Origin of the sequence: Caballeronia zhejiangensis, assembly GCF_022879815.1 — a bacterium.
Classification (GTDB): Bacteria; Pseudomonadota; Gammaproteobacteria; order Burkholderiales; family Burkholderiaceae; genus Caballeronia; species Caballeronia zhejiangensis.
The window spans coordinates 1351704-1409114 of the sequence record NZ_CP084283.1 but is presented as its reverse complement, the minus strand read 5'-3'; the positions used below and the strand labels follow the sequence as shown (position 1 = coordinate 1409114).

Genomic DNA, 57411 nt, shown 5'->3' with positions numbered 1-57411 from the left:
CGACATAGCCGGCTTCGGTCAGCGTCGTTGCATCGGCGATCACGAACGGCACATTCAGCATGCGCGCCAATGTCTGCGCGAGCAGCGTCTTGCCCGAGCCGGTCGGCCCGATCAAGAGAATGTTGCTCTTCGACAGCTCGATGTCGTCCTTCTTGTCGAGATGCTTGAGCCGCTTGTAATGGTTGTACACGGCCACCGCGAGAATTTTCTTCGCGCGTTCCTGGCCGATCACGTACTGATTGAGGATATCGCTGATTTCCTGCGGGCTCGGCAGGTCGGACTTGGTCAGCCCGGCCTCCTCCGCCGCACCGGCTGCCTCGTCGCGAATGATCTCGTTGCACAGGTCGATGCATTCATCGCAGATGAACACCGACGGCCCAGCGATGAGCTTCTTCACCTCATGCTGGCTCTTGCCGCAGAACGAGCAATACAGCAGCTTTTCGCTACTGGAACCTTTTTTGTCCGCCATAAATGTGTAAGCCTCCGGACACTCTTGTTACATGATACGCGCTTCGATTCCGCGACGCAGATTCGCACCCGCGAGGACCGCCGGAGCGCGTTTTGGCGTGGCGCCCAATGCGCGACTTCGCACGCTTCGCCGGCTTCGTCTCCGAGCGCCGGCGCGGCGCCGCTCCGGACGCCTCAGGGACGCTTGTGAAGCACCTGGTCGACGAGGCCGTAAGCCTGCGCGTCGTCGCCCGACATGAAGTTGTCGCGATCCGTGTCGCGCGCGATGCGCTCGACCGGCTGACCCGTGTGATGCGACAGCAACTGATTCAAACGTTCCTTCAGATACAGGATTTCCCGTGCCTGGATCTCGATGTCCGACGCCTGGCCGCGTGCGCCGCCGAGCGGCTGGTGGATCATCACGCGCGCGTTCGGCAGCGCGACGCGCTTGCCCTTCGCGCCGGCCGCCAGCAGGAATGCGCCCATGCTTGCGGCGAGGCCCATGCACAGCGTCGAAACGTCCGGCTTCACGAACTGCATGGTGTCGTAAATCGCCATGCCGGCCGAGACCGAGCCGCCAGGACTGTTGATGTACAGGCTGATGTCCTTGTCCGGGTTCTCGCTTTCGAGGAACAACAACTGTGCGACGACGAGATTCGCCGACTGGTCGTTCACTTCACCGACGAGAAACACCACGCGCTCCTTGAGGAGACGCGAGTAAATGTCATAGGCACGCTCGCCGCGGCCGCTCGTTTCCACGACCATCGGAACGAGGCCGAGCGCCTGGGCTTCGAAATCCCGCGGTGCGTGGGACGCCAACGTGTCGAGCAATTCAGCGCGAAAGGTCATGCAATTTCCTTGTTCGGAATAAGGGTACTGAACGACAAAGGAACATCCACTAGAACGGCATGCAAACGCCCAACTTTAATGCAAAAAAGGCGTGCGAGCCGTCAGTCCGACGACTCCGCACGCCCCTTGCCTAACGCGTCAGGCTTGCGCCGTTGCGCTGGCCAGTTCCTCGAAGCTGACTTCCTTGTCGGTCACCTTGGCCTTGCCCAGGACGAAATCGACGACGTTGCTTTCGACGACGTACGCTTCCATCTCGGCGAGGCGCTGCTGGTTCGAATAATACCAGCGGACGACTTCCTTCGGGTCTTCGTAGCTCTTGGCGAATTCGTCCACTTCAGCGCGGATCTGCTCGGGCTTCGCCTGCAGTTCGTTGGCCTTCACGAGTTCGGCCAGCACGAGGCCCAGCTTCACGCGACGCTCGGCCTGCTCGGCGAACATTTCGGCCGGGATCGGCGCGTCGGCTGCATTCGGCACGCCGCGTTGTTGCAGGTCCTGGCGAGCCATTTCGACGAGGCGCTGTTGATCCTGTTCGATCAGCGCCTTCGGCACGTCGAGTTCGGAGATCTTCAGGAGCGCGTCCATGACCTGATTCTTCACGATCTGCTGCGTGCGGCGCTTCGCTTCACGCTCCAGATTGTCCTTGATCTCGGCGCGCATCTTCGTGAGGTCGCCGTCTTCGATGCCGAGCGACTTCGCGAAATCGGCGTTGATTTCCGGCAGATGCGGCCATTCGATCTTCTTCACGGTGATCGTGAATTGCGCCGTCTTGCCCGCCACGTCCTTGCCGTGGTAGTCATCCGGGAACTTGAGGTCGAACGTGCGCTCTTCGCCGACCTTCAGGCCCGTCGCGGCTTGCTCGAACTCGGGCAGCATGCGGCCTTCGCCCAGCACGAATGCGAAGTCCTGTGCGCTACCGCCTTCGAACGCGACATCGTCGATCTTGCCGACGAAATCGAGCGTTACGCGGTCGCCTTCCTTGGCTGCCGTGTCCGCGCCGCCGTCGCCGTGCTCGCCGGCTTCGCCGCGGGCGTGGAAATGCACGCGCTGCTTGCGCAGGATGTCCAGCGTGCGATCGACTTCGGCTTCGGAGATGGTCGTGACCGTGCGTTCGATTTCAGCGGTCGCCACGTCGCCGAGGCGCACTTCGGGATAGACCTCGAAGGTCGCGTCGAAGGCGTAGGCGTCCGTTGCGGCTTCCGACTTCGGCGCGAAGCTCGGCTGGCCCGCGACACGCAGGTTCTCGGCGCGCGTGACATCGAAGAATTCCTTGCCGACCTTGTCGCTCAGCACTTCGGCTTCGACCTGGCCGCCATACTGTTGCGTCACCATCTTGAGCGGCACCTTGCCCGGGCGGAAACCCGGCATGCGCACATTCTTGGCCAACTGGCGGATGCGCGAATCCACTTCCTTCTGCACCGTGTCCTTCGGCAGGGAAATCGTCACGCGGCGTTCGAGCTTGCCGAGGTTCTCAACTACGTTAGCCATGGCTGAAATCGTCCTAGAGTAAATCGTAAATTCGGTGTTCGGTTCTTCCGCGGTTCTAAAGGCGCGGGTCCGGATGCGGCCTCTGCCTGAGCCGGCCGAAATCGACGCCTGGCGCCGGAAGACGCCCAGAATAAGCGTCTCGCGGGAGTGCCGGAACGTCGCCCGACACGGTGTCAGTCAACAGAGCCAAGCATTTTAGCAAACTATTCCGCGCGGTCCGCCCGACGATCCTGCAAACACTGCGTTTCGGTCCGATTTGACTCGAAAAGTGCCAGTTTTCGACGCTCATTTCGGCGTAAATCCGCGTTTTGCCGACCGGCTCTCCCGCGCAGAATTCCCGCTATCGGCACGCCGCTATTTTGCGTCGCGCGCCGCGCTGATAAGCTTGCCGGCGCATGATTCGAGCGGCGAAGCGCTCCGGCGCGCAATCCATTGCCGCAAGGCATGAAGCGCATGCGACATACGCATAGATGGAGCCTCGCCGCGGCTTTTCAATCCTTGCTTCCACATCAGAACATTCGAGACACCATGCCTAACGCCACGTCCGCTGCTCCCGTAGTTGTCATCGCTCCCGATTCGTTCAAGGGCTCGCTCTCCGCGGAAGGCGTCGCGAACGCCATCGCGGAAGGCATCAGGCGCGCGCGGCCGGACGCCGATATCCGTATCCGTCCGATGGCCGACGGCGGCGAAGGCACGCTCGACGCGATGCTCTCGGCAGGCGGCGAGCGGCGCATGCTCAACGTGCGGGGCGCGGCCGCCGCACGCCGCGACGCCGCCACGGGCCTGCTCGACGACGGCAGCGCAATTATCGAGACGGCGGAAGTCGTGGGCATCACGGATGCGGACGGCATGGCCGTGCCCGTCACCGAGCGCAGCACGCTCGGCATGGGCGAGGCGATCCGCGCGCTGCTGGATTCCGGCGCGCGCAGATTCTATGTGGCGCTCGGCGGCAGCAGCACCAACGACGGCGGCGCGGGCCTGCTCGTCGGCCTCGGGCTGAAACTCTTCGACGCAGACGGCAAGGAGCTCCATCCGGTGCCATCGGCGCTCGGGCGAGTCGCGCGCATCGACGCTTCCGGGCTCGATCCGCGCGTGAAGGACGCGGAGTTCGTCGGCATGTCCGATGTCGACAATCCGCTCACCGGCGATCACGGCGCGACGGCGGTCTTCGGGCCGCAGAAAGGCGTGACGCCGGAGCAAGTGCCCACCATCGACGCCGCCCTCGCCCATTTCGCCGATCTGCTCGAACCCGCGATGGGCGTCGCGAAACGCAGCGAACCCGGCGCGGGCGCGGCGGGCGGGCTCGGGTTCGCGCTGCACATGCTCGGCGCGCGTTTCGAGACCGGCGCGGAGGTGGTGGCGCGCGAAATCGGGCTCGACGCCGCGCTCGAAGGCGCGAACTGGCTCATCACGGGCGAAGGCCGTTCAGACGTGCAGACGCTGCATGGCAAGGCGCCGTTCATCGCCTGCAAGCACGCGCGCGATCACGGCGTGCCGGCGTCGTTGCTGTCGGGCGCCGTCGATTCGGCCGCGCTGCCGCGGCTCTCCGAATTTTTCAGCGGCTGCTTCTCGCCGGCGCCCGGCCCGATCACGCTCGAAACGGCGATCCGCGATGCGGCGCGGCTGCTCGCCAACGAAGCCGAGCAGCTCACGCGCCTCAGATTCGGTTCCAAATAAGTCCGAACGAGGCGCGCGGGTTCGTCAGGCAGCCGCGCGCTTGGCCCCGAACGCAAGCCGGTCGAAGCACCAGACGGCGAGCATGGTCGCGCCCATCAAAGGGAAAATCACGCCGAGCAACGTCAGGCTGCCGCGCCAGGCGCGCATCGGCGGGCGCTTCGTGGGCCGCGCCGGCGCGCCGAGTTCGCGCGCGGGCCGGCGTTTCATCCACATGATGAAGCCCGTCACGGACAACGCCGCGAGCCCGAGCGATATCGCCGAGCAGACGATCTGGTTCAGAAGCCCGAAGTAGCGCCCCATATGCAGCGACGTGCCGTACGAGATCACTTTCGCCACGCCGCCGTAGCTTGCGTAATCGATGTCGGACAGCACGCGGCCGCTGTATTGATCGATGTGCAGCGTGCGTTCGGCGCGCGGATCGGCGGGGAAATACGAGACCGTGTAGACGCCCGTCGGCTTGGACGGAAGCGCGATGCCGTAGTCATCCGCGACACCGTTTTTCGCGGCGAGCGCGACCACGTCGTCGATCGACACGCGCGCAGCCGAAGCCGACGCATTCGCGCCTTCCGGCACCGTTGTCGCGCCGACGGCCCACGGCGTCTGATGCAGCGGCAGATCGTCCATCTTCATCTGCATGCCGTGCATCGCGTGTTTGTTGTTCGAGGTCGCTGGGGCCGTCGAATGCACATGCGCCTCGCCCCACGCGCCCTTCGGATATCCGAGCGATGCGGTCGTCGCAAGCGCCTTGAATTGCTTGCCCCACGATCCCGACCACGGCAATCCCGAGAGAACGAAAAAGAGCGCGCCGACCGCGAGCCACACGCCGCCGACCGCATGCAGATCGCGCCACCACGCGCGCCCTTGCAGCGATAGCCGGGGCAGCCACACGCCGCCCTGTCTCGCGTTCGACCGGCTGGGCCACCACAGAGCGATACCCGTGCCGATCATCACGAGCGTCCAGCATCCGGCGAGTTCCATCAGCAGCTCGCCGGTCTTGCCGAGCATCAGGCCGCGATGCAGGTTGCGCACCTGTTTCATCAATCGATGTTCGACGGAAAGCGTGCCGAGCACGGTGCCGTCGTACGGGTTCACGTAGACGCTTTCGCTCTCGCCCGATGGCAGGCGAAAGACGAATTCGGCGCTGCGCGTGCGATCGGTTTCGATTTGCGCGAGCGTCGGTACGGTGCCGCGCGGTTCGCTCGCGGCAGCCTTGGCGAGCAGGATATCGCGGGACAGTTGCGGGGCGTGCGTGTCCGCGACGATCATCCGGTCGCGATACAGCAGCGGCTCGATCTGCGGCTGAAAACAGTAGATCGTGCCGGTGATCGCGAGCACGATGAGGAGCGGCATCACGAAGAGTGCCGCATAGAAATGCCAGCGCCACAGCGTGCGGCGATGCGCGATGACTTCCGCGCTCGGCGTCGCTGGCGCCGCGTTCAGGTCGGGTGCAAGCATGGCGAATCTCGTTGAGTATTTTTGCGATGAGCGCGCATCTGAAGTACCGTCAGTGCCGTGACGATATTCCCGACGAGCGGTCGTACGTTCATCGCGCTCATGTGCGCGACGAACATCGATGCGGTCAGACGAAGGAAGGCTTCAGGAGAGGACGGGCGGCGCGCGCGGGCTCGCGGCGTTGAAGGATTTCGAGGTGACGTCTTCGACGTTCGCGAAGGCAGGCACGCGCGTGACGCGTTCGATCAGCGCGACGTCATGCACGACGCCCGTGACGATCGGCAGATTCTGCGCGAGCAGTCCGCAGTAGGAGCAGGCGTCGACATGACTCCCGGCGTCGTGCTGGCCGGCGTGCGAGTCCGTTGCAGTCGCATCGACCGTGCAAAGCACCGCTTGCGGATTGGCGGCCTGGCGCGCGGCCAGCGTCTGACTGATGACCGGCGCGACGATGGCAAGCCACATGGCGGCGATGCCGAGCCATGCGACGAAGCGATTGCGCGCGTTGCGGTTCATGAGCGGGAATGTCGATGCCGAAGCGGAAGTGTGACGAGATTGTAGGCAGCCGATCTGCGAGCCGCAATCTTCGGGCGCGTATGGCCGGAATCGACGGCCATGCCGACGATTCTCGCGCCTCGCTTAAGCTCAGGACCGTCGACGCATTTTCGCAGACATCGCCAGATGAATGCGTTAGAATCTCGGGCTTGGCACAGTGGACCGGTGCCGGACACGGCGGCATCGCCGGGCGCGGGTCATCATCCCCAAGAGCCCAGAGCGCCTGCCGTGCTGCGAGGATGGCGAAATTGGTAGACGCACCAGGTTTAGGTCCTGACGCCCGCAAGGGTGTGCGGGTTCGAGTCCCGCTCCTCGCACCACACGAAAACCCCTTTCATCGGCAAAGGGGTTTTTTGTTTTTGCGGCCGGCTGATGCTGCCGCCGCTGCGCAGCGAAGCCGCGCCTCGCCGGATAAAATGAACGCCGCGCGGCCAACCGCACGACCAGAACCGACCCCGCCTCCCCTCGAACTCCCACAAGCTCCGTTCGTGAATTTCGACGATTACTGCCAGCAAAAAGCCGCGCCTGAAGGTTCGGGCACGTACTACGCGCTGCGCCGCGCGCCGGCTGCGAGCCAGCCGCTTCTGACCGCGCTCTATGCGCTTTATCGCGAGCTCGAAGAGACCGTGAAGGAGACGAGCGATCCGACCATCGGCCGCACCAAGCACGCATGGTGGCAAAGCGAACTCGGGCGGCTCGATGGCGGCGAGCCCACGCATCCGGTCACGAAAGCGTTGCAGGCGCACGCGGGCGATGCCGCGCATCCGGTTCTCGACGATGCCGGACGCGCATCGCTTGCCGCGATCGTCGACGGCTTCGGCATGGATCTCGATCAGGCGCGCTACCTCGACTGGCCCGGCTTGCGGCGTTACCTCGATCAGACGGGCGGCGCATTCGCGACGGCCGTTGCACGCGCGAGCGCGCGCAATCCGCAGCAGGCCGCGTCGTGGGCCGCGCCGCTCGGATCCGCGTTGCTGCTCGCCGAGCGCGTTCAGGACATCGGCGGCGATGCGCGCAATGGCCGCATCTATATTCCCATCGACGAGTTGCAGCGATTCAACGTGACGGCCGCGGACATCATCAATCGCAAGTACGGCGATACGTTCACGGACCTCATGCGCTTTCAGACCAGCCGCGCCCGCCAGGCGCTAGACGACGCGCTGGCCGCGATTCCCGCTTCGGAGCGCGCGACGCAACGCGTGCTGCGCGCGCAGGCAGCGCTGTCCTTCGCGCTTTTCGACGAGATCGAACGGGAGAACTTTCGGGTGCTGCATCAACGCATCGCACTCACGCCGATCCGCAAGCTGTGGATCACATGGAAGACGCGTTAGACGCGAAGGATCGGCAATGGCGCGAAGCGCGCGCCGAGAATCGATGACGAATCGATCTGCCCGCATGCGTCGAGCACCGTGGCATAGAGCGTTCTGAAGTCGACGCCGACGGACAAGCCGCCGTCCGCATCGAGTCGATCGAGTCGCGGTGGCATGCCGAAGAGTCCGCCGCGCACGCCTCCGCCCATCATGAAATGCGCCGCGGCCGCGCCGTGGTCGGTGCCGCCCGCGGCGTTCTCGCGCGCGGCCCGTCCGAACTCCGAGCGCGTCATCACGAGCGTGCGGCTCCATGCGCCGGACGCGATCAGCGACGCCCGCAGCGACGCGAGCCGCTCTGCCAGCGTGGCCAGCAGCGCCGCATGCCGGTGCGACTGACGCTCGTGCGTGTCGAAGCCGTGCAAGGTGATGTGCGTCACCTTCAGGTTCACGCGATCGAGCCAGCCGCCGGCGCGATATTCATCGGCATGCGATGCCGTGTCCCAGATCTGTCGCGAGCGGAAATGCGAGCGATTGGGCGCGTCATAGCCGACGCCCTGCACGATCGCCATTTCGTTGGCGCGCCACGCGCTCATCAACGGCAACAGCGACGGATGCAAGGCGGTGCGTTCATCGAGCATCAATGCGCGGTCTTTCGATATCGCGAGTTTCGGCCGCAACACGCGATAACGCGCATCGGCGATCGGGATGACTGTGTTGAGCGCATCGTTGCCGCCGTCGAGGTCGACGATCACGAGGGAGCGAATCGAAGCAGAGGAAGTGTCGGAATGTGCGATGGCGCACGCATCGCCGATGCTGCCGAGACCTCCCGCGAACGCACCGGCAATCGAGAGAAATTCACGTCGGTCCATCGCGGGCACGCGCCGCTTACCGCTTGTAGAGATCGCGCACCGCTTCTTCGATATGCTGCCGCAAGAGACGGCGCTCGTCGGCGGTCATCACGGTGTGGCGCGGCGGGCGCGCGGGCGGCGCTTGATCCACTTGCTGAATGGGTTGCATGGCCGCGGTCTTCGGATCGTGGCTCGACGACCCCGAACCTTTGCCCACGCGCTGCTGCGCGCGAATCATTCTGCCATCGAAACGATTCGGGGAACTCGCGATGCCGCGATCGAAGCCTGCCGGTTGTGCATAGGCGTGAGGCGTGCTCAGTACTGCGTAGAGCGCACTGGCAAGAAGTGTCTTTCTGAGAATGCGCTCGTTGCGCACGGGTCCGCGCTGCCGCGCTCCCTTCATGTTGTTCCCTTCGTTGCTCGACAACCGGACAGCCTCAGTCTTTTCGCGCACGTCTCGAAGCGGCTTGGTCGTGCCGCGCGACGCACTGGTCTAATGGAGTATCTACCGAATGGCGGGCTTAGGTAAAGCAGTGTACGCAGCAAACCCCTAGGCCGTGCCACAGGCCCCGTAAATTTTGTAACGAACTGTTACACTCGCTTTTGTTACAAACTCGGCGTTTGAACAAACGCGCTAAGATGCCGCCATGGAAACCAAGAACCCTTCAAAAATTCTCGTCGTCGACGACGATCCGCGCCTGCGCGATCTGTTGCGCCGATACCTCGGTGAACAGGGCTTCAACGTGTACGTTGCGGAAAACGCCCCGTCGATGAACAAGTTGTGGGTGCGCGAGCGTTTCGATCTGCTCGTCCTCGATCTGATGCTTCCCGGCGAAGACGGTCTTTCCATCTGCCGGCGTCTGCGCGGCAGCAACGATCGCACGCCGATCATCATGCTCACCGCGAAGGGTGAAGATGTCGATCGCATCGTCGGCCTCGAAATGGGCGCGGACGACTATCTGCCGAAGCCTTTCAATCCGCGCGAACTCGTCGCGCGCATTCATGCGGTGCTGCGGCGTCAGACGCCGTCCGAATTGCCGGGCGCGCCGTCAGAAACCACCGAAGTGTTCGAGTTCGGCGAATTTGCACTGAATCTCGCGACGCGCACGCTCACGAAGAACGGCCAGGAAATCCCGCTGACCACCGGCGAATTTTCGGTACTCAAAGTGTTCGCGCGCCATCCGCGCCAGCCGCTTTCGCGCGAAAAGCTGATGGAGCTCGCACGCGGCCGTGAGTACGAAGTGTTCGACCGCAGCCTCGACGTGCAGATATCGCGTCTGCGCAAGCTGATCGAGCCCGATCCCAGCAGTCCGCGTTTCATCCAGACCGTGTGGGGCCTCGGCTACGTGTTCATTCCCGACGGCGCAGCCTGATCGATCCTAAGCGAGTTTCGTCACGCTCTCTCCCCTTCACCGAGCCGAACCCGACAGACTCATGCGAATCGACAGGCGGCTACTGGCGCTCGCGTTCGGCGGCCTGTTCTGGCGAACCTTCGCGCTGATCGCGCTGCTCATCGCAGTCAGTCTCACGGCGTGGTTCCAGAGCTTTCGCGTCATCGAGCGCGAGCCGCGTGCGCAGCGCGTGGCGCTTCAGCTCGTCGCCGTGGTCAAGCTCACGCGCACCGCCCTGCTCTATTCCGACCCCGATCTGCGCCGCGCGCTGCTTCAGGATCTGGAGAGCAACGAAGGCGTGCGCGTGTATCCGCGCGAGACCACCGACAAATACAAACTCCAGCCCGATGAATCGCTCAACCGGCTGATCGAGCGCGACGTGCGCGGGCGGCTCGGCAACGAGACGATCATCGCGCAGTCGGTGAACGACATTCCGGGCGTATGGATCAGCTTCAAGATCGACGACGACGATTACTGGGTCGCCCTCGATCGCGATCAGCTCGACACCGTGACCGGCCTGCAATGGGCCGGTTGGGGCGTGTTCGCGCTCGCGCTGTCGCTGTTCGGCGCGGCGTTCATCACAAGTCTCGTGAATCGGCCATTCGCGCGTCTCGCGCTCGCCGCGCGCAAGGTCGGTTCGGGGCAATCGCCCGAACCCTTGCCCGAACGCGGCATGGGCGTTGCTGCCGAAACCAATCGAAGCTTCAACCAGATGGTGCAGGATCTCGAGCAGCTCGAGGCCGACCGTGCGCTGATGCTCGCGGGCATCTCGCACGATCTGCGCACGCCGCTTGCGCGCCTGCGGCTGGAGACGGAGATGAGCCCGTCGGACGAAGCGACCAAGCTCGCGATGATCGACGACATCGAGCAGATGGACATGATCATCGGGCGCTTTCTCGACTATGCGCGGCCGATGCAGCGCATGCCCGAGGCCGTCGACCTGTCGATGATCGCGAGCGAACTCGCCGCCCGCTTCCAGGCCGACGACGGCGTCGTCATGCGGACGGATCTCGCCCAGGGCGCGGTCATCGAAGGCGATCCGACGGATGCGCGGCGCGTGGTCGGCAACCTGCTTGAAAACGCGCGCAAGTACGGCCGCAGCGAACACGACGACATCGCCCGCATCACGCTGCAGACGCGCGTCGCGCACGGCAGGGTCGAGCTCTCCGTGATGGACGAGGGCCGCGGCATCCCCGACGATCAGGTCGCGCTCATTACGCGTCCGTTCTATCGCGTCGATACGGCGCGCACGCAGGCGAACGGCACCGGTCTCGGCATGGCGATCGTGCAGCGCCTCGTCACGCGACAGCGCGGCACGCTGCGTCTGCGCAACCGCACGCCTCTGCCCGGCTTCGAAGTCACCATCGACTTCCCGCCGATGAAAGGCGGCGTGCGCTTCGAAGGCTAGAGCGCGCCCGTTTCGGAAGCTGGAAACGGGCGAAGCACGCTTTTAATTCTGGTTAAGATGAAGCGGTTCAACGCTCGGCGCGGCCTGGCATGAACGTGTCACGCGAGCGTTACGGCGATACGGTAGTTTGGCTGGAGTTTGTCCTTTCAACGATTTCACAGGAGTTTTCCGCATGAAGACCGTTGGCGATAAAGTCGAAGCATTCACTGTCACCGCTGCGAAGCCGGGTTTCAACCATCACGAAGAGAACGGCCAGTCGGCGTTCGAGGAAATCACCGAGCAGTCTTTCCCCGGCAAGTGGAAGATCATCTATTTCTATCCGAAAGATTTCACGTTTGTCTGCCCGACGGAGATCGTCGAATTCGCGAAGCTGGCGGCCGATTTCGAGGACCGCGACGCGGTTCTGCTCGGCGGCAGCGTAGACAACGAGTTCGTCAAGCTGGCATGGCGCCGCGAGCACAAAGACCTGAACAAGCTGAACCATTACTCGTTCGGCGACGTGAAAGGCGAACTGATCGATCAACTCGGCGTGCGCGACAAGGAAGCAGGCGTGGCGTTGCGCGCGACGTTCATCGTCGATCCGGACAACGTCATTCAGCACGTCTCGGTCAATAACCTGAACGTCGGCCGCAGCCCGGAAGAAATCTTGCGCATTCTCGACGGCTTGCAAACGGACGAACTCTGCCCGTGCAACCGTGCCGTCGGCGGCGCGACGCTGTAAGCGTTTCCGGATGCCGCGAAGCCCGCCATCGAGCCGAGTGTATTCGGCCGATCGGCGGGCTTTTTAATGCCATCGAACAGGAGCAAACAATGGAATTTCTGTCTGCGATCAAGGAACTGGTGCCCGATTACGCGAAGGACATTCGCCTTAACGTCGACGGCACGATCGCGCGTTCATCGCTCGAAGGAAGCGATGCGGCTGGCGTCGCGCTCGCCGCCGCGTTTGCCGCGAAAGCGACGAAGCTCGTCGCCATCATTCGCAACTCGGGCGCGCTGTCGCCCGAAGAGACGAACGCCGTGCTCACCGCGGCCGCGCTGATGGGCATGAACAACGTCTGGTATCCGTACCTGGAAATGGCCGACAACGCCGATCTCAAGACGCAGCCCGCGAACTTGCGCATGAACGCGTATGCGTCGCACGGCGGCGTCGACAAGCGGCGCTTCGAGATGTACGCGCTCGCGGCGTCGATCGTCGGCAAGTGCCATTTCTGCGTGAAATCGCACTACGAGAATCTCGTGGCCGAAGGCATGTCGACGACGCAACTGCGCGACGTCGGCCGCATCGCCGCGGTGATCAACGCCGTCGCGCTGACGATCGAAGCCGAAGGGAAATAGCGCTTCCCGCCGCGCTTTAGCCGTCGATTGACGTCCGGCGCAAAAGCACCGCGGCCTGCGCTTCGATGCCTTCCTTGCGCCCGAGATAGCCGAGCTTCTCGTTCGTCTTGGCCTTGACGTTCACGCGATCCATTGAAAGATCGAGATCGGCGGCGATGTTTTCGCGCATGGCATCGATATGGGAGCTGAGTTTCGGCGCCTGCGCGATGATCGTGCTGTCGACGTTCGCGATCGCGAAACCCGCCTCCGACACGCGCCGGAACGCCTCGCGCAGCAGCACGCGGCTGTCCGCGCCGGCGAATTCGGTCGCCGTGTCCGGGAAATGCCTGCCGATGTCGCCGAGCGACGCCGCGCCGAACAGCGCATCGGTGATCGCGTGCAGCAGCACGTCGGCGTCCGAGTGGCCGAGCAGACCGCGCTCGTAGGGAATCGTCACGCCGCCGATGATGAGCGGGCGGCCTTCGACGAGCTGGTGGACGTCGTACCCTTGTCCGATTCTGAAATCCATCGATCCAAACCTTTGTTGAGTGTGAGTCAGGCGCCGGCCGAAAGCATCGCGCCCGCGAGCGCGAAATCCTCCGGATACGTCACCTTGAAGTTGCGCAGACTGCCCTGAACCAGTTTCGGCGAATGACCGAGCCATTCGATCGCGCTCGCTTCGTCCGTCAGGTCGTGGCCGTCGTGACGCGCACGCTCGATCGCTTCGCGCAGCATGCCGAGCCGGAACATTTGCGGCGTCTGCGCCTGCCAGAGCCCGTCGCGCGATTCGGTGCGCGCGACGCGCACGTCGTCCGTGGGGACATCGGGCATGTTCGGTGCGACGCGTTTCAGCGTGTCCGCGACCGGCAGCGCGAGAATGCCGCCGACCGCATCGTCGCGCAGTTCCGCGACAAGCTTGCGAATCAGCTCCGGCGTGATGCCGGGGCGCGCGGCGTCGTGCACGAGGACCCAGTCGTCTTCGCGCGCGCCGAATTTCGCGAGCGCGACGAGCCCGTTGTACACCGACGCTTGCCGCGAGGCGCCGCCGCAGCGCTCGACCGCGAAGCGCAATCCGGCGAAGCGGCGCGCGTCGAAGTGGTTGTCGTCCGGTGCGAGCACGACGAGCGTCTGCGAGAATTCGGAGCACGCGTCGAACGCCGCGAGCGTGTACGCGAGCATTGAGCGGCCCGCGATCGTCTGGTATTGCTTCGGCATCGGCGCGCCGGAGCGGCTGCCGGTGCCGGCGCAGGGAATCAGTGAGAACAGGCGCGAAGTCACGGGCGAATAGTCGAGCAGATGAGGTGAACAAGTAAAGTTGAAGCCCGGATTTTATAATAGGTCTTTCGCGACCACGTCCCGCGCACGCCGGTTCGACTCTCCGAACCCGCGTTTGCCGGACGGCTCCATGCACACCTTATGCCTTCCAAAGCCGTCAACGCGCAGTCCAGTTCTCCCATCGCGCTCGTGAAACCGGGTCAGCGCTTCGTCTTCGATGGCGCTTCCGGCTCGTCCGATGCGCTCGCCATCGCGCGCTACTACGCCGCGTATCGCGAGAGCGTGCCGCTCCTGACGGTCGTCACCGCGAGCGCAGTCGATGCGCAGCGTCTCGCCGCCGAAATCCCCTACTTCGCGCCCGATGCGCGCGTGCGCCTTCTGCCCGACTGGGAGACGCTGCCGTACGACGCGTTTTCGCCGCACCAGGATCTCGTCTCGGAACGTCTCGCGACGCTGCACGATCTCGGCGAAGGCCGCTGCGACATCCTCATCGTCCCGGCGACGACCGCGCTCTATCGCATGCCGCCCGCGTCGTTTCTCGCGGCTTACACGTTCTCGTTCACGCAGGGCGAGCGGCTCGACGAAGCGAAGCTCAAGGCGCAATTGACGCTCGCGGGTTACGAGCACGTGAGCCAGGTCGTGCGGCCGGGCGAGTATTGCGTGCGCGGCTCGCTCATCGATCTCTATCCGATGGGCTCGGCGCTGCCGTATCGCATCGATCTGTTCGACGACCAGGTGGACTCCATCCGCGCGTTCGATCCGGACACGCAGCGCAGCCTTTATCCGGTGCGCGACGTGCGCCTGCTGCCGGGCCGCGAGTTCCCGTTCGACGAAGCCGCGCGCACCGCCTTTCGCAGCCGCTGGCGAGAGGTCTTCGAGGGCGATCCGAGCCGCTCGCAGATTTACAAGGACATGGGCAATGGCGTGCCCTCGGCGGGCATCGAATACTATCTGCCGCTCTTCTTCGATGAAACCGCGACGCTCTTTCATTACTTGCCGCAAGGCTCGCAGCTCGCGTTTGTCGGCGATATGGACGCCGCGATCAAGCGCTTCACGCACGACACGAAGCAGCGCTACGACTTCCTTTCGCACGATCGCGAGCGGCCCTTGCTCGAACCGCGCCGGCTCTTTCTGACAGACGACGACTTCTTCACGTTCGCGAAGCCCTTCGCGCAGTTGAAGTTTCCCGCGACGCCCGAAGGCGGCTGGGCCGTGCCGCTGCCGGGCCTCGCGATCGACCGTCACGCCGACGAGCCTTTGCTCGCGCTGCGTCACTATCTGGAGCAGACGGACAATCGCGTGATGCTCGTCGCGGAATCGGCGGGACGTCGCGAGACGATCCAGCAATTGCTCGCCGACAACGGCCTGCGCGGCGAATTGCGCGACACGTTCCACGAATGGCTGACCGCCGACGGCAAGTTCACGCTCGGCATCGCGCCGCTCGCCAACGGTTTCGCGCTGCCGTTGGAGAAGCTGTCGATCGTCACCGAGACGGAGCTTTACGGACCGCTCGCGCGCCGCGCCGGACGGCGTCGTCAGGAGCAGGCGAGCAACGTCGATTCGATGGTGCGCGATCTCGCCGAGCTGAAGGTCGGCGATCCCGTCGTGCATGCGCAGCATGGCATCGGCCGATACATGGGCCTCGTGTCGATGGACCTCGGCGAAGGTGAAACCGAATTCCTGCATCTCGAGTATCAGAACGAGGCGAAGCTGTATGTGCCGGTCGCGCAATTGCATGTGATCTCGCGCTACAGCGGCGCGGACCCGGAAAGCGCGCCGCTGCATACGCTCGGCTCCGGCCAGTGGGAAAAAGCCAAACGCAAGGCCGCGCAGCAGATTCGCGATACGGCCGCCGAGCTGCTCAACCTTTACGCGCGCCGCGCGGCGCGCGAAGGTTATGCGTTCAAGCTCGAGCCGCGCGACTACACCAAGTTCGCGGAGAGCTTCGGCTTCGAGGAAACGCCCGATCAGGCGGCGGCGATCGCAGCCGTCATCGGCGACATGACGAGCGGCAAACCGATGGACCGTCTCGTGTGCGGCGACGTCGGCTTCGGCAAAACGGAAGTCGCGCTGCGCGCCGCGTTCATCGCGGTGATGGCGGGCAAGCAGGTCGCGATTCTTTCGCCGACGACGCTGCTTGCGGAACAGCACACGCAGACCTTCACCGACCGTTTCGCCGACTGGCCGGTGCGCATCGCGGAACTGTCGCGCTTCAAGACCGGCAAGGAAGTTTCGACGGCCGTGCAGCAGATCAACGAAGGCTCGGTCGATATCGTCATCGGCACACACAAGCTCTTGTCGAGCGATGTGAAGTTCAAGCGGCTCGGGCTCGTGATCATCGACGAGGAGCATCGCTTCGGCGTGCGGCAGAAGGAGGCGCTCAAGGCATTGCGCGCCGAGGTCGACGTGCTCACGCTCACCGCGACGCCGATTCCGCGCACGCTCGGCATGGCACTCGAAGGCCTGCGTGATTTTTCCGTGATCGCGACCGCGCCGCAGAAGCGGCTCGCGATCAAGACTTTCGTGCGGCGCGAGGAAGACGGCGTGATCCGCGAGGCGATGCTGCGCGAACTGAAGCGCGGCGGCCAGGTTTACTTCCTGCACAACGAAGTCGAGACGATCGAGAATCGGCGCGCGATGCTCGAAGCGCTGGTGCCCGAGGCGCGCATCGCGGTTGCGCACGGACAGATGCACGAGCGCGAGCTCGAACGCGTGATGCGCGATTTCGTCGGCCAGCGCGCGAACGTGCTGTTGTGCACGACGATCATCGAGACCGGCATCGACGTGCCGAGCGCGAACACGATCCTCATGCATCGTGCGGACAAGTTCGGTCTTGCGCAGTTGCATCAGTTGCGCGGACGTGTCGGGCGTTCGCATCACCAGGCGTATGCGTATTTGCTGGTGCACGATCCGCAATCGCTGACGAAGCAGGCGCAGCGGCGGCTCGAAGCCATTCAGCAGATGGAGGAACTCGGCTCGGGTTTTTATCTCGCGATGCACGACCTGGAGATTCGCGGTACGGGCGAGGTGCTCGGCGACAAGCAATCGGGCGAGATTCACGAGATCGGCTTCCAGCTTTACACCGACATGCTGAACGACGCCGTGCGCGCGCTGCGCGAAGGCCGCGAGCCGGATCTGAACGCCCCGCTTGCGGCAACGACCGAGATCAATCTGCACGCGCCCGCGATTCTGCCCGCCGATTACTGCGCCGATGTGCAGGAGCGTTTGTCGTTGTACAAGCGGCTCGCGAACTGCGAATCGAGCGATGCGATCGATGGCATTCTCGAAGAGCTCGTCGATCGATTTGGGAAGCTGCCGCCGCAGGCGCATGCGCTCGTGGAGACGCATCGGCTGCGTCTTGCTGCGAAACCGCTCGGCATCTCGAAGATTGACGCGGGCGAGCAGTCGATCTCGCTGCAGTTCGTTCCGAATCCGCCCGTCGATGGCATGAAGATCATCGAGATGGTGCAGAAGCATAAGCACATCAAGCTCGCGGGTCAGGACAAGTTGCGCATCGAGTCGCGGAGTCCCGATCTCTCGGTGCGGATCTCTACTGTCAAGGAGACGTTGCGGGCGTTGGGGGGGCCGGTTCGGAAACCGGCCGCTGTTGTTCGGTGATTTTTTTGTTTTCGCCGGATTCCGATTTGCTTTCGGTCTGTCAGCGTTGCCTCCTGTGCGGGGTGGGGCTCACTTTGCTTACTGTAGTCGCCGGATCCCGGTCTCGCGTCGGTCTATTAGCACTGCCCCTGTGCGGGGCGGCACTCACTTTCTTTGCTGCTGCAAAGAAAGTAAGCAAAGAAAGCAGCTCTTCAGGCCCGCGGTCACACGCAATTTGGGTAGTCCTCTCGTCACAGGCGGCACTCGCCTAAAGAGTGCCCTCAAACACCTAATCGGGCTTGGCTCGCGCACGGTCTGCCGCCCGAAGGTGTTCAGAACGTTGGTTCAGCACGAAAGAGCTTCGGCACAGCGCTACGCGCTGCCGCCGGGTCTGCAAGGGAAACCATAGGTTTGCATGTGCGGTGCGAGAGAGAATTTAGTAGCAAAGCACACGCAGACCCGCTTGACCGGTCGGCCGCGAAGCGGGCTGGAGCTATTTGGTGCTGAACCAGTTTGGTGTGTGGTGCGATGTGACAGACCGTGCGCGAGCCAAGCCCGATGGGGCCTATGAGGGCACTCTTTAGGCAGCCCACGATGGACGAGAGGACTACCCAAATTGCGTGTGACCGCGGGCGTATCGGAAGCTGCTTTCTTTGGTTACTTGTATCTTGAATCTGGCGTCCGGAAGCTGATCTCTCCCGTTCGCTCGAAGCGGTAGCCCGTTTGTGTTACATGGGCTCACAGCCCGAAAGAAAGCTGGTGGCGCCGCTTCTCCTTACCGCTTTGAACCCGGACAGTTGACTGAGCCTCGAGCTCGTATCTTTGCAAGTATGGGTGCTGTGGTGAACCAAATCCAATCCTCTTCCGTCTCGCCTTTGTTCGTTGGCATCGATGTCAGCGGCTCCTTTCTCGACATCGCCTTCCACGAATCCTCCGAACTCTTTCGCCTGGCCAATTCTCCCGATGGCTTCGCGCAGCTGATCCACCGACTGCTGCCGCTCAACCCACAACTCATCGTGCTCGAAGCCACCGGCAAGCTCGAACGCGCCGTCCTCGAAGCCCTCTGCCAGGCCGGCTTGCCCGCCGTCGCGGTCAATCCCAAGCGGGTGCGCGACTTCGCCAGGTCCGCCGGCGTACGGGCCAAGACCGATCGCATCGATGCGCGCCTCATCGCCCGCTATGGCGCGACCATCAAACCCGAAGTCAGACCCCTGAACGACGAGCAAACCCAGCAGTTGCAGGCCCTCATCCTGCGCCGTGCACAGCTCATCGAGATGCTCACCGCCGAGCAAAATCGCCGCAAACGCGCTCATAAATCCGCTTTGCCAAGCATCGATGAGTTCATTCGCTTCATCTCACAGCGCATCAAGGACGCCGATCGCGACATCGACGCCTTCCTGCACGCCAACGATCTCTGGCGCAAGACCGAGGCCGTGCTGCGCTCCGTGCCCGGCATCGGCAAAGGCGCCGCGGCCGTGCTCATTGCCTTTCTGCCCGAACTCGGAACCCTCAACGCCCGCGAAATCGCCTCGCTCGCCGGGCTCGCCCCGTTCAATTCCGATAGCGGCGCTCACTGCGGCCAGCGACACGTCTCGGGCGGCCGCCCCATCGTGCGGCGCGCCCTCTACATGGCCTGCGTCGCCGCCCAGCGATCCAACGCGCACATCAAGGCGTTTTGCGACCGCCTGCGCGCCAGAGGCAAAAAGACCAAAGTCGCCTTCGTCGCAGCAATGCGCAAGATGCTCACCCAGCTCAACGCCATGATGCGCGACGGCACAACTTGGAATCCCCCAAAACCATGATCCTTACCAACTCAACCCTTGACGCTCAATACAGTTGCTTTCTTTGCAGCAGCAAAGAAAGTGACTGCCGCCCCGCACAGGGGCAACGCTAATAGACCACTAAGAAAACGGGATCCAGCGACAACCCCAAAGCGCCAAAGCTCAAAAGCCCCAAAACTCAAAAACCAAAAAGCCCCCTACGGCCAGCATCATTCTTTTGGGCTATGATCAAACCCTACCCGCAGGAGCAAAAATATGTCACAGATCGCTGACACGGCGAATCTCGAAGCTCAATCCAGAACCGAAACGCCCATTTGCCTGCCGTGGATCGAACGGCTCGTATCCATCGATACCGTAAGCCGCAATCCGAATCTCGGCCTGATCGAAACGGTACGCGACGAACTGCGAAAAGCGGGCATCGAAGCGACCATCACCAACGATCCGCGCGGCCAGTGGGCGAATCTCTTCGCCACGGTCCCGGCGCACGACGGCCAAACCGACGGCGGCATCGTGCTGTCGGGTCACACCGATGTCGTTCCGGTCGACGGTCAGGACTGGCAGAGCGATCCGTTCAAGCCCGAAGTGCGCGACGGCCTCCTCTACGGCCGCGGCTCGTGTGACATGAAAGGCTTCATCGGCGCCGCGCTCGCCATGCTACCGAAGATGCAGGCGACCAAGCTCGCGAAACCCATCCACTTCGCGCTTTCCTACGACGAAGAAGTCGGCTGCGCCGGCGCGCCGCTGATGATCGCCGACCTGAAAAAGCGCGGCCTCAAACCCGATGGCTGCATCGTCGGCGAACCGACATCGATGCGCCCGATCATCGCGCACAAAGGCATCAACACTTATCACTGCTGCGTGCGCGGCTTCGCGGCGCATTCGTCGCTGACGCCGAAGGGCCTGAACGCGATCGAGTACGCAGCGCGGCTCATCTGCCACATCCGCGATCTCGTCGACGAGTTTCGCGCGCAAGGTCCGTTCGACGAACTCTACGACGTGCCCTTCACCACCGGTCAGACGAGCACGATAAAAGGCGGCAACGCGATCAACACCGTGCCCGCCGAATGCAACTTCGAGTTCGAATTCCGCAATTTGCCGACGATCGATCCCGATCAGATCTTCAAACGCATCCAGTCGTACGCGCATGACACGCTGCTGCCGAAGATGCTGAAGGAACACGGCAACGCGGCGATCGAATTCACGAAGCTCGCGTCCGCGCCCGGCCTCGACGCCACCGAGCAGGCCGCGATCACGCAACTCGTGCGCGCGCTCACGCAAAATCAGGACAAGCACAAGGTCGCCTACGGCACCGAAGCGGGCTTGTTCGCGAACGCGGGCGTGCCGAGCATCGTCTGCGGGCCGGGCAACATCGAACAGGCGCACAAGGCGAACGAGTATGTGTCGCTCGAACAGCTCGTCCAGTGCGAGGCGTTCCTGGGCAAGTTCATCCACAGCATGTCCGTCGAAGCACAGCCCCGTTGACCTCTCCAGATCGACAACACGTCATGTCCACTGCCATGCAGCATTCCGACAATACGATCGACGGCACACCGATTCCGACGCTCGACGAAATCGCCGAGCAGCATATGGCGCTCACGCCGTGGGTGACGCGCACCCCGACCTTCGAGCGCCACGACTTTCCGACGCTCGAAGGCACGCCGGTCACGTTCAAGTTCGAACTCTTGCAGGCAAGCGGCACGTTCAAGGCGCGCGGCGCGTTTTCGAATATCCTCGCGCTCACCGACAGCGAGCGTTCGGCGGGCGTCACGTGCGTATCGGCGGGCAATCACGCGGTGGCGGTCGCGTACGCGGCGCAGCGCATGGAAGTGGGCGCGAAGGTCGTCATCATCAAGAGCGCGAGCCCGGCGCGCGTGGCGCTGTGCCGGCGCTACGGCGCGGAAGTCGTGTTCGCGGAGAACGTCGCCGAGGCGTTCGATGTCGTGCGGCGCGTCGAAGCGGAAGAAGGACGCGTGTTCATCCATCCGTTCAACGGCTATCGCACGGTGCTCGGCACGGCGACGCTCGGCTACGAGTGGACGTCGCAGGCGCCCGATCTCGACGCCGTGATCCTGCCGATCGGCGGCGGCGGCCTGGCCGCGGGCGTATCGACGGCGATGCGCCTCGCAAATCCGTCGCTGCATGTCTTCGGCGTGGAACCGGAAGGCTCGGATGCGATGAAACGCAGCTTCGAGGCGAATCACACGGTCAAGATGGGCGCGATGCACGGCATCGCCGATTCTTTGATGGCGCCGCATACCGAGCAGTACAGCTACGAGCTATGTCGGCGGCATATCGACGAGATCGTCGCCGTGTCGGACAACGAGCTGCGTCACGGCATGCTGCAGTTGTTCGGTGAACTCAAACTGGCGGTCGAGCCGGCATGCGCCGCCGCCACCGCCGCCCTGCTCGGACCGTTGCGCGAGCGGCTGGAAGGCAAGCGTGTCGGCGTGCTGCTGTGCGGCACCAATACCGACCCGACGACCTTCGCGAAGCATCTCGCGCTCGCGCGGGAAGCGTCGGGCGACTGAAGCTTTCGCAAGCAGGCGTTTGCATGTCTTTTCTCGGGGCGCATCGTGCGCCCCGAACTCGTTTTGCGCAAACTTCACGCTGAGATTTTCTCAAAGCGTATTAATGAAAAAAATAATTGATCTTTGTGCATATCTTTGTCATTCCGGCGGCAAAGCTTGTCTGCGCACGTGCGCGCTGATAGTGTCGCCAACCAAATGCAGTCGGAAGATCTGTTTCTAAACCTGAGCACTGTTTAATCTTTTTCAATCGCCATTAGCGCCCGTTTCAAAGTTCGCGGAGCTGATTCGGCACGAACAAGAACTCTCTCCGGCAAGTACAGGCAGCAACGATCCATCGTTGCGGGAACACGCACGCCTACGAATAGCGATTAAATTCAATTAATGTCTACCGCGATATTTCGCAAAGCGGATAGATAGACGGATCCATTTATTACGGCGCTTTTGGACGCACCAATTTTTCAAACAATGAGCAAAATAAATCGAATCCCAGAAACGGGAATAATGCAATGCGTTTTATCTGAATTCGGCACGCGTCGCGGACTTACCGCGCGCCGATCAGTTCTGGCGCTGATGCTGGCGGCCTCATCGGCCTGCATTCCCGTTGCTCATGCAACCGAAAGCGCGCTCGGCCGGCCTGTCGCGGGCATGAGCGTCGGCCCGAGCGCGGGCATCGTGCCGCCCGAGCCGATGACCATCGTGAACTTCGAGAACATCTATCTCGACGGCTCGATCGGCGCGAACCGCTCCGTGCCGATCGCCGGCACGGCGACTGCCGGCGTCGACGCGAAGATCGACTTCACGCTCGCTACCCTGATGCGCTCGTGGGGCAGCATGGGCGGATGGAGTTTCGCGTCCGCCATCACGCTGCCCTACGTCTGGACCGACGTGAAAGCAGGCGCGTCCGTCGGACGCCTGAACGGCGCGCGCAGCGACAGCGCCGCGAACTTGTTTGACCTCTACTTCACGCCGATCGTCGCGGGATACCACTTCTCGCGCACCGATCACATCGCGCTCAGCTTCAACGTCTGGGCGCCGACCGGCCGTTACGACCCGAACGCGCTCGCCAACACGAGCCTGAACAACTGGACCTTCGTGCCTCAAGTGGCGTACACGAAGCTCGTTCCGCAGTACGGCCTGGAATTCGACGCCGTCGCGGGACTGCAGTTCTACACGCGCAATCAAGCCACCGATTATCAAAACGCCCCGCTCTTCACGCTCGATCTAATGGGCCTGAAGAAATTCGCCAATGGCGTCGGCGTAGGCCTCGTGATGGGCACCGTTCAGCAGCTCGGCAAGGACTCCGGCCCAGTCGCCGATCGGCTCGACGGCTTCGTCGGACATGACTTCTCGCTCGGTCCCATCGTCACTTACGACACCAAGGTGGGCGGCAAACATCCCGTTTCGGCGAGCTTGCGCTGGGTGCCGAGCATCGCGAGCACGAACCGGCTCAAGAGCACCAACAGTTTCATGGCAAGCGCGACGCTGGCGTTCTGATGCCTGCCCGCATCGCGATATGAATTCAACCCGAAGAAGGAGCAACGCATGAAAAAAACCTCTATCAGCACGATAACCGCGCTGCTGTTCGCTGCGGGCACCGCGCACGCGCTGGAAGCGAAGCAGCCGCCGCGCAACCCGTTCCTCGCCGCCGAGAAATATTCGATCACGCACTTCGATTCGTCGCAGAGCGATGCGTTTCCGTATGCGGTCAAGCCCGGCTTCTTCAACGTCGATATCAGCAAGGCGCCGCGCGTCGTCGCCGGTCCGGTGAACATCATGACGCTCGCGTCGACGTCGCCGAACTACATGTGGGGCGTGTCCAGCGAAGGCGTGACGTATATCGACGTGTCGAACGGCGGCTTCAAGGAAGTCGCACGCGCCCCGGCGCCCGGCAACAAGGTCATTCCGGCCGCGCTGCACGACAAGGTGCTCGGCGAGCGCTACACGAACATCAAGCAGGCCGAAGACGCAGTGTTCAAGACCTACGGCCTCGACTGGACGCGCGTCGTCAACGGCGTGTACTCGGTGGTGGACAAGGATAATCATGTCTACTACAACGATTCGGACGGCAACATCAGCATGTTCGGTCTCGTGGACGAAAAGAATCCGGCCGCCGGCATCAAGGTCATCAAGACCGTCGACATGAAACCGATCGTCGGCAAGGCGCATCTCGTCGGCACGGGTGTCACGTACGACGGCAAGTTCGTCGTGGCATCGAACGTGTCGATCAGCGTGTTCGACCGTTCGCTCGAAGGCCAGCCGCAGACGATCCGCTTTGCGCCGGGCGAATTCGTGAGCAACTCGTTCGCGATCGATCAGAAAGGCGGCATCTACATTGCGTCGAATCGCGTGATGCATAAGGTCGTTTGGACCGGCACGAAGCTCTCGGAAGACGAAGCAGACGGCGCATGGAAGGCCGAATATGAGCACGGCGATCAGCCGCCCGCAGTCAAGTTCGGCGACGGCACCGGCTCCACGCCCACGCTCATGGGCTTCGGCGACGACCAGGACAAGCTCGTGGTCATCACGGACGGCGCGAACCGCATGCACCTCGTCGCGTTCTGGCGCGACCAGATGCCTGCGGGCTGGAAGCAGATTCCGGGTACGAAGTCGCCGCGCATCGCCGGTCAGATCGGCATCACGGCCGGACTCAAGCATCCGCCGAAGTTCGTTCAGAGCGAACAGTCGGTGGTCGTGAACGGCTACGGCGCGTTCGTCGTCAACAACGTTGCCGAGAAGGGCCATCCGGACAAGCTCGTCGACGTGCTGTCGCTCGGTCCGGTCAACAAGCCGGCCTCGGGTGCCGAGCGTCTCGAATGGGATCCGAAGAAGCACGCATGGCGCTCGGTCTGGACGCGTGACGACGTCGTTTCCATCAGCATGGTGCCGAGCACGAGTTCGGCGTCGAACATGGTGTTCGTGAACGGCTACTATCCGAAGACGGGTTGGGAAATCACCGGCATGGACTGGAACACCGGCAAGACCGTGCATCGCGTGTCGTTCGGGCAGAGCAATCTGGGCAACGGCGCTTACGCCATCATCCAGTACATGTCCAACGGCGACCTGCTCATGAATAGCATCGGCGGTCCGACGCGCGTCGTTCTGAAGGACGCAGCAGCGAAGTAAGCGGCGCGTCTTGATGCAAGAAGGGCCATCGCGACTGAACATCGCGATGGCCCTTCGGCGTTTACAGCGTCGTGCCGGACGCGCTTTTTGCGTCCGGCCACTTGACGTCACATCACCGTTGCGAGCTTTCTCCGTTCGCTGCGCAGCATGAAGACGTTCGCCGCGATCACGCCGACCGTCACGAGCGCGATGAACAAAGTCGCGAGCGCGTTCATCTCCGGATTCAGGCCAAGACGCACGCGCGAGAACACGACGAGCGGCAATGTCGTCGAACCGGGACCGGACAGGAACGCCGACAGCACGAGATCGTCGATCGAAAGCGTGAACGACAGCAGCCAACCGGCGACGAGCGCCTGCGAGATCAGCGGCAGCGTGATCGAGAAGAACACGCGCAGCGGCGTCGCGCCGAGATCGAGCGCGGCCTCCTCCAGCGAAGGATTCAGCTCCCGCACCCGCGATTCCACGATGATCGCCACATACGAGATGCACAACATGACGTGTCCGATCCAGATCGTGAAGAATCCGCGATCCGGCCATCCGATGAGCTTCGCCATTTCGACGAACAACAGCAGCAGCGAAATGCCCTGAATGACTTCGGGGATCACGAGCGGCGCGTTGATCATGCCCGCGTAGAGCGTGAAGCCCTTGAAGCGCCCCATGCGCGCGAGCACGAAGCCCGCCCACGTGCCGATGACGACCGACGCGCACGCCGTGAAAAACGCGATGCGCAACGACAGCCACGCCGCGTTGATCAGTTCGTCGTCGGTGACGAGCGCGCGATACCACTTGAGCGACGGCTCGGTCCAGACGGTGACGAGCGGCGAATCGTTGAACGAATAGACGATGAGACTCAGGATCGGTATATAGAGGAACGCGAATCCCAATCCCAGCGCGGTGATTTGCAACGGACGGCTGACCTTGATCATCGCTTTTCCTGCAGTTGCTTCGCCTGGAAGTGCTGGAAAAGCGCCATCGGCACGAGCAGCAAGAGGACCATCGCGCAAGTGACGGCGGAAGCCATCGGCCAGTCGGCGTTGTTGAAGAACTCGTTCCACATGACGCGGCCGATCATCAGCGTATCCGCGCCGCCGAGCAGTTCGGGAATCACGTACTCGCCCACCGCCGGAATGAACACGAGCAGGCAGCCCGCGATGATGCCGTTCTTCGACAGCGGCAACGTGATCTGCACGAACGCCTTCCACGGCTTCGCGCCGAGATCGTAGGCCGCTTCGAGCAAAGTCAGATCCATCTTCACGAGATGCGCGTAAAGCGGCATCACGAGAAACGGCAAATACGAATACACCATGCCGATATATACCGCGATGTTCGTGTGATACAGCTCGATCGGCGAATGCAGCAGGCCGATCGAAATCAGGAAGTTATTGAGCAGGCCGTTGTTCTTCAGAATGCCGATCCACGCGTACACGCGAATGAGGAACGACGTCCAGAACGGCAGCATCACGGCCATCATCAGGATGTTGCGCGTGGCCGGATTCGAACGGGCGATGTAATACGCCATCGGATAGCCGATCAGGAGGCACAGCACCGTCGATACCGCCGCGACCAGCAGCGAGTTCATGTAGGTCGCGAAGTACAGGCTGTCCTTGACAAGGAACGCGTAGTGCGCGAAGTCGAGCGCGATATGCATCACGCCCTCTTCCATCGTCACGAGATCCGTGTACGGCGGAATGCCGAGCTGGCTGTCCGCGAAGCTGATCTTCACGACGAGCAGGAACGGCACGAAGAACAGCAGCAGGAGCCACAGATAAGGACCGCCGATGACGAGCGTGCGTCCGGAAACGCCGATGCGCTTGAGCCAGTTCGTCATCATGCGGTCAGCACCACGCCCGCCGACGCGCTCCAGCGCACGTAGACTTCGTCGTCGAACGTGGGCGAATCGATCTCGCCGATCGCGAGGCTCGACAGGTTCGCGACCACGACCTTGCCGGAATCGAGCGTCACGTGATAGAGCGTGTAGCCGCCCATGTACGCGATGTTCGTCACCTTTCCGCGGCCCCAGTTGTAGGTGCCTTCGGGCGGCTTGCGCGTGAGCGCGATGCGTTCGGGACGCACGGATATCGTCACCGGCATGCCGAGCGGCCCGGTGATGCCGTGGCTCACATAGAGCCGCACCGGAAGGTCCGGCGATTCGACGAAGATGTGATCCGGCTCGTCCTCGATGACATTGCCGTCGAAGAGATTGGTCGAGCCGATGAACTGCGCGGAGAAGCGGCTATTCGGATACTCATAGACTTCGTGCGGCGTGCCGAGCTGCACGATCTGCCCTTCGCTCATCACGGCGATGCGATTGGCCATCGTCATCGCTTCTTCCTGATCGTGCGTCACCATGATGCAGGTGACGCCCACCGTATCGAGAATATTGACGAGCTCGATCTGCGTGCGCTGGCGAATCTGTTTGTCGAGCGCGGACATCGGCTCGTCGAGCAGAAGCAGCTTAGGTCGCTTGACGAGGCTGCGCGCGAGCGCGACGCGCTGCTGCTGACCACCCGACAACTGGTGCGGCTTGCGCTTGGCGAACTTCGCCATCTGCACGAGTTCGAGCGCGTTGTGGACGCGGTCCTTCAGCTCGCCGCCCTTTACGCCTTCCTGCTTCAGCCCGAACGCGACGTTCGATTCCACGCTCATGTGCGGAAAGAGCGCGTAGGACTGGAACATCATGTTGACCGGCCGGTTGTACGGCGGCATCTTCGCGAGGTCTTCCCCGTCGATCAGAATCTGCCCTTCGGTCACCGATTCGAGTCCGGCGAGCATGCGCAAAAGAGTCGACTTGCCGCAGCCCGAGCTGCCCAGCAGCGCGAACAGCTCGCCCTTCTTCACCGACAGGTTGACGCCCCGCACGGCCGTCGTCTCGCCGAACTTCTTCACGACATCGACGATCTGCACGAAGCTGTCGTCCGTGCTCGAGACGGATGGGAAACTGCCCGGCTCGCGCCGGCCGGAATTAGGCGCTGCCTTCAACGCGCTCGACTGCTCACTCATGATTGCCTGTTCGACTCCTTGCTTCCATGCGTCTTTCGTGACTCGCCCCGCCACGCGATGCGATCACGAACAAAGCCCCCGGAGGTCCAGGGGCTTCGTCGTTTCAAAAGAATAACCGGCTTATCGGATTCATCGGCCGGACTTGAATTCCGTCCAGAGCCGCGTCTGCAGGCGCTGGATTTCCGGCGGCAGCGGCTTCAGCAGGAACAGCGTCTTGATGACATCCTGCGGCGGATACACGGCCGGATCGTTCGCGACGTCCTTATCCACGTACTTGCGCGCTTCGAGATTTGCGCTCGGGTAGTACACGGCGTTGGTGATCGCGGCGTGAACCTGCGGCGTCTCGATGTAGTTGATCCACTCGTGCGCCGCGTCCTTGTTCTTGGCGTCCTTCGGAATCGCCATCACGTCGAACCACACGGGCGCGCCGCCCTTCGGAATGTAGTACTCGATCTTGAACGGCTTCTTCGCATCGACGGCGCGATGCTTCGCGATCACGACGTCGCCCGACCAGCCGTAGGTGAAGCAGATATCGCCGCCGACCATGTCGTTGATGTAGCCCGACGAGTTGAACTGCGTGATGTACGGACGGATTTTCTTCATCATCGCGAGCGCTTCGCGATAATCGGCCGGGTTCGTGCTCATCGGATCCTTGCCGATGTAATGCAGCGCGGCCGCGAACATCTGGTCCGGCGCGTCGAGCACCGAGACGCCGCACGCCTTCAGCTTCGAGATGTTCTCGGGCTTGAAAAGGATGTCCCAGTTGTTCAGTTCGGCGTTCGCGCCGAGGATCTGCTTCGCCTTGTCGACGTTGTAGCCGAGGCCCGTCGTGCCGTACGCCCAGGGCACCGTGTATTTATTGCCCGGATCCGCGCCCTCGACGAGCTTCATCAGGTCGGGATCGAGATATTTGAGGTTCGGCAGCTTCGACTTGTCGAGCGGCGCGAAGATGTTCGCGGCGATCTGCTTGCCGGCGTAATTGCTGGTCGGCACGACGATGTCATAGCCGGAACGGCCGGTCAGGAGCTTGGCCTGCAGGGTGTCGTCGCTGTCGTAGTTGTCGTACTTCACCTTGATGCCGGTCTGCTTGGTGAAGTTGGGAATCGTGTCCTTCGCGATATAGTCCGACCAGTTGTACACGTTCAACTGCGTGTCTTTCGCGAAGGCCGCGAGCGGAGTCAACATCGCGGCGCATGCCAGGGCGCCCGCCAGCTTGGCCGTGCGGCTCGCCAGTTTCTCGTTCATTTCGATTCTCCCTTGTTCCGACTTGTCACGACGTCGTGCCGCCCGGACCCGGCGCATTTTCGCATCGCCGAGCGACCCGCGACTCCCCTAAAACCCCGAAAACTACCATTAAACGCGGACGCGACAAAAAATAATCCGCCGCTTGTCGCGCAAAATGTACACGCCCTTGCGCCACGCGGCGACGGTCTTGCCGCGCGGGGCTCTGCCCGGCTTAGCGCCGCGCGCCGACAGCCGGAAAGAGCGCGCATTTTAGCCCCTAATCCGCTGCCGCGGCACGTGATAAACCCACACTCGTCAAAGTGACACGCAGGCGTAAGCCCGATGCAATGTCATTATTCGTGGTCGGTCGCCTGCGTCCCCTTGCGCCCGCCGTTTTGCGAGTCGTTTCTTCGTCGTTTCGTTGACTCGCACGAGCGCGGCCGACACGGGACAAGCCTGACGAATAGCCAGCGGAACAGTTGTTGCGAGCCAATTCGACGTGCGCCGCGAAAAGCGGCGTCTTCTGAACCGGCAACGCGCACCGTTGCAACGCTATCCGAGGCCGCCTCCCGCATGAATACCAATCCCTCCGCGCTCGCCCGGCCGTCAGCCGCGAAATCCGACGCGCAGTCGCCCGTGGCGACCCGTGAAGATCGGGGGCGCGCGCCGCGCCCGCGCAGACACTGGTATTCGTTCGCCGGCGCGGGCGCGCTCGTCGCTGTCGGCTACATGGATCCCGGCAACTGGGCGACGGCGCTCGCGAGCGGCGCGCGCTACGGTTACTCGCTGCTTTTCGTCGTCCTGCTCGCGAGCCTGATGGGGATGCTGCTGCAATGGGTCGCGTCGCGCGTGGGCGTCGTGACCGGGCGCGACCTCGCGCAACTGTGCCGCGAACGCTACAGCCGCCGTACGACGCTCGTTCTGTGGATCGCGTGCGAAATCGCGATCATCGCGTGCGACGTCGCGGAAGTCGTCGGCAGTGCGGTTGCGCTGCAAATGCTCTTCGGCCTCTCGCTCACGGCCGGCGTGCTGGTTTCGGCGGTCGGAACCTTCGCGATGCTCGCGCTGCAAAACCGCGGCAAGCGGACCCTGCAGCGGGCGGTATCGACGCTCATCTTTCTCGTGAGTTTGTGCTTCGTCATCGAACTCGCGCTGGCGCATCCGGTCTGGGGCGATGCGCTGCGCGGGATCGCGCCGTCGCGCGAACTCGTCCGCGATGCCGGCATGCTCTGGCTCGCCGCCGGCGTGCTCGGCGCGACCGTGATGCCGCACAACCTTTATCTGCACTCCGCGCTCGTCAAGGAGCACGCGAGCGCGCGCGACGACGCGACCATCGGGCGCGCGCTTCGTGGCGTGAACATCGATACGTTCGGCTCGCTCGGGCTTGCGTTCATCGTCAACGCGTCGTTACTGATCGTCGCGGCGGCCGTCTTCCACGCGAACGGCCACACCGGTGTGAACGATCTCGCCGACGCCCACCGTCTCATTGCGCCGCTCGTCGGCACCCATTGGGCGGGCGTCGTGTTCGCCGCCGCGCTGCTCGCGTGCGGCCTGAACGCGACGGTCACGGGCACACTCGCCGGCCAGGCGGTGATGGAAGGCTTCCTGCGCCTCAAGATGGCGCGCTGGGCGCGGGCGCTCCTGACGCGCGGGCTCGCGATCGGTCCGGCGCTCGTCGCGGTCGGAAGTTTCGGCCAGCATGGTTCGAACGCGCTCCTCGTCGCGACGCAAGTCGTCTTGAGCCTGCAATTGCCGCTCGCCGTGATTCCACTCGTGCGCTTCGCCTCCGATGCCGCGCTGATGGGCCGCTGGCGCGTCGCGCGCGTGCCGCTGGCGCTGGCGTGGATGTGCGCGGGCGTGATCGTCGCGCTGAACGGCGCGATGCTCTGGCAGGCGGTGTTTTCGGCCTGACGCACCGGTTTCGATGCCATTTCGTCTGGAATGTCGGGATCGCGGCGCGGCTCGCGCTGTCAGACTGTCCTGATGCCCGCCCCGCCCCAACAGGACACGAACTACATGGCCCACGGCCCACGATCGATTTCGCTGAAAAATTCCCGCCGCTCTGCCGGCCGCGCACGCATGTTCGCGCTTCTTCTTGCCGGCCTTTGCACAAGCGGCGCTACGCGCGCGACCGTCGCCGTGCTGCAACCCGCGCGCGAAGCCGCCGCCTCGCAACCGCTCGAACTGACGCTCCTCTATACCGACGATGACGCGAAACCCCTGACCGTCGATGTCCCGAAGCAACTGACCATGAATCTGACCAATGGCGATTTGCCGCCGGCGCCGCTCACGCTCGAACGCGATCCGACAGTGCCGGACCGTCTGCGCCTTGCGCCCGGCCAGTATCGCCGCGTGCGTTTTTCGGCGCCGTGGCCCGATTCGGCGCGCGGGACGGTGAAGATCGATCCGGTCGGCTTCGATGCTTCGCCGATGCTCGTCACGCTCAATCGCAGCGATACGCAGACCGAGGTCGCCGCCGCGGAGAAGGCCGAGTCGCAAGCGACGACGCCCGGCCAACTCGCCGTCGCGACGGCCGCGGCGAATACCGCCGTCCAACCGGCGTCCAGCACGGACACGTTGCTCTCGGGCCGCTTCTCGACGTTCGAGCCGATCTATTTCGCGGATGGCAAAAACGGCGACAATCTCGCGAAATTCCAGTTCAGCTTCAAATATCGCCTGCATCTGCCTGACGATCCCCGCTCGCGCGGCTTCCTCGACAACCTCTATTTCGGCTACACGCAGACGGCCATTTGGAATCTCTCGGCCGAATCGGTGCCGTTTCGCGACATCAGCTTTCAGCCGCAACTGTTCTATTACGTGGAGGACACCGGCTGGAAAAGCGCGCTCTTCACGCGCATGGGCGTCGCGGCGGGCATCGGGCATGAATCGAACGGCAAGAGCGGCGACGAATCGCGCTCGATCAACATCGCGTTCGTGCGCCCGACATGGGATTTCGGCGATCTGAACGGCAATCACCTGACGCTCTCGCCGAAGTTCTATTACTACCTGTCGAAGGCGGGCAACGAGGACATCGCGGATTATCGCGGCTACGTCGATTTCCTCGTGAAATACGGCAGCCCGGACGGCTGGCAACTCGCGACGACATTACGCAAAGGCACGAAGCACTGGTACGGCAGCGTGGAATCGCAGTTGACCTATCCGCTCGCGAAGCTGATCGGCAGCGCGTGGGGCGGCTATCTGTTCGTGAGCTACTTCAACGGGTACGGCGAGGACATCCTCGATTACAACCAGCGGCATCACTGGATCGCGCGGATAGGCTACAGTATCGCGCGTTGAGTTTTTTTACGATTTTGAATGCCGCGTTGCCGCCCTTTTTGTTCGGCGCCGATGCGGTCACGAGCTAGCCCAATGTCTTCGAATCTTCACGATCTGCCTGATAGCCCCTGCATCGGCGTGTGCTCCACGCTCTTCGACGACGTCTGCAAAGGCTGCGGCCGCACGGCCGGCGAAGTGTCCAACTGGGTGTTTCTGAACGACGACGAAAAACGCGCGATCTGGGAGCGCATTACGCGCGAAGGAACGGCGATGCGGTTTCGCAACGACAGGCTTTGACCGGCATGTAAAAACGGCCCGCTCTTTCGAGGCGGGCCGCTTGTTTCAGCGCGAGCGCGAAGCCGGTGATTACTGAATCCCCTGGCTCGCCAGAAAATCTTCGTAATTCCCGCCGAAGTCGCGCAGCGTGCCATCCGTCTTCACTTCGATGATGCGATTCGCCAGCCCGCTCACGAACTCGCGGTCGTGCGACACGAAGATCAGCGTGCCTTCGAACTTCTCCAGCGCGATCTGCAGCGACTCGATCGACTCCATGTCCATGTGGTTGGTCGGCTCGTCCATCAGCAGAACGTTGTGGCGGCCGAGCATCAGCTTGCCCCAGATCATGCGGCCCTTTTCGCCGCCCGACAGCACCTTCACGTTCTTCTTGATATCGTCCGCGTTGAAGAGCAGACGGCCGAGCGTGCCGCGCATCATCTGCTCGTCGTCGCCCTCCTTGCGATACTGGTCGATCCACTCGGTCAGCGTCTCGTCCTTCGGAAACTCTTCGTACGTGTCCTGCGGCATATAGCCGACGTTGGCGTTTTCCGCCCACTTCACCGTGCCGTGATCGAGTTCGAGCGCGCCCTTGAGCGACTTGAGCAGCGTCGTCTTGCCCGCGCCGTTCTCGCCGATGATCGCGATACGCTCGCCCGGCTGCACCGAGAGCGAAAAGTTCTGGAAGATCGTGCGGTCGTACTTCTTCGTGATTTCTTCCGCGACCACCGCGATGTTGTGCAGCTTCTTCTCGTACTCGAAGCGGATGAACGGATTCTGACGCGACGACGGCTTGAATTCCTCGATCTTGATCTTGTCGATCATCTTCAGACGGCTGGTCGCCTGACGCGCCTTCGACTTGTTCGCCGAGAAGCGGCGCACGAAGTCCTGCAGGTCGGCCACGCGCTCCTTCGCCTTCTGGTTCGCGGCCTGCTGACGCTCGCGCGCCTGCGTCGACGCCAGCATGTAGTCGTCGTAATTGCCCGGCCAGACCTTCAGCGTGCCGTAGTCCATGTCCGCCATATGCGTGCAGACCTGGTTCAGAAAGTGACGATCGTGGGAGATGATGATCATCGTCGAGTTGTACTGGTTCAGCACGTCTTCCAGCCAACGGATCGAGTTGATGTCGAGGTTGTTGGTCGGCTCGTCGAGCAGCAGCACGTCGGGCTTCGAGAACAGCGCCTGCGCGAGCAGCACGCGCAGCTTCCAGCCCGGCGCGACGTTGCTCATCGGGCCATTGTGATCGTTGATGTTGATGCCGATGCCGAGCAGCAGTTCGCCCGCGCGCGCTTCGGCCGTGTAGCCGTCGTATTCGGCGAACTTGGCTTCGAGGTCGGCGGCGCGCATGTAGTCGTCGTCGGTGGCGTCGGGGTTGGCGTAGATCGCGTCGCGCTCGGTCATCGCGGCCCACATTTCGGTGTGACCCATCATGACGACGTCGAGTACGCGCATGTCTTCGTACGCGAACTGGTCCTGGCGCAATTTGCCGAGACGCACGTTCGGCTCCAGCATGACGTTGCCCGAGGACGGCTCGAGATCGCCGCCCAGGATCTTCATGAAGGTCGACTTGCCGCAGCCGTTGGCGCCGATCAAGCCATAGCGGTTGCCTTCGCCGAACTTGACCGAGATGTTCTCGAAGAGGGGCTTGGGCCCGAATTGCATGGTGATATTGGCGGTAGACAGCACGGCGCGTCCTTTTGAATGGGGTACGACGAAAAACCTGAGATTTTAACAGCTTTTGGCGGGCTTTTGCCCGCGAGCGGCGATTCTGCGAAGCTGGCTCGGGCGGCGGATTTCGTGCCGCATCATAAAAAAACGGGGCGCGGCCGTGCAGCCGCGCCCCGTTCATCCCGATGACGATCCTGTTACGTGCGCTCGGCGATGAACGCCTTCACGACGCCAGCATCGGCAGGAACGATATCGAACCTTTGTGGCAGTTTTTCAAGTCCGACGAACGCAGCCGGCCGCTCGGGCTCGCGATTGAGCGCCTCGCGGATCGTCTCGCCGAATTTGATCGGCTGCGCGGTTTCGAGGACGATCATCGGCACGCCGGGCTTCAGATTTTCGCGCGCGACCTTCACGCCGTCGGCGGTGTGCGTGTCGATCATCGTGTGATAGCGCTCGAATACGTCGCGGATCGTCTTCACGCGGTCGTCGTGGCCGCTCTTGCCCGACACAAATCCGAATTCCTTCACGCGCGCGAAATCGCCGCTCACCGCGAGGTCGAAGCCGCCCTTCTCTTCGACGTCGCGGAACAGTTGCAGCACGCGCGCCGGATCGCGTCCGAGCAGGTCGTACACGAAACGCTCGAAGTTCGACGCCTTCGAGATATCCATGCTCGGGCTCGTCGTGTGATACGTCTCCGCCGCGCCGCGCACGCGATACACGCCGGTCTTGAAGAACTCGTCGAGCACGTCGTTTTCGTTGGTCGCGACGACGAGTTGATCGATCGGCAGGCCCATCATGCGCGCGATGTGCCCCGCGCACACATTGCCGAAATTGCCCGAGGGCACCGTGAACGACACGCGTTCGTCGTTGCTCTTCGTCGCGGCGAAATAGCCTTTGAAGTAGTACACGACCTGCGCGACGACGCGCGCCCAGTTGATCGAATTGACCGTGCCGATCTTGTGCTTCGCCTTGTACGCGTGATCGTTCGACACGGCCTTGACGATGTCCTGGCAGTTATCGAAGTTGCCTTCGACCGCCAGATTGAAGATGTTCGGATCCTGCAGCGAGAACATCTGCGCGGTCTGGAACGCGCTCATCTTCTTGTGCGGCGAGAGCATGAACACGCGCACGCCGGTCTTGCCGCGCATCGCGTATTCGGCGGCGCTGCCGGTGTCGCCCGAGGTCGCACCGAGGATGTTCAATTCATCGCCGTGCTTGGCCAGTGCGTACTCGAACAGATTGCCGAGCAGTTGCATCGCCATGTCCTTGAAGGCGAGCGTCGGGCCGTTCGAGAGTTCCAGCAGCGACAGCGTCGTGCCGTTTTCCTCGCCGAGCGTCTTCAAAGGCGTGATCTGAACCGCGCTCTCTTCGTGGCGCACGTTGCTGTACACCTGCGCGGTGTACGTCTTGCGCGTAAGCGAGCGCAGGTCGTCGGCAGGAATGTCGTCGCTGAACTTCGACAGCACTTCGAATGCGAGATCCGCGTACGACAGCGTGCGCCAGCGCGCGAGTTCGTCGGCGCTGACTTTCGGATACTCCGCCGGCAGATACAGGCCGCCGTCTTTGGCGAGGCCGCCCAGCAGAATGTCGGAGAACGTGTGGCGCTCGTCGGTGCCGGCGCCGCGCGTCGAAATGTAGTTCATCGTGCTTGCCTTTAGTTGAGCGCTTCCATGCGCAGCTTCGTCACCTTGGAGACGACCGTGGACAGCGCCTCGATCTGCGCGATCGCCGCGTTCACGTTCATTTCGAGCGTCTCGTGCGTGATGAGGATGATGTCGGTCTCGCCCTTGTTCGCGCCGTCGACTTCTTCCGATTCCTTCTGCAGCAGCGCGTCGATGGAGATGCCCTTGTCCGCGAGAATGCGCGTGATGTTCGCGAGCACGCCCGTCACGTCCGCGACGCGCAGGCGCAAGTAGTAGCCGCTCGTCACTTCGTCGATCGGCAGGATTGGCGTGTTCGACAGGCTGTCCGGCTGGAACGCCAGATGCGGCACGCGATGCTCGGGATCGGCCGTATGCAGGCGCGTCACGTCGACGAGATCGGCGACCACGGCGGACGCCGTCGGCTCCGCGCCCGCGCCCTTGCCGTAGTAGAGCGTCGTGCCGACCGCGTCGCCGTGCACGACGACCGCGTTCATCGCGCCTTCCACATTGGCGAGCAGGCGCTTGGCCGGAACGAGCGTCGGATGCGTGCGCAGCTCGATGCCCTTCTCCGAGCGCCGCGCGATGCCGAGCAGCTTGATGCGATAGCCGAGATCTTCCGCGTAACGAATGTCGATCGCGGCCAGCTTGCTGATGCCTTCCACATACGCGCGATCGAACTGCACCGGCACGCCGAACGCGATTGCGCTCATGATCGTGACCTTGTGCGCGGCATCGACGCCTTCGATGTCGAAAGTCGGATCGGCTTCGGCGTAACCCAGTTCCTGCGCGGCCTTCAATGCGGTCGCGAAGTCGAGCCCGCGGTCACGCATTTCCGAAAGAATGTAGTTCGTCGTGCCGTTGATGATGCCCGCGATGTACTCGATGCGGTTCGCCGTCAGCCCTTCGCGCAGCGCCTTGATGATCGGAATGCCGCCCGCCACCGCGGCCTCGAACGCGACCATCACGCCCTTCGCGCGCGCGGCCTCGAAAATTTCCGTGCCGTGCACCGCGAGCAGCGCCTTGTTGGCCGTCACGACATGCTTGCCGTTCGCGATCGCGCGCAGCACCAGTTCGCGCGCGAAGCCCGTGCCGCCGATCATTTCGCACACGATGGCGATGGAAGGATCGTCGACGACCGCGTTGAAGTCGTCCGTCACCGCGATGCCTTCCTGCTTCGCCGCTTCGGCCTTCGCCGTCGTACGCACGGCGACACGCGAAATTTCGATGCCGCGTCCCGCGCGTCGTTTGATTTCTTCCTGGTTACGGCGCAGCACCGTGAAGGTGCCGCTGCCGACCGTGCCGAAGCCCAAGAGTCCTACTTTGATCGGTTCCATGCAGCGCGAGTCTTTAAAAGAGAGATTAAGCGGAATGTCGTTTGCGATAGCCGTCGAGGAAGCGCGCGATGCGGTTGATCGAATCCGCGAGATCGTCGACGTTCGGCAGGAAAACCACGCGGAAGTGATCCGGCGTCGGCCAGTTGAAGCCGGTGCCTTGCACGAGCAGCACGCGCTCCTCGAGCAGCAGATCCGTGATGAACTGCTGGTCGTCCTGGATCGGATACATCTTCGGATCGAGCTTCGGGAACATGTAGAGCGCGGCTTGCGGCTTCACGCACGTGACGCCCGGAATCGCCGTGAGCATGTCGTACGCGAGTTCGCGCTGCTTGAAGAGGCGCCCGCTCGGGACGATCAGGTCGTTGATGCTCTGATAGCCGCCGAGCGCCGTCTGGATCGCATACTGGCCGGGTACGTTCGGGCACAGGCGCATCGACGCGAGAATGCCGAGGCCTTCGAGATAATCCTTCGCGCGGCGGCGGTTCTCTTCGATCAGCCCGGAGATCGCCATCCAGCCCGCGCGATACCCGCACGAGCGGTAACTTTTCGAAAGGCTGTTGAACGTGACCGTGACGACGTCTTCGGAGAGCGCGGCCATCGACGTGTGCGTCTTGCCGTCGTAGACGATCTTGTCGTAGACCTCGTCCGCGAAAATGATGAGACCGCGCTCGCGCGCGATCGCGATCAGTTCACGCAGCAGTTCGTCGGAGTACAGCGCGCCTGTGGGGTTGTTCGGGTTGATGACGACGAGCGCCTTCGTGTTCGGCGTGATTTTCGCGCGGATGTCGTCGAGATCGGGCATCCAGCCGTTGCTCTCGTCGCACATGTAGTGGCGCGGCGTGCCCGACGACAGGCTCACCGCGGCCGTCCATAGCGGATAGTCCGGCGCCGGAAGGAGCACTTCGTCGCCGTCGTTGAGAAGCGCCTGCATCGCCATGACGATCAGTTCCGACGCGCCATTGCCGATGTAGATATCGTCCAGTTCGACGCCCGTCACACCCTTTTGCTGCGTGTAATGCATGATCGCCTTGCGCGCGGCGAACACGCCCTTCGAATCCGAATAGCCCGACGAACCCGGCAGATTGCGGATCATGTCCTGAATGATCTCGTCCGGCGCCTCGAAGCCGAACGGCGCCAGATTGCCGATATTCAGCTTGATGATGCGATGGCCTTCTTCTTCGAGGCGCTTCGCGTGTTCGAGCACGGGCCCGCGAATGTCGTAGCAGACGTTTTGCAGCTTGTTGGATTTGAGAATCGGTTTCACGGCTGGCGCTCTGGGTCTGATGTGAATGCGGACGGGTTCTGGTGATGTCGGTCGCGTGCGGCTCGGAATTCGGGGCAGCCAGCCTCGCGCGCGGCGGACGGGCGTTGCAATAAATACCGAGGTGAAAGCCGATGGCGGCTCGCCCGGACGGCCCGCTTTTCCCGAGCGCCGAACGATGCATTTTAGACGCCGCGCCAGGTAAGGCATGGGCGATGCGGACCGGATTGCGTGTCGAAGGCGGCTTGTGGCGGCACGCGAGCGCAACGGGTGGCGCACGAGCGAGCCCGGCAGCCAAAAAGTTATAATTTACTGATTATGGCCCAGTTCCGCAATGCACCAATCGAATGCGCCGGAACCGGCGCAAACGGCGCTGCGCGCGCCCGCCGGGCCTCTCTCCTTTTCCTTGCCGGATCATTGTTTTGAAACTGCACCAGGATTCCACCAGCGCGCTCAATACCATCACGAGCTACGGAGACGGTTTCGTGGCGATCAATCTCGAAAGGCACGAAGGCAGCGTGATCGTCATGCCGCAGACGCCCGTCGCGGCGTGGCCGGTGTCGTCGTTCGATGCGCTCAAGCCCGAGGATTTCGATGCGCTCGTCGAGGCCGCGCCGGAAGTCGTCATTTTCGGCAGCGGGTCGCGGCTGCGCTTTCCGCATCCGCGCCTCACCGCGCAACTGGCGAAACACCGCATCGGCGTCGAAACGATGGATTTCGGCGCGGCCTGCCGCACCTACAACATACTGATGTCCGAAGGCCGGCGCGTGGCCGCCGCACTGCTGATCGAAGCCTGAGGGGATCGCTAAGGCGGCGCTAAGGAAGCGTTGGCAGACTCCCGCCGCCCGTCCGATATCGGCAGCAGCCGTCGCTTGCCAGTCGTCAATTTTGACGGATGCCGGTCGGCCGTGCGCTACACTTCCGCCCGGCATCGTCGTTACGCCGGGCGTTTCGACGTCGGACAAGTGCGCAGCGCGCGCTCGAACGTGCGAACTCGCATCGACAATGCGTGCCTGAGCATGCACGAGTTGCATCCTCGCGCGGCGCGCATTCATCGCTCAATTCGTTTCATTAGCGCCGCGCATCGCGGCATCGGACAGGTCGACTTCATGAACGATACGCCTACCCGGCTACCGCTCACGCGTCTTTCGCTCATTCTTCTGGTACTCGCACTCGCGATCATCTGGTTCGCGCCGCTCGGGTATCGTCATCTCGTGCCCAGCGACGAAGGCCGTTACGCCGAAATGGCGCGCGAGATGTTCGTGACCGGCGACTGGATCACGCCGCGCTACAACGGCTACAAGTATTTCGAAAAGCCGCCCCTGCAAACGTGGGCGAATGCCCTTACCTTTGCGTGGTTCGGCATCGGCGAATGGCAGGCGCGCCTTTATACGGCGCTCACGGGCTTTCTGGGCGTGCTGCTCGTCGGCTATACCGGCACGCGCGTATTCAACGCGATGACGGGCTTCGCCGCCGCGGTCATCCTCGCGACGTGCCCGTACTGGAACCTGATGGGCCACTTCAACGCGCTCGACATGGGCCTGTCGTTCTGGATGGAGCTGACCCTCTGCGCGCTCCTGCTCGCCCAGCGCCCCGGACTGCCGACCCGCGAAGTGCGTCTCTGGATGTGGCTCTGCTGGGCCGGCATGGGCGCCGCGGTGCTGTCGAAGGGTCTCGTCGGCCTGATCCTGCCGGGCGCCGTGCTCGTTCTGTATTCACTCGTGTCGCGCGACTGGGCGCTCTGGAAGCGGCTCTATATCGGCAGTGGGCTGATCGTATTCCTGATCGTGACCGGCCCGTGGTTCGCGCTCGTGCAGATGAAGAACCCGGAGTTCTTCGACTTCTTCTTCATCGTCCAGCAGTTCAAGCGCTATCTGACGCCCGAGCAGAACCGCCCCGGCGCGTTCTATTACTTCGTGCCGGTTCTGATCGTGGGTTTTCTGCCGTGGCTGTCGATCGCCTTACAGAGCGTGCGCCACGGCTTGAAGACGCCACGCCAGCCCAACGGCTTCGCGCCGGTCACGATGCTGCTGATCTGGTCCGCGTTCATTTTCCTGTTCTTCAGCGCGTCGCATTCGAAGCTCATTTCGTACGTGCTGCCGATCGCGCCGGCGCTCGCGCTCGTCATCGGGCTGTATTTGCCCTCGCTGACGAAATCGCAGTACCGCATGCATCTGATCGGCTATGCGGTATTTCTGATCGCCGCGGCCTTCGGAGCGATTTTCCTCGGCCGCGCGGGCAGCGCCAACACGCCTAACGCGCTTTATCGCGAGTTCCAGATCTGGGTGTACGCGGGCCTCGCCGTCGCTTTCGTCGTGACGATATTCGCGCTCTGGCTGAACCGGCGCAGCGTGCTCGCGGGCGCGACGGGACTAGGCGCGGCCTGGCTGCTGCTGGGCACGATCGCGGGCTCCGGTCACGATGTCTTCGGCACGCAGAGTTCCGGCGTGCGGCTCGTGCCGGCCGTGAAGGCCGCGATGGCCAAGCTCCCGCCCGACACGCCGTTTTACTCGATCGCGAAGCTCGACCACACGATGCCCTTCTACCTCGGCCACACGATGATCATGGTCGGCGAAGCCGACGAGCTGACCTTCGGCGTACAGACCGAGCCGCAAAAATGGGTGCCGAGCGTCGACGAATGGGTCAGGCTGTGGGATTCGGAGCGCTACGCGTTCGCGCTGATGCCGCCCGCACGCTACGACGAGCTCATGGCACGCCACGTGCCCATGCAGGTGATCGCCCGCGACGAGCGCCGCGTGATCGTGGAGAAACCGCAGCCGTGAGCGCGCGTTTTCCTCCCGGTCGCGATGCTGCGCTGCACGATCGTTCGGCATTTCGCGATGAACCGAGTATCCTTGTTCCGCATTTGAAAAACGCGCGATGAACCCGATCTCCTTTATTTGCATCGTCATCGGCGTATCGTTGAACGCATGCGCCCAGCTCCTGCTCAAAGCCGGCGTGAACGCGGTGGGCCATTTCGACATGACGCCCGCCAACATTCTGCCGGTCGGCATCAAGATCGCGACGCAGTGGCCGATCATCGGCGGGCTTGCCTGTTATGTGCTGAGCGTCGTCGTGTGGATCGTCGGGCTGTCGCGCGTGGACGTGTCGATCGCCTATCCGATGCTCTCGCTCGGCTACGTCGTCAACGCGTTCGCCGCGTGGTACCTGTTCGGCGAAGTGCTGTCGATGCAGCGGCTCATCGGCATCGGCATCATTCTGGTCGGCGTCGTGGTGCTCGCGCGCGGCTAGTTGCCGGACCGAAGCGTCCGCCGGATCAATTCATTTTTTAAACGCATAGTCCATGACTCAAACAACGCGGCCGTTCCTGCCCTTCGTGAAGCCCGATATCGACGAAGAAACCATTCAGGGCGTCGTCGACGTGCTGCGCTCGGGCTGGATCACGACCGGCCCGCAGAATCAGCAGTTCGAGGCGGAGTTGTCGGCGTACGTAGGCGGCCGCCCGGTGCGCGCCTTCAACTCGGGCACCTGCACGATGGAAATCGGCTTGCGCATCGCGGGCGTCGGCCCCGGCGACGAAGTCATCACCACGCCGATGACCTGGGTGTCGACCGCGAACGTGATCCTCGAAGTCGGCGCGACGCCGGTGTTCGTCGATATCGATCCGGTCACGCGCAACATCGACCTGAATCTGCTCGAACGCGCAATCACGCCGCGCACCAAGGCGCTGATGCCCGTCTATCTGGCCGGCCTGCCCGTCGACATGGACAAGCTCTACGAGATCGCGCGCGCCCACAAGCTGCGCGTGATCGAAGACGCCGCGCAGGCGTTCGGTTCGACGTGGAAAGGCCAGCGCATCGGCGCGATCGGCGACATCGTGTCGTTCAGCTTCCACGCGAACAAGAATGTGACGTCGATCGAAGGCGGCGCGCTCGTAATGAATAACGAGGACGAAGCGGAACTCGCGCGCAAGTACCGTCTGCAAGGCATTACGCGCACGGGCTTCGACGGCATGGATTGCGACGTGCTCGGCGGCAAGTACAACCTGACGGACGTGGCGGCGCGCGTCGGCCTCGGCTCGTTGAGGCGCGTCGAGAGCCTCACGCAGCAGCGCCGCGAACTTGCGCGCCTCTATTTCGATGCCTTCAAAGGCGGCGCGGCGGTCGAGCTCGGCGTGGGTCTGCCGGTCGAGAACTTCACGGACCACAACTGGCACATGTTCCAGATCGCGCTGCCGCTCGAAAGGCTCAAGCTCACGCGCGCGGAATTCATGGCGCAACTGAAGGAGCGCAACGTCGGAAGCGGCGTGCATTACCCGGCGCTGCACTTGTTCACGCTGTATCGCGCGCGTGGCTACAAGGAAGGCATGTACCCGCATTCGGAGCATTACGGCGCGTCGAACGTGACGCTGCCGCTCTTCCCGGGCATGACCGCCGACGACGTGACGCATGTCGTCCGGTCCATCGACGAAATCTGCGAGCAGTTCGGACACAACGGGTAACACGGACCATCAAGGACAATCAGCGCAACATGAGTCATTTCGATTTTCCGGCGACGTCCCCCGAGCTTTCGGTGATCATCCCGGTGTACAACGAAGCGGACGGCCTCGCCGCGCTTTTCCAGCGCCTCTATCCGGCGCTCGATGCGCTCGGCACGTCGTACGAGGTGATCTTCATCAACGACGGCAGCCGCGACAAGTCGGCCGCGCTGCTCGCGCAGCAGTTCCACGTGCGGCCCGACACCACGCGCGTCATTCTGCTCAACGGCAATTACGGCCAGCACATGGCGATCCTCGCGGGCTTCGAACAGTCGCGCGGCGAGATCGTCGTCACGCTCGATGCCGACCTGCAGAATCCGCCCGAGGAAATCGGCAAGCTCGTCGCGAAGATGCGCGAGGGCTACGATTACGTCGGCACGATTCGCCAGCAGCGGCAGGACAGCCTGTGGCGCAAGAAGGCGTCGCGCGCGATGAACCGCCTGCGCGAGCGCATCACGAAGATCAAGATGACGGACCAGGGCTGCATGCTGCGCGCGTACAGCCGCCATATCATCGATACGATCAATCGCTGCGGCGAGATCAACACGTTCATTCCGGCGCTCGCGTACACCTTCGCGCAAAACCCGATCGAAGTCGATGTCGCACACGAGGAGCGGTTCGCGGGCGAGTCAAAGTATTCGCTCTATAGCCTCATCCGCCTGAACTTCGATCTCGTTACCGGCTTTTCGGTCGTGCCGCTGCAATGGCTGTCGTTCATCGGCGTGATTCTGTCGGTCGGCTCGGCGGGCCTGTTCCTGCTGCTGTTGATTCGCCGCTTCATGTTCGGCGCGGAAGTCCAGGGTGTGTTCACCCTCTTCGCCATCACGTTCTTCATGCTCGGCGTCATCATCTTCGCGCTCGGGCTGCTCGGCGAGTACATCGGGCGCATCTATCAGCAGGTGCGCGCGCGGCCGCGCTATCTCGTGCAGACGATTCTCGAACAGCGCGACGGCGTATCGGTCGCCGCCAAGCCGTTGCAGGACGCCGTGCAGCAAGTGGTCGCCGTCACGCGCGAGGAAGACGACCGATGAAGCCGCGCGCAGTCGTCTTCGCGTATCACAACGTCGGCGTGCGCTGTCTGCAGGTGCTGCTCGCGCGCGGCGTCGATGTTGCGCTCGTCGTCACGCACGAAGACAGCGCAAGCGAGAACATCTGGTTCGGCAGCGTCGCGCAGGTCGCGGCGGAACACGGCATCGACACGATCACGCCTGCCGATCCAAAGTCGCCCGAGCTTTTCGGCGCGGTGGAGAAAATCGCGCCGGACTTCGTCTTCTCGTTCTACTACCGGCACATGCTGCCCGTCTCGCTGCTTTCGCTCGCAAAGCGCGGCGCGTACAACATGCACGGCTCGCTTCTGCCCAAGTATCGCGGCCGCGTGCCGACGAACTGGGCCGTCATCAACGGCGAAACCGAGGCCGGCGCGACGCTGCATGAAATGCTCGCGAAACCCGATGCAGGCGCGATCCTCGCGCAAACGCCGGTGCCCATCCTGCCCGACGACACAGCAGCGCAAGTCTTCGACAAGACCGTCGTTGCCGCCGAACAGACGCTCTGGCGCGTGCTGCCCGCCTTGCTCGCCGGCGAAGCGCCGCATCTGCCGAACGATCTCGCGGCGGGCAGCTATTACGGCGGACGCAAGCCGGAAGACGGCCGCATCGACTGGTCGCAGCCGGCGCAGCGTGTCTACAACCTGATCCGCGCGGTCGCACCGCCGTATCCGGGCGCGTTCACGGATATCGGCGCCGATCGTTTCATCGTCGCGCGGGCGCGGCTCGTGCCCGAAACGGGCGCGCCGGGCGTTTCACCCGAAAGACTCCGTGAGCTGCGGGGTTTGCCCCCGGGCCTGACCGTGGCGGATAATGCGCTGTTTGGCGTCTGCGGCGATGGCCGCGTCATCGCCATCCACGAATTGCGTCACCGGCCCCTGAACGCCGACGCGCAACCGTCGGGCGAAGAACGCACCGTCGATCCTTCCGAATTCGGCCGAATCATTCAATCCTCTCGTCATTCATGAAAAAAGTTCTGATCCTGGGTGTCAATGGCTTCATCGGCCATCACCTGTCCAAGCGCATCCTCGAAACCACCGACTGGGAAGTCTTCGGGATGGACATGCAAACCGATCGCCTGGGCGACCTCGCGAATCACGAGCGGATGCATTTCTTCGAGGGCGACATCACGATCAACAAGGAGTGGGTCGAGTATCACGTGAAGAAGTGCGACGTGATCCTGCCGCTCGTCGCGATCGCCACGCCCGCCACGTACGTGAAGCAGCCGCTGCGCGTGTTCGAGCTCGACTTCGAGGCGAATCTGCCGATCGTGCGTTCGGCCGTGAAGTACGGCAAGCATCTGGTGTTTCCGTCGACGTCCGAGGTGTACGGCATGTGCACCGACGAGCAGTTCGATCCGGAAAACTCCGTGCTTTCCTACGGCCCGATCAACAAGCCGCGCTGGATCTACGCGTGCTCCAAGCAACTCATGGACCGCGTGATCTGGGGCTATGGCATGGAGGGTCTCAACTTCACCCTCTTCCGTCCGTTCAACTGGATCGGCCCGGGCCTCGACTCGATCTACACGCCGAAGGAAGGTTCGTCGCGCGTCGTGACGCAGTTCCTCGGGCATATCGTGCGCGGCGAAAACATCAGTCTCGTCGACGGCGGCGCGCAAAAACGCGCGTTCACCGACATCGACGACGGCATCGGCGCGCTGATGAAGATCATCGAAAACAAGGGCGGCGTGGCGTCGGGCAAGATCTACAACATCGGCAATCCGACGAACAACTTCTCGGTCCGCGAACTCGCGAACAAGATGCTCGCGCTCGCAAACGAATTCCCCGAGTACTCGGACAGCGCGAAGCAGGTGCAACTGGTCGAGACGTCGTCGGGCGCGTACTACGGCAACGGCTATCAGGACGTGCAGAACCGCGTGCCGAAGATCGACAACACGATGCAGGAACTCGGCTGGGCGCCGCAAGCGTCGATGGACGACGCGCTGCGCAAGATCTTCGAAGCGTACCGCGGCCACGTGGGCGAGGCCCGCAAGCTGGTGGAACAGGCGTAAGGCGCGCGCGTGGCTCGCATCGTTCTGAAAATCGACGTCGATACGCTGCGCGGCACGCGCGAAGGCGTGCCGAACCTCGGGCGGCTCCTCGACAAGTACAGCGCCCGCGCGACGTTCCTCTTCAGTCTCGGCCCGGATCACACCGGCTGGGCGCTGCGGCGGGTCTTGCGGCCCGGCTTTCTGAAGAAGGTGTCGCGCACGTCGGTGGTCGAGCATTACGGCGTGAAGACGCTCATGTACGGCGTGCTGCTGCCGGGGCCGGATATCGGCCGCGAAGCGGTGTCGGAAATGCGTGCGATCCACGAGGGCGGCTTCGAATGCGGCATCCATACGTGGGATCACGTCTACTGGCAGGACAACGTGCGCGGGCGTGATCGCGACTGGACCGTCGCGCAGATGCAGCAGAGCCACGCGCGCTTCATCGAGATTTTCGGCGGACCGCCCGTCACGCACGGCGCCGCCGGCTGGCAGATGAACGGCTACGCGTTCGAGCAGATCGACGCGTGGGGCATGCGCTACGCATCCGACGGGCGCGGCCACACGCCGTATATTCCCGTGCTCGACGGCCGCACGCTGAATCACATCCAGATGCCGACCACGCTGCCGACGCTCGACGAAGTGCTCGGCGTCGACGGCGTCGACGAAAGCAATGTCGCGGCGCACGTGCTGCGTAATACGGCGAACAATCCGCACGATCAGGTGTTCACGCTGCACGCCGAACTCGAAGGCCAGAAGCTCGCGCCGGTGTTCGAGCAACTGCTCGCCGGCTGGCGCGCGCAGGGACACAGCTTTGCCACGATGGGCGATTACCATGCGGCGCTGGACCGCGCGTCGCTGCCCACGTACCCTGTGACGTGGGGCGAGATTCCGGGCCGCGCGGGCGAACTGATCGTCCAGCCGGGCTGAAGCGGCGCGTGGCCGCTTTCTCCCCGCCTCGCTTTTCTCACCGATAAACCAGAACGACCGGAGAAACCTACGTGTCAGTTGCAGTCGACCAGCCCGTTCCCGACTTCACCGCACCCGCGACGGGTGGCGAGTTCACCCTGTCCTCCTTGCGCGGCAGAAAGGTCGTGCTCTTCTTCTATCCGAAGGACAACACGCCCGGCTGCACCACCGAAAGCCTGCAATTTCGCGACCACTACGATCAGTTCAAGGCGGCCGGCGCGGAAGTGATCGGCATCTCGCGCGACAGCGTGAAATCGCACGACAACTTCAAGGCGAAGCTCGAGCTGCCTTACACGCTGGTTTCGGACGCTGACGAAGCGATCTGCACGCTCTTCGATGTCATCAAAATGAAGAAGATGTATGGCAAGGAAGTGCGCGGCGTGGAGCGCTCGACCTTCCTCGTCGACGCAAACGGCGTGCTGCGACGCGAGTTTCGCGGTGTCAAGGTGCCGGGCCACGTAGAGGCGATCGTCGAGGCTGTACAAGCGATTTGAGGCACGTTATATTGGTTCGCAATGAGCGCCTGCCTTCCCCATTTCCTTCGTTCCAGTGCAAGCCGCCGTGTGCCTGTGGGTACGGTGGGCATGGACCCGGGCTATGTGGATCCGGCAAGGGAAAGGCGCTCTGAAGCTGAAGTCAGCCGCTGGTTCCGGTAGTCGGAACGGCGGCTTTTTCATTTGGCGTCGCACGAAAGCCACGCTTCATCGGCTCGGGCGCGGCGTGTTGCACGCAACCTCCAAGGAGCAGATCGAAACTTAGGCGAACCGGCGATTTCGACAACGAAGCGCGCCTCCGGGCGCAAACTGCAGGATTCGTATCGCTTCGAGGGCGTACGAGCAGGATGCGACAGGCGGCGCACGATACACGACCCGATTCCTTTCGAGGGAACATCATGCCTTTGCCTACCGCCCCGGCCAAGCTCGGCCATCTCCTTCCGGCTGAAGAATACAAGGCCAAAGCCCGGCCTTCGAAGCAGTCGAAAAAACAAGCCGCGGCGAGCGATGACGACGCCTATGGCGCGGTCGAGACCGTCGCCGCCGAGCGTCCCGCCACGAATGCCGCGCACACGCTGCGCTCGATCGCGAACGAAGTGCTGACCCAGATTCCGGCCGAGCCGCACGTCGAAGCCGTCGTGCCGCCGCCCGCACCGGGCACCGTCCCTACGCGCGCCCGAAAATCGAAGCAGACCGCCGCGCTCCTGCAGCCGACGCCCGGCGCCCGCGCCACGCCGGATGCAGTCGAAGCGCGCACGGAGCGCGCCGAAACGCCCGTCGCGACCGAAGCACCTGTCTCGGCCACGACGCGCGATACGCGCGCGCAGAACAAACGTCGCAAGGGCACGGCTGCCGAAGCCGAATTGCGCAAGCTCTTCGTGCTCGACACCAACGTGCTGATGCACGACCCGAGTTCGCTCTTCCGCTTCGAGGAACACGACGTCTATCTGCCGATGATGACGTTGGAAGAACTCGACAACCACAAGAAGGGCATGTCGGAAGTGGCGCGCAACGCGCGTCAGGTGAGCCGGACGCTCGATGCGCTCGTCGCGCACGCGGGCAACGCCAGCAAGATGGCCGAAGGGCTTCCGCTCGCTGCGCAAGGCAATCGCGACGCGCTCGGCCGCCTCTACTTCCAGACGACGCTCACGGACATCGAGCCGGTCGAAGGCCTGCCCGTCGGCAAGGCGGACAACCAGATTCTCGGCGTCGTGCGCGCGCTGCAGAAGGAGCGGCCGGATCGCCAGGTCGTGCTGGTGTCGAAAGACATCAACATGCGCATCAAGGCGCACGCGCTCGGTCTGCCTGCCGAGGACTACTTCAACGATCAGGTTCTCGAAGACAAGGATCTGCTCTACTCCGGCGTGCGCGCACTGCCGCAGGACTTCTGGACCAAGCACGCGAAGGGCATGGAGAGCTGGCAGGACACCAAGACCGGCACCACGTATTACCGCGTGACCGGGCCGCTGTGCCCTTCGATGCTCGTCAACGAGTTCGTCTATCTCGAGCCGCAGAACGGCGAGCCGTCGTTCCATGCGGTCGTGCGCGAGCTCAACGGCAAGACCGCGCTCCTGCAGACGCTGCGCGACTACGGTCATCACAAGAACAACGTGTGGGGCATCACTGCGCGCAACCGCGAGCAGAACTTCGCGCTGAATCTGCTGATGAACCCGGAAGTCGATTTCGTCACGCTGCTGGGTCAGGCCGGCACCGGCAAGACGCTGATGGCGCTCGCCGCGGGCCTTGCGCAAGTGCTCGACGACAAGCGCTACAACGAGATCATCGTGACGCGTGCGACGGTTCCGGTCGGCGAGGACATCGGCTTTCTGCCCGGCACCGAGGAAGAGAAGATGCAGCCGTGGATGGGCGCATTCGACGACAACCTCGAAGTCCTCCAGAAGACCGATGACGCCGCCGGCGAATGGGGCCGCGCCGCGACGCAGGAGCTCATCCGTTCGCGTCTGAAGGTGAAGAGCATGAACTTCATGCGCGGACGCACGTTCGTCGACAAGTACGTGATCATCGACGAGGCGCAGAATCTCACGCCGAAGCAGATGAAAACGCTCGTCACGCGCGCGGGCCCCGGCACGAAGATCGTGTGCCTCGGCAACATCGCGCAGATCGACACGCCGTACCTGACCGAAGGCAGTTCGGGTCTCACGTATGTCGTCGATCGCTTCAAAGGCTGGACGCACAGCGGTCATGTGACCCTCGCGCGCGGCGAGCGTTCGCGCCTCGCCGATTACGCGTCCGACATTCTGTAAGCGCGCGGCTTTCAACGCGATGAAACGGCCCGGCGGAGCGATCCTGCCGGGCCGTTTCCTTTCGTCCTAACGTTCCGCACTTGCAACACTTACGGCACAGAGTTCATGTAAATCCTCAAGACATCTTGCCGCACGGCCGTGCGGCGGATTAGTATCGGCACACTGTCCTTCCTGGCGGGTTGCCGCTCGCCTTTTGCAATGCGTCGAATCTGCCTGCCGCTACTTGTTACCGTCATGCTCGCCGCGTGTGGATCCGCGCCGCAGCAGACGGCACGCAAGCCTGCGGCCAGCACGAGCGCCAACCGCACTTATAGCCCGCCGCCTGGTTTTCCGAAGTTCGTCGATCACAGTGTCGGGCGCGAGGAAATCTCCATTCAGGCGATGTCGCTCGTCGGCGTGCCGTATCGCTGGGGCGGCAACACGCCCGATGCGGGCTTCGATTGCAGCGGGCTCGTGCGGTATGTCGTCGACCGCGCGGCGTCCGTGAATCTGCCGCGTACGACCGCCGACATGAGTTCGCGCGGCGAATCGGTCGAACCGGACGAGATCGCGCCGGGCGATCTGATCTTCTTCAACACGACCGGACGGCCGCATTCGCACGTGGGCATCTATGTCGGCAAGCTGCGCTTCGTGAATGCGCCATCGACGGGCGGCACGGTGCGCCTCGACTATCTGACGAACCCGTACTGGGCGAAACGATTCGACGGCATTCGCCGCGTCGCGCCGCCGAAGACCGCGCCTACCCCGTTCGATGCGCCGACTTACATCGCGTCGCCTGCGCCCGTGCAAGCGCCTGCTCCGTCATCCGCCGACGCTTTCGAGCCACCGCCCTCGACGCTCAACGCGGCGCAACGCCAGGCTCGCGCCGCGAGCGCTACGACGCCTGGCGTCGCGACGATCAACGCTTCATCGGATCCGATTCAGGCCGCCGCCGACGCCTTCGAACCGCCGCCGCCGACATCGACCGCCGCGCGTCAGCAGGCGCGCTCCGCACAAGCCGCTGCCGATCCCTACGATTCCGCCGAGCCGCCCGTGCGCGTGATGCGCGCCTCCACCGGCTCGCTCGCCGCACCCCGCCCCGCACAGAACGACGATCCCATCGCCCGCTTCGCCACTGGCACGAACTGACGCGCGCTGCGCGTCTCTGCTATCGTGTTCCGATCATTCGTCGACGGAGCGCAACACCATGGACCTGGGACTCGCGGGCAAGGTTGTCCTGATTACGGGCGGCAGCAAGGGGATCGGATTTGCATGCGCCAGAGCGTTCGCGAGCGAAGGCGCGAAGGTCGCGATTGTTTCGCGCGACGCTGCGAATCTGGCCCGCGCCCGGGAGCAACTCGCGAGCGACGGGTATCACGTGCATCTCGCGCGCGCCGACCTGCACGAGGCCCACAGCGCCGAGGATGTCGTCGAAGAAGCGAGCACCGCGCTCGGGCCGATCGACATTCTTATCAACAGCGCCGGCGCCGCGCGCCGCTACGATCCGGACACGCTCGACGCCGCGGCCTACAGAGCGGCGATGGACGCCAAATACTTCTCCTATGTCTATCCGCAGCAGGTCGTTCTCAAGCGCATGGCGGAGCGCCTGCGTAACGATCCGAAAGCCGAGCCTGGCGCGATCGTCAACATCGTGGGAATGGGCGGCAAGATCGCGACGGACATCCACATCGCAGGCGGCGCGGCCAATGCGGCGCTGATGCTCAACACCGTCGGGCTCGCGCATCACTACGCGAAGCTCGGCATCCGCATCAACGCGATCAATCCGGGCGCGACGCTCACGGAACGCGTCGAGGAAGCGCTCGATCTGGAGGCGAAGCGGCAAGGCGTGACGCGCGATCAGGTGCTCGCCGACAGTCAGGCGAAAGTGCCGCTCGGACGCTATGCGAAGCCGGAGGAAATCGCCGACGTTGCGCTCTTTCTGGCGAGCCGGCGCGCGAGTTACGTGTCGGGCGCAATCATTCCGATGGACGGAGTGTCGTCGCCGATCATCTGACGCGCTGCGGGCCCGATGAGAGCCCGCAGGCGGAACGAATCAAAGGAAGCGGTGGCCGATCCACCAGCCGGCCGCCGCGAGCGCGGCGGACGCGGGAATGGTCAGAATCCACGCCCACACGATATTGCCCGCGACGCCCCAACGCACGGCGCTGAATTTCTGCGTCGCGCCGACGCCGACGATCGCGCCGGTGATCGTATGGGTCGTCGATACGGGAATGCCGAGGAACGACGCGACGAAGAGCGTGATCGCCCCGCCCGTCTCCGCGCAGAATCCGCCGACCGGCTTCAGCTTCGTGATCTTCTGACCCATGGTCCGCACGATGCGCCAGCCGCCGAAGAGCGTGCCGAGACCCATCGACAGGTAGCACAGGCCGATTACCCAGACGGGCGGCGCTTCGGCTGTTGCGGAGGCGTAGCCGGTCGCGATCAGCAACATCCAGATGATGCCGATGGTTTTTTGCGCATCGTTGCCACCATGGCCGAGCGAATACAGGCCAGCCGAGACGAGCTGCATGCGGCGGAAGCGCCGGTCGACCTTCGAAGGCGGCGTGCGGAAATACAGCCACGACACGAGCAGCATGAAGAACGAGCCGAGCACGAAGCCGAGCAGCGGCGAGATGAAGATGAATGCGACGGTCTTGAGCAGCCCGTCCCAGTTGAGCGACCCCCAGCCGGATTTGGCGAGCGCCGCGCCGACGAGGCCGCCGATCAGTGCGTGCGACGAACTCGATGGAATGCCGTAGATCCAGGTGACGATGTTCCAGCCTATCGCGCCGACGAGCGCGCCGAAAATGACGTAATGATCGACGATTTCGGGATCGATCGTGCCCTTTCCGACGGTTGCGGCGACCTTGAGGTGAAAGATGAAATACGCGATGACGTTGAACGCCGCGGCGAAGGCGACCGCCTGCTGCGGCTTCAATACGCCGGTCGAAACGACCGTGGCGATGGAGTTGGCGGCGTCGTGAAAGCCGTTCATGAAGTCGAACGCGAGTGCGACTATGACGAGCAAGGCGACTGCCCAGATGGCGAGTTGAATCGAATGCATCGGTTGGTGTTGTTTTTACCGGCGCTCGAAGACGGCGCGGGATTGTGTCGTCGTTGCCCGCATTGCGTGATGCGCCGCGGGCTCGGGCGGCATGATCAGGCGTTTTCCAGCACGATGCCTTCGATGATGTTCGCGACGTCTTCGCACTTGTCGGTAATCGTCTCGAGCAGTTCGTAGATCGCCTTCAGCTTGATGAGCGTCTTGACGTCGTCTTCCTCGCGGAAGAGCTTCGACATCGCCGAGCGCAACACGCGGTCCGCGTCCGACTCGAGCCGGTCGATTTCCTCGCAGATCTTCAGGATTTCGCTCGCGCGCTTCATGTCCGCCAGCAATTCGACGGCCTGCTGCACGCGCGTGACCGTGCTCGTGCAGATATGCGCGAGCTGGCTCGCCTCCGACGTCACGAAACGCACGTCGTACAGGGAAATAGCGGTGGCCACGTCCTCCATCAGGTCGAGGATGTCGTCCATCGTCGTGATGAGCTTGTGGATTTCGTCGCGGTCGAGCGGCGTGATGAACGTCTTGTGCAACAGGTCGATGGTTTCGTGCGTGAGCTTGTCGGCGCGCTTCTCGTTCGCCTGCACGTTCTGCTTGTGAACCTCGGCTTCGTCGAGGTTGTCGATCAGCAGTTCGAGCTCGCGGCTCGCATCGACCATGCACTTCGCATGCGCGTTGAAAATCTCGAAAAATTTGCCCTCGGTGGGCATGAAACGACCGAACATGAAAATCCCGATAAATGGGTCAATCTGAGTCAGACATCAAACTGACATATTGTACCTGTGTGCACTACCCGACGCACCGCGCGCATCTGACGCGCGGCCGCTATTGCCCCGGACTTGACAGCGGTTGCGGTAACTGGCCTATTCGCCGCCGTAGAAGTTTTGTGCGCCCGCGAAGTTGTCGAACTTCGTGTATTGGCCGTGGAAGGTCAGGCGAACCGGCCCGATCGGACCGTTACGCTGCTTGCCGATGATGATTTCCGCCGTGCCCTTGTCGGGGCTGTCGGGATTGTAGACTTCGTCGCGATAGATGAAGAGGATCACGTCCGCGTCCTGTTCGATAGCACCCGATTCGCGCAGGTCCGACATGATCGGCCGCTTATTCGGACGCTGCTCGAGACCGCGATTCAGCTGCGACAGCGCGATGACCGGCACGTCGAGTTCCTTCGCGAGGCTCTTCAGCGAACGCGATATCTCGGAGATTTCGGTCGCGCGGTTTTCGCCGCCGCCCGAGCCGGACATGAGCTGCAAGTAATCGACGATGATGAGGCCGAGCTTGCCGCACTGCCGCGACAGACGCCGCGCGCGCGAGCGCAGTTCCATCGGGTTCAGGCCGCCGGTTTCGTCGATGAAAAGTTGCGCCTCGCTCATTTTCTGGACGGCGTGCGTGAGCTTCGGCCAGTCTTCGTCGGTGAGACGCCCGGTGCGCATGCGATGCTGGTCCAGCCGGCCGACCGAGCCGAGCATACGCATGGTGAGCTGCGTGCCCGGCATTTCCATCGAGAACACGGCGACGGGCAAGCCGTATTCCACGGCCACGTATTCGCCGATATTCATCGAAAAGGCCGTCTTACCCATCGACGGGCGGCCCGCCACGATGATCAGCTCGCCGCCGTGCATGCCCGACGTCATGCGGTCGAGGTCGACGAAGCCTGTCGGCGTGCCGGTCACATCGCTTGGATTGGCTGTGTGATAGAGCGTGTCGATGCGCTCGACGACTTGCGTCAAGAGCGGTCCGATCTCCAGAAAACCCTGCGTGCCGCGCGCGCCCTCTTCGGCGATCGAGAACACGCGCGCTTCGGCTTCGTCGAGAATCTGGCGGACTTCCTTGCCTTGCGGATTGAACGCATCGGCGGAGATTTCATCGGCGACGGAAACCAGACGGCGCAGCACCGCACGATCGCGCACGATCTCCGCGTAGCGGCGGATATTCGCCGCGCTCGGCGTGTTCTGCGCGAGCGCGTTCAGATACGCGAGCCCGCCCACTTCCTCGGCCTTGCCGGCCATCGTGAGCGCTTCGTAGACGGTGATGACGTCGGCCGGACGCGTCGAAGCAATCAGCTTGCCGATATGCTCATAAATGATGCGATGGTCGTAGCGATAGAAATCGCCCTGATGCATCACATCGGCGATGCGGTCCCATGCGGCGTTGTCCAGCAGCAGGCCGCCGATCACGGATTGCTCGGCTTCGATCGAGTGCGGCGGGACCTTCAGCGCGTCGAGTTGCGGGTCTTTGGACGGTGCGTTCATGGGGTGGAATTATCGATGAATTCAGCGCGTAGGAACAACGCTCAGACAAATAAAAAAGGCAGGAACCTCGACGGTTCCTGCCTTTCTTTCGTGCGTTGCGAGACGCGAGGCCTCGCCTGAAACTTACGCGTGCTCGCCGAGCACCGACACGTTGACGTCGACGAGGACGTCCGTGTGCAGCGCCACTTGAACCGGATGGTCGCCGACCATCTTGATCGGGCCTTGCGGCAGACGCACTTGCGCCTTTTCCACTTCCGCGAAGCCTTGCTTCTTCAGCGCGTCAGCGATGTCCGCATTCGTGACCGAACCGAACAGACGGCCGTCGACGCCAGCCTTCTGGCCGATCTGAACCGTGAAGCCGTTCAGCTTTTCGCCCTGAGCTTGTGCGGCTGCCAGCTTTTCAGCGGCGACCTTTTCGAGGTCCGCGCGGCGAACTTCGAATTCGGCGATTGCGTCCTTGGTCGCGCGGCGTGCCTTCTTGCCGGGGATCAGGAAGTTACGTGCGTAGCCGTCCTTGACCTTGACGATATCGCCGAGGTTGCCCAGGTTGACGACCTTTTCCAAAAGAATGATTTGCATTTTTGGCTTTCCTTAGTGCGTCGTCTGATTTAGGCCTTGTGCAGGTCGGTGTACGGCAGGAGCGCGAGGAAACGCGCGCGCTTGATTGCCGTGTCGAGCTGGCGCTGATAGTGCGCCTTCGTGCCAGTCAGACGAGCCGGCGTGATCTTGCCGTTTTCGCCGATGAAGTCCTTCAGCGTTTCCGTGTCCTTGTAGTCGATGTACTCGACACCGGCTGCCGTGAAACGGCAGAACTTCTTGCGCTTGAAGAGCGGGTTTTGTTGCTGACGACGCTTGTCGAATTTCTTACCAGTCGGGCGGGGCATGATTAGTCCTTTCCAATGTCCTGCAATTCTGTGATGTGAAACACCAAGGTTCGCGCGTTACGGCTTCTCTTCGCCAGAAAGCCCGTGAAGCGTGTTTCGACGCCCATCGGACAGCTTTCCAGTTTGCCGCTCGCTTCGCCGGCCGCGACCGCCTGCAGAGTCAGTTCGACTTTCCGGGCGATGCCCGCCTCGACGACTTCTGCCGCGTGTTGCAACGTGCAGCTTGCGATCGGGATGCCGGCGGGCGTGTACCGCACCGGTTCGCGTTCCACGACGCTCGCTGTCAGTTGCAGCCGGTTCACTTAAACCTTGGTGGCTGTGGCGAAAGATTCGCCTTAAGCCTGCGCTTCGGACGGCTGGCTGGCCGCCTTCTTGGCTTCTTCGCGCTGCACTTCCTTCATCATCGGCGACGGGCTGGTTTCAGCCTTCTTCATCTTGACGATAAGGTGACGCAGAACGGCGTCGTTGAACTTGAATGCGTGCTCCAGCTCTTCGAGCGTAGCCTGATCGCATTCGATGTTCATGCAGACGTAGTGAGCCTTCGCGAGTTTCTCGATCATGTAGGCCAGTTGGCGACGGCCCCAGTCCTCGATGCGGTGGATCTGACCACCGTGCGACGTGATCGTGCTCTTGTAGCGCTCGATCATCGCGGGCACCTGCTCGCTTTGATCGGGGTGCACGATAAAGACGATTTCGTAATGACGCATATTCACTCCTTGTGCTGACTTTTGGATGAAAGCCACCCGGGCGTCGGACCGGTGCGGCAAGTGAGAAGCCAAAGATTATAGCTTTTCGTGCGCGCTCGCGCAAATGCAAATTCGAACGCCTTTTCAAGCAGTTAGCGGCCGCGCGCGTGCTCGCGCTGCGGTTCGCCGGGAAGCGTCAGCCGACGGCTCCAATATCCGGGTTGCGCGTAGATTTCCTTAAGATAATCAATAAAGTAGCGCACGCGCGCAGGCACGTAGCGCTGCTGCGGATAGACCGCGAGGATGTCGTAATCGGGAAGTTCGAAGTCGTCGAGCACGGTTTCGAGTTCGCCCGATTCCAGTTGCCGCTGGATTTCCCACGTCGAGCGCCAGCCGAGCCCGAGCCCTTCCGAAGCCCAGCGATGCAGCAATTCGCCGTCGTTGCAGTCGAGGTTGCCGGTCACGCGCACGGTCACGACCTTGCCGTTGCGGCGGAAATACCAGCCGCGGTTCTGCCCGCCCTGCAGATTGAACGCGAGGCAATTGTGATTCGGCAGGTCTTCGAGCGTTTTCGG

Annotated in this window: 52 protein-coding genes and 1 tRNA gene (2 of these 53 running past the window's edge); 28 read left to right on the top strand and 25 right to left on the bottom strand. The window is 63.0% G+C overall.

Translation table 11 applies throughout. From position 1 onward, the window contains the following. The 3 genes from clpX to tig form a co-directional block, all read right to left on the bottom strand. On the bottom strand, nucleotides 1-469 hold the beginning of the coding sequence (gene clpX / locus LDZ23_RS06800) for an ATP-dependent Clp protease ATP-binding subunit ClpX (protein ID WP_008349753.1). It extends 803 nt beyond the left edge of the window; only the first 469 of its 1272 coding nucleotides appear in the window; it begins with the start codon at nucleotides 467-469; its stop codon lies off the left edge, out of view. Nucleotides 470-642: 173 nt separating this feature from the next. After that, nucleotides 643-1296 carry an ATP-dependent Clp endopeptidase proteolytic subunit ClpP gene (clpP, locus tag LDZ23_RS06795; protein WP_008349755.1) on the bottom strand — a complete coding sequence of 218 codons (654 nt, stop codon included), beginning with the start codon at nucleotides 1294-1296 and terminating at the stop codon, nucleotides 643-645. Between the two features lie 138 nt (nucleotides 1297-1434). Further along, nucleotides 1435-2781, bottom strand: coding sequence for a trigger factor (tig, locus tag LDZ23_RS06790; protein ID WP_008349757.1), 1347 nt, complete (start codon nucleotides 2779-2781; stop codon nucleotides 1435-1437). Between the two features lie 528 nt (nucleotides 2782-3309). On the opposite strand from tig, the gene LDZ23_RS06785 reads away from it, so the two are divergent. After that, nucleotides 3310-4458, top strand: a complete 1149-nt coding sequence (locus LDZ23_RS06785) for a glycerate kinase family protein (protein WP_008349758.1) — start codon at nucleotides 3310-3312, stop codon at nucleotides 4456-4458. 24 nt (nucleotides 4459-4482) lie between these two features. On the opposite strand, the gene LDZ23_RS06780 is transcribed toward LDZ23_RS06785, so the two are convergent. Next, nucleotides 4483-5913, bottom strand: a complete 1431-nt coding sequence (locus tag LDZ23_RS06780; RefSeq protein ID WP_244808070.1) for a PepSY-associated TM helix domain-containing protein — start codon at nucleotides 5911-5913, stop codon at nucleotides 4483-4485. A 141-nt stretch (nucleotides 5914-6054) separates the two neighbouring features. Further along, nucleotides 6055-6423 (bottom strand): DUF2946 domain-containing protein, encoded by a 369-nt coding sequence (locus LDZ23_RS06775; protein ID WP_008349763.1) that lies wholly within the window; start codon nucleotides 6421-6423, stop codon nucleotides 6055-6057. Nucleotides 6424-6695: 272 nt separating this feature from the next. Here LDZ23_RS06775 and LDZ23_RS06770 point away from each other — a divergent pair. Together LDZ23_RS06770 and LDZ23_RS06765 are read left to right on the top strand one after the other, a co-directional pair. Beyond that, nucleotides 6696-6782: transfer RNA gene (locus LDZ23_RS06770), tRNA-Leu, on the top strand. A 168-nt stretch (nucleotides 6783-6950) separates the two neighbouring features. Next, a complete protein-coding gene (locus LDZ23_RS06765; RefSeq protein WP_175982919.1) occupies nucleotides 6951-7793 on the top strand; it encodes a squalene/phytoene synthase family protein in 843 nt (280 codons plus the stop codon). On the opposite strand, the gene LDZ23_RS06760 is transcribed toward LDZ23_RS06765, so the two are convergent. Further along, entirely contained in the window at nucleotides 7790-8641 is an 852-nt protein-coding gene (locus LDZ23_RS06760; protein WP_244808069.1) for a DUF1501 domain-containing protein, read from the bottom strand. The genes LDZ23_RS06765 and LDZ23_RS06760 overlap by 4 nt on opposite strands. Before the next feature lie 16 nt (nucleotides 8642-8657). Beyond that, complete coding sequence (locus LDZ23_RS06755; protein WP_008349768.1) at nucleotides 8658-9023, bottom strand: hypothetical protein; 366 nt, start codon at nucleotides 9021-9023, stop codon at nucleotides 8658-8660. A 244-nt stretch (nucleotides 9024-9267) separates the two neighbouring features. On the opposite strand from LDZ23_RS06755, the gene ompR reads away from it, so the two are divergent. The 4 genes from ompR (at nucleotide 9268) to LDZ23_RS06735 (ending at nucleotide 12754) form a co-directional block, all read left to right on the top strand. Then, a complete protein-coding gene (ompR, locus tag LDZ23_RS06750) occupies nucleotides 9268-9993 on the top strand; it encodes a two-component system response regulator GluR (protein ID WP_008349770.1) in 726 nt (241 codons plus the stop codon). A 61-nt stretch (nucleotides 9994-10054) separates the two neighbouring features. Further along, complete coding sequence (locus tag LDZ23_RS06745) at nucleotides 10055-11419, top strand: two-component system sensor histidine kinase GluS (protein WP_008349773.1); 1365 nt, start codon at nucleotides 10055-10057, stop codon at nucleotides 11417-11419. A gap of 172 nt (nucleotides 11420-11591) precedes the next feature. After that, nucleotides 11592-12140 (top strand): peroxiredoxin, encoded by a 549-nt coding sequence (locus LDZ23_RS06740; RefSeq protein ID WP_008349775.1) that lies wholly within the window; start codon nucleotides 11592-11594, stop codon nucleotides 12138-12140. Between the two features lie 89 nt (nucleotides 12141-12229). After that, on the top strand, nucleotides 12230-12754 hold the full coding sequence (locus tag LDZ23_RS06735; RefSeq protein ID WP_008349777.1) for a carboxymuconolactone decarboxylase family protein: 525 nt from the start codon (nucleotides 12230-12232) through the stop codon (nucleotides 12752-12754). Between the two features lie 16 nt (nucleotides 12755-12770). Here LDZ23_RS06735 and ispF read toward each other — a convergent pair whose 3' ends face one another. Further along, nucleotides 12771-13262 carry a 2-C-methyl-D-erythritol 2,4-cyclodiphosphate synthase gene (gene ispF / locus LDZ23_RS06730; protein ID WP_008349780.1) on the bottom strand — a complete coding sequence of 164 codons (492 nt, stop codon included), beginning with the start codon at nucleotides 13260-13262 and terminating at the stop codon, nucleotides 12771-12773. A gap of 26 nt (nucleotides 13263-13288) precedes the next feature. Then, on the bottom strand, nucleotides 13289-14011 hold the full coding sequence (gene ispD / locus LDZ23_RS06725) for a 2-C-methyl-D-erythritol 4-phosphate cytidylyltransferase (protein ID WP_244808068.1): 723 nt from the start codon (nucleotides 14009-14011) through the stop codon (nucleotides 13289-13291). A gap of 138 nt (nucleotides 14012-14149) precedes the next feature. Here ispD and mfd point away from each other — a divergent pair, with 138 nt between their 5' ends. From mfd to LDZ23_RS06695, 6 genes are all read left to right on the top strand, one after another. Then, entirely contained in the window at nucleotides 14150-17626 is a 3477-nt protein-coding gene (gene mfd, locus LDZ23_RS06720) for a transcription-repair coupling factor (RefSeq protein ID WP_244808067.1), read from the top strand. A gap of 830 nt (nucleotides 17627-18456) precedes the next feature. After that, nucleotides 18457-19407 (top strand): IS110 family RNA-guided transposase, encoded by a 951-nt coding sequence (locus LDZ23_RS06715; protein WP_425129925.1) that lies wholly within the window; start codon nucleotides 18457-18459, stop codon nucleotides 19405-19407. A gap of 234 nt (nucleotides 19408-19641) precedes the next feature. Next, a complete protein-coding gene (argE, locus tag LDZ23_RS06710; RefSeq protein ID WP_244808066.1) occupies nucleotides 19642-20868 on the top strand; it encodes an acetylornithine deacetylase in 1227 nt (408 codons plus the stop codon). A 23-nt stretch (nucleotides 20869-20891) separates the two neighbouring features. Continuing rightward, nucleotides 20892-21914 (top strand): threonine/serine dehydratase family protein, encoded by a 1023-nt coding sequence (locus LDZ23_RS06705; RefSeq protein ID WP_244808065.1) that lies wholly within the window; start codon nucleotides 20892-20894, stop codon nucleotides 21912-21914. 570 nt (nucleotides 21915-22484) lie between these two features. Next, complete coding sequence (locus tag LDZ23_RS06700) at nucleotides 22485-23408, top strand: SphA family protein (RefSeq protein WP_244808064.1); 924 nt, start codon at nucleotides 22485-22487, stop codon at nucleotides 23406-23408. A gap of 48 nt (nucleotides 23409-23456) precedes the next feature. Continuing rightward, nucleotides 23457-25037: an NHL repeat-containing protein gene (locus LDZ23_RS06695; protein WP_244808063.1), complete on the top strand. Its 1581-nt coding sequence runs from the start codon at nucleotides 23457-23459 to the stop codon at nucleotides 25035-25037. Nucleotides 25038-25144: 107 nt separating this feature from the next. Here the strand turns inward: LDZ23_RS06695 and LDZ23_RS06690 are convergent, their stop codons facing one another. The 4 genes from LDZ23_RS06690 to LDZ23_RS06675 all read right to left on the bottom strand — a co-directional run bounded on the left by LDZ23_RS06690 (nucleotide 25145) and on the right by LDZ23_RS06675 (nucleotide 29282). After that, nucleotides 25145-25960 (bottom strand): ABC transporter permease subunit, encoded by an 816-nt coding sequence (locus LDZ23_RS06690; protein ID WP_033536119.1) that lies wholly within the window; start codon nucleotides 25958-25960, stop codon nucleotides 25145-25147. Beyond that, nucleotides 25960-26868, bottom strand: a complete 909-nt coding sequence (locus tag LDZ23_RS06685) for an ABC transporter permease subunit (RefSeq protein WP_244808062.1) — start codon at nucleotides 26866-26868, stop codon at nucleotides 25960-25962. The genes LDZ23_RS06690 and LDZ23_RS06685 overlap by 1 nt, the downstream gene beginning before the upstream one ends. After that, the gene (locus LDZ23_RS06680; RefSeq protein ID WP_244808061.1) at nucleotides 26865-28037 is read right to left on the bottom strand and encodes an ABC transporter ATP-binding protein; all 1173 of its coding nucleotides are present in this window, start codon (nucleotides 28035-28037) and stop codon (nucleotides 26865-26867) included. The genes LDZ23_RS06685 and LDZ23_RS06680 overlap by 4 nt, the downstream gene beginning before the upstream one ends. Before the next feature lie 129 nt (nucleotides 28038-28166). Beyond that, on the bottom strand, nucleotides 28167-29282 hold the full coding sequence (locus LDZ23_RS06675) for a polyamine ABC transporter substrate-binding protein (RefSeq protein WP_008349802.1): 1116 nt from the start codon (nucleotides 29280-29282) through the stop codon (nucleotides 28167-28169). 552 nt (nucleotides 29283-29834) lie between these two features. On the opposite strand from LDZ23_RS06675, the gene LDZ23_RS06670 reads away from it, so the two are divergent. The 3 genes from LDZ23_RS06670 (at nucleotide 29835) to LDZ23_RS06660 (ending at nucleotide 32834) form a co-directional block, all read left to right on the top strand. Further along, nucleotides 29835-31172 (top strand): Nramp family divalent metal transporter, encoded by a 1338-nt coding sequence (locus LDZ23_RS06670; protein WP_244808060.1) that lies wholly within the window; start codon nucleotides 29835-29837, stop codon nucleotides 31170-31172. Between the two features lie 168 nt (nucleotides 31173-31340). Continuing rightward, entirely contained in the window at nucleotides 31341-32558 is a 1218-nt protein-coding gene (locus LDZ23_RS06665; protein ID WP_244808059.1) for a phospholipase A, read from the top strand. A 72-nt stretch (nucleotides 32559-32630) separates the two neighbouring features. Then, nucleotides 32631-32834, top strand: a complete 204-nt coding sequence (locus tag LDZ23_RS06660) for a DUF1289 domain-containing protein (RefSeq protein WP_008349809.1) — start codon at nucleotides 32631-32633, stop codon at nucleotides 32832-32834. A gap of 69 nt (nucleotides 32835-32903) precedes the next feature. Here the strand turns inward: LDZ23_RS06660 and LDZ23_RS06655 are convergent, their stop codons facing one another. The 4 genes from LDZ23_RS06655 to LDZ23_RS06640 all read right to left on the bottom strand — a co-directional run bounded on the left by LDZ23_RS06655 (nucleotide 32904) and on the right by LDZ23_RS06640 (nucleotide 38719). Beyond that, the gene (locus tag LDZ23_RS06655; RefSeq protein ID WP_008349811.1) at nucleotides 32904-34496 is read right to left on the bottom strand and encodes an ABC-F family ATPase; all 1593 of its coding nucleotides are present in this window, start codon (nucleotides 34494-34496) and stop codon (nucleotides 32904-32906) included. Nucleotides 34497-34675: 179 nt separating this feature from the next. Then, nucleotides 34676-36121 carry a threonine synthase gene (gene thrC / locus LDZ23_RS06650; RefSeq protein WP_175980110.1) on the bottom strand — a complete coding sequence of 482 codons (1446 nt, stop codon included), beginning with the start codon at nucleotides 36119-36121 and terminating at the stop codon, nucleotides 34676-34678. A gap of 11 nt (nucleotides 36122-36132) precedes the next feature. After that, nucleotides 36133-37455: a homoserine dehydrogenase gene (locus tag LDZ23_RS06645; protein WP_244808058.1), complete on the bottom strand. Its 1323-nt coding sequence runs from the start codon at nucleotides 37453-37455 to the stop codon at nucleotides 36133-36135. Between the two features lie 25 nt (nucleotides 37456-37480). Continuing rightward, nucleotides 37481-38719 (bottom strand): pyridoxal phosphate-dependent aminotransferase, encoded by a 1239-nt coding sequence (locus tag LDZ23_RS06640; RefSeq protein ID WP_244808057.1) that lies wholly within the window; start codon nucleotides 38717-38719, stop codon nucleotides 37481-37483. A 419-nt stretch (nucleotides 38720-39138) separates the two neighbouring features. Here LDZ23_RS06640 and LDZ23_RS06635 point away from each other — a divergent pair, with 419 nt between their 5' ends. From LDZ23_RS06635 to LDZ23_RS06580, 12 genes are all read left to right on the top strand, one after another. Then, a complete protein-coding gene (locus LDZ23_RS06635) occupies nucleotides 39139-39513 on the top strand; it encodes an Mth938-like domain-containing protein (protein ID WP_008349815.1) in 375 nt (124 codons plus the stop codon). Between the two features lie 312 nt (nucleotides 39514-39825). Continuing rightward, a complete protein-coding gene (locus tag LDZ23_RS06630) occupies nucleotides 39826-41499 on the top strand; it encodes a glycosyltransferase family 39 protein (RefSeq protein ID WP_244808118.1) in 1674 nt (557 codons plus the stop codon). 97 nt (nucleotides 41500-41596) lie between these two features. Continuing rightward, the gene (locus LDZ23_RS06625) at nucleotides 41597-41968 is read left to right on the top strand and encodes an SMR family transporter (RefSeq protein ID WP_008349817.1); all 372 of its coding nucleotides are present in this window, start codon (nucleotides 41597-41599) and stop codon (nucleotides 41966-41968) included. 52 nt (nucleotides 41969-42020) lie between these two features. Then, on the top strand, nucleotides 42021-43178 hold the full coding sequence (locus LDZ23_RS06620) for a DegT/DnrJ/EryC1/StrS family aminotransferase (RefSeq protein ID WP_244808056.1): 1158 nt from the start codon (nucleotides 42021-42023) through the stop codon (nucleotides 43176-43178). Nucleotides 43179-43207: 29 nt separating this feature from the next. Further along, a complete protein-coding gene (locus tag LDZ23_RS06615) occupies nucleotides 43208-44245 on the top strand; it encodes a glycosyltransferase (protein ID WP_008349819.1) in 1038 nt (345 codons plus the stop codon). Further along, nucleotides 44242-45228, top strand: coding sequence for a formyltransferase (locus LDZ23_RS06610; protein WP_008349821.1), 987 nt, complete (start codon nucleotides 44242-44244; stop codon nucleotides 45226-45228). Before LDZ23_RS06615 ends, LDZ23_RS06610 begins: the two co-directional genes overlap by 4 nt. Continuing rightward, complete coding sequence (locus tag LDZ23_RS06605; RefSeq protein ID WP_008349823.1) at nucleotides 45225-46271, top strand: bifunctional UDP-4-keto-pentose/UDP-xylose synthase; 1047 nt, start codon at nucleotides 45225-45227, stop codon at nucleotides 46269-46271. Before LDZ23_RS06610 ends, LDZ23_RS06605 begins: the two co-directional genes overlap by 4 nt. Nucleotides 46272-46280: 9 nt before the next feature. Further along, nucleotides 46281-47177 carry a polysaccharide deacetylase family protein gene (locus LDZ23_RS06600; protein ID WP_244808055.1) on the top strand — a complete coding sequence of 299 codons (897 nt, stop codon included), beginning with the start codon at nucleotides 46281-46283 and terminating at the stop codon, nucleotides 47175-47177. Nucleotides 47178-47248: 71 nt separating this feature from the next. After that, nucleotides 47249-47710 carry a peroxiredoxin gene (locus LDZ23_RS06595; RefSeq protein WP_008349827.1) on the top strand — a complete coding sequence of 154 codons (462 nt, stop codon included), beginning with the start codon at nucleotides 47249-47251 and terminating at the stop codon, nucleotides 47708-47710. 398 nt (nucleotides 47711-48108) lie between these two features. Then, entirely contained in the window at nucleotides 48109-49974 is a 1866-nt protein-coding gene (locus LDZ23_RS06590) for a PhoH family protein (RefSeq protein WP_244808054.1), read from the top strand. 198 nt (nucleotides 49975-50172) lie between these two features. After that, complete coding sequence (locus tag LDZ23_RS06585) at nucleotides 50173-51102, top strand: C40 family peptidase (RefSeq protein WP_033536115.1); 930 nt, start codon at nucleotides 50173-50175, stop codon at nucleotides 51100-51102. A gap of 58 nt (nucleotides 51103-51160) precedes the next feature. Continuing rightward, nucleotides 51161-51967, top strand: a complete 807-nt coding sequence (locus LDZ23_RS06580; protein ID WP_175980104.1) for an SDR family oxidoreductase — start codon at nucleotides 51161-51163, stop codon at nucleotides 51965-51967. Nucleotides 51968-52006: 39 nt separating this feature from the next. On the opposite strand, the gene LDZ23_RS06575 is transcribed toward LDZ23_RS06580, so the two are convergent. The 8 genes from LDZ23_RS06575 to LDZ23_RS06540 all read right to left on the bottom strand — a co-directional run. Next, nucleotides 52007-53017 (bottom strand): inorganic phosphate transporter, encoded by a 1011-nt coding sequence (locus LDZ23_RS06575; RefSeq protein WP_008349834.1) that lies wholly within the window; start codon nucleotides 53015-53017, stop codon nucleotides 52007-52009. A gap of 95 nt (nucleotides 53018-53112) precedes the next feature. Beyond that, nucleotides 53113-53739 carry a DUF47 domain-containing protein gene (locus LDZ23_RS06570; protein ID WP_008349836.1) on the bottom strand — a complete coding sequence of 209 codons (627 nt, stop codon included), beginning with the start codon at nucleotides 53737-53739 and terminating at the stop codon, nucleotides 53113-53115. A 138-nt stretch (nucleotides 53740-53877) separates the two neighbouring features. Next, on the bottom strand, nucleotides 53878-55266 hold the full coding sequence (locus tag LDZ23_RS06565) for a replicative DNA helicase (RefSeq protein WP_008349838.1): 1389 nt from the start codon (nucleotides 55264-55266) through the stop codon (nucleotides 53878-53880). 123 nt (nucleotides 55267-55389) lie between these two features. Further along, on the bottom strand, nucleotides 55390-55845 hold the full coding sequence (gene rplI, locus LDZ23_RS06560; RefSeq protein WP_008349840.1) for a 50S ribosomal protein L9: 456 nt from the start codon (nucleotides 55843-55845) through the stop codon (nucleotides 55390-55392). A gap of 29 nt (nucleotides 55846-55874) precedes the next feature. Further along, nucleotides 55875-56150: a 30S ribosomal protein S18 gene (gene rpsR / locus LDZ23_RS06555; protein WP_007000150.1), complete on the bottom strand. Its 276-nt coding sequence runs from the start codon at nucleotides 56148-56150 to the stop codon at nucleotides 55875-55877. Nucleotides 56151-56152: 2 nt separating this feature from the next. After that, a complete protein-coding gene (priB, locus tag LDZ23_RS06550; protein ID WP_175980102.1) occupies nucleotides 56153-56452 on the bottom strand; it encodes a primosomal replication protein N in 300 nt (99 codons plus the stop codon). Between the two features lie 33 nt (nucleotides 56453-56485). Next, nucleotides 56486-56857, bottom strand: coding sequence for a 30S ribosomal protein S6 (gene rpsF, locus LDZ23_RS06545; RefSeq protein ID WP_008349848.1), 372 nt, complete (start codon nucleotides 56855-56857; stop codon nucleotides 56486-56488). 131 nt (nucleotides 56858-56988) lie between these two features. Next, nucleotides 56989-57411, bottom strand: partial view of a LysR family transcriptional regulator gene (locus tag LDZ23_RS06540; protein ID WP_008349850.1) — the 3' portion only. The gene runs 531 nt beyond the window's last position; the window shows 423 of its 954 coding nt (coding positions 532-954); the start codon falls outside the window, past its right edge — the gene reads right to left on this strand; the stop codon is at nucleotides 56989-56991.

Excerpts from the sequence above, each read along its gene's own strand:
- LDZ23_RS06745 (WP_008349773.1), top strand. The coding sequence starts at position 10,055 with ATGCGAATCGACAGGCGGCTACTGGCGCTCGCGTTCGGCGGCCTGTTC.
- LDZ23_RS06625 (WP_008349817.1), top strand. The coding sequence starts at position 41,597 with ATGAACCCGATCTCCTTTATTTGCATCGTCATCGGCGTATCGTTGAAC.
- LDZ23_RS06575 (WP_008349834.1), bottom strand. The coding sequence starts at position 53,017 with ATGCATTCGATTCAACTCGCCATCTGGGCAGTCGCCTTGCTCGTCATA.
- LDZ23_RS06760 (WP_244808069.1), bottom strand. The coding sequence starts at position 8,641 with ATGGACCGACGTGAATTTCTCTCGATTGCCGGTGCGTTCGCGGGAGGT.
- clpP (WP_008349755.1), bottom strand. The coding sequence starts at position 1,296 with ATGACCTTTCGCGCTGAATTGCTCGACACGTTGGCGTCCCACGCACCG.
- thrC (WP_175980110.1), bottom strand. The coding sequence starts at position 36,121 with ATGAACTACATTTCGACGCGCGGCGCCGGCACCGACGAGCGCCACACG.
- LDZ23_RS06775 (WP_008349763.1), bottom strand. The coding sequence starts at position 6,423 with ATGAACCGCAACGCGCGCAATCGCTTCGTCGCATGGCTCGGCATCGCC.
- LDZ23_RS06590 (WP_244808054.1), top strand. The coding sequence starts at position 48,109 with ATGCCTTTGCCTACCGCCCCGGCCAAGCTCGGCCATCTCCTTCCGGCT.
- LDZ23_RS06585 (WP_033536115.1), top strand. The coding sequence starts at position 50,173 with ATGCGTCGAATCTGCCTGCCGCTACTTGTTACCGTCATGCTCGCCGCG.
- LDZ23_RS06630 (WP_244808118.1), top strand. The coding sequence starts at position 39,826 with ATGAACGATACGCCTACCCGGCTACCGCTCACGCGTCTTTCGCTCATT.
- LDZ23_RS06680 (WP_244808061.1), bottom strand. The coding sequence starts at position 28,037 with ATGAGTGAGCAGTCGAGCGCGTTGAAGGCAGCGCCTAATTCCGGCCGG.
- LDZ23_RS06670 (WP_244808060.1), top strand. The coding sequence starts at position 29,835 with ATGAATACCAATCCCTCCGCGCTCGCCCGGCCGTCAGCCGCGAAATCC.
- LDZ23_RS06685 (WP_244808062.1), bottom strand. The coding sequence starts at position 26,868 with ATGATGACGAACTGGCTCAAGCGCATCGGCGTTTCCGGACGCACGCTC.
- ompR (WP_008349770.1), top strand. The coding sequence starts at position 9,268 with ATGGAAACCAAGAACCCTTCAAAAATTCTCGTCGTCGACGACGATCCG.
- LDZ23_RS06695 (WP_244808063.1), top strand. The coding sequence starts at position 23,457 with ATGAAAAAAACCTCTATCAGCACGATAACCGCGCTGCTGTTCGCTGCG.
- LDZ23_RS06665 (WP_244808059.1), top strand. The coding sequence starts at position 31,341 with ATGTTCGCGCTTCTTCTTGCCGGCCTTTGCACAAGCGGCGCTACGCGC.
- LDZ23_RS06780 (WP_244808070.1), bottom strand. The coding sequence starts at position 5,913 with ATGCTTGCACCCGACCTGAACGCGGCGCCAGCGACGCCGAGCGCGGAA.
- LDZ23_RS06705 (WP_244808065.1), top strand. The coding sequence starts at position 20,892 with ATGTCCACTGCCATGCAGCATTCCGACAATACGATCGACGGCACACCG.
- LDZ23_RS06610 (WP_008349821.1), top strand. The coding sequence starts at position 44,242 with ATGAAGCCGCGCGCAGTCGTCTTCGCGTATCACAACGTCGGCGTGCGC.
- LDZ23_RS06580 (WP_175980104.1), top strand. The coding sequence starts at position 51,161 with ATGGACCTGGGACTCGCGGGCAAGGTTGTCCTGATTACGGGCGGCAGC.
- LDZ23_RS06620 (WP_244808056.1), top strand. The coding sequence starts at position 42,021 with ATGACTCAAACAACGCGGCCGTTCCTGCCCTTCGTGAAGCCCGATATC.
- LDZ23_RS06565 (WP_008349838.1), bottom strand. The coding sequence starts at position 55,266 with ATGAACGCACCGTCCAAAGACCCGCAACTCGACGCGCTGAAGGTCCCG.
- LDZ23_RS06755 (WP_008349768.1), bottom strand. The coding sequence starts at position 9,023 with ATGAAGGGAGCGCGGCAGCGCGGACCCGTGCGCAACGAGCGCATTCTC.
- LDZ23_RS06740 (WP_008349775.1), top strand. The coding sequence starts at position 11,592 with ATGAAGACCGTTGGCGATAAAGTCGAAGCATTCACTGTCACCGCTGCG.
- LDZ23_RS06700 (WP_244808064.1), top strand. The coding sequence starts at position 22,485 with ATGCTGGCGGCCTCATCGGCCTGCATTCCCGTTGCTCATGCAACCGAA.
- LDZ23_RS06570 (WP_008349836.1), bottom strand. The coding sequence starts at position 53,739 with ATGTTCGGTCGTTTCATGCCCACCGAGGGCAAATTTTTCGAGATTTTC.
- LDZ23_RS06615 (WP_008349819.1), top strand. The coding sequence starts at position 43,208 with ATGAGTCATTTCGATTTTCCGGCGACGTCCCCCGAGCTTTCGGTGATC.
- rplI (WP_008349840.1), bottom strand. The coding sequence starts at position 55,845 with ATGCAAATCATTCTTTTGGAAAAGGTCGTCAACCTGGGCAACCTCGGC.
- ispF (WP_008349780.1), bottom strand. The coding sequence starts at position 13,262 with ATGGATTTCAGAATCGGACAAGGGTACGACGTCCACCAGCTCGTCGAA.
- rpsR (WP_007000150.1), bottom strand. The coding sequence starts at position 56,150 with ATGCCCCGCCCGACTGGTAAGAAATTCGACAAGCGTCGTCAGCAACAA.
- rpsF (WP_008349848.1), bottom strand. The coding sequence starts at position 56,857 with ATGCGTCATTACGAAATCGTCTTTATCGTGCACCCCGATCAAAGCGAG.
- mfd (WP_244808067.1), top strand. The coding sequence starts at position 14,150 with ATGCCTTCCAAAGCCGTCAACGCGCAGTCCAGTTCTCCCATCGCGCTC.
- argE (WP_244808066.1), top strand. The coding sequence starts at position 19,642 with ATGTCACAGATCGCTGACACGGCGAATCTCGAAGCTCAATCCAGAACC.
- LDZ23_RS06660 (WP_008349809.1), top strand. The coding sequence starts at position 32,631 with ATGTCTTCGAATCTTCACGATCTGCCTGATAGCCCCTGCATCGGCGTG.
- LDZ23_RS06645 (WP_244808058.1), bottom strand. The coding sequence starts at position 37,455 with ATGGAACCGATCAAAGTAGGACTCTTGGGCTTCGGCACGGTCGGCAGC.
- LDZ23_RS06605 (WP_008349823.1), top strand. The coding sequence starts at position 45,225 with ATGAAAAAAGTTCTGATCCTGGGTGTCAATGGCTTCATCGGCCATCAC.
- LDZ23_RS06785 (WP_008349758.1), top strand. The coding sequence starts at position 3,310 with ATGCCTAACGCCACGTCCGCTGCTCCCGTAGTTGTCATCGCTCCCGAT.
- LDZ23_RS06675 (WP_008349802.1), bottom strand. The coding sequence starts at position 29,282 with ATGAACGAGAAACTGGCGAGCCGCACGGCCAAGCTGGCGGGCGCCCTG.
- LDZ23_RS06735 (WP_008349777.1), top strand. The coding sequence starts at position 12,230 with ATGGAATTTCTGTCTGCGATCAAGGAACTGGTGCCCGATTACGCGAAG.
- tig (WP_008349757.1), bottom strand. The coding sequence starts at position 2,781 with ATGGCTAACGTAGTTGAGAACCTCGGCAAGCTCGAACGCCGCGTGACG.